This is a genomic window from Bacteroides luti, assembly GCF_900128905.1.
Lineage (GTDB): Bacteria > Bacteroidota > Bacteroidia > Bacteroidales > Bacteroidaceae > Bacteroides > Bacteroides luti.
The window spans coordinates 57,672-115,342 of sequence record NZ_FQTV01000012.1; the positions used below are offsets into that span (position 1 = coordinate 57,672).

Annotated in this window: 28 protein-coding genes, 2 tRNA genes and 1 pseudogene (2 of these 31 cut by a window edge); 13 read left to right on the forward strand and 18 right to left on the reverse strand. The window is 37.0% G+C overall.

Annotated elements, in window-relative coordinates:
- On the forward strand, positions 1 to 1,720 hold the 3' portion of the coding sequence (locus BUC21_RS11725) for a GumC family protein (RefSeq protein ID WP_073402617.1). The gene continues 692 nt to the left of window position 1, outside the view; 1,720 of the gene's 2,412 nt are visible here — the last part of the coding sequence; its start codon lies off the left edge, out of view; its stop codon occupies positions 1,718 to 1,720.
- A gap of 96 nt (positions 1,721 to 1,816) precedes the next feature.
- On the opposite strand, the gene BUC21_RS11730 is transcribed toward BUC21_RS11725, so the two are convergent.
- The 5 genes from BUC21_RS11730 to pflB all read right to left on the reverse strand — a co-directional run bounded on the left by BUC21_RS11730 (position 1,817) and on the right by pflB (position 10,038).
- Positions 1,817 to 3,025: an L-serine ammonia-lyase gene (locus BUC21_RS11730; protein WP_073402619.1), complete on the reverse strand. Its 1,209-nt coding sequence runs from the start codon at positions 3,023 to 3,025 to the stop codon at positions 1,817 to 1,819.
- Between the two features lie 26 nt (positions 3,026 to 3,051).
- Positions 3,052 to 4,086: a magnesium/cobalt transporter CorA gene (gene corA, locus BUC21_RS11735; protein WP_073402621.1), complete on the reverse strand. Its 1,035-nt coding sequence runs from the start codon at positions 4,084 to 4,086 to the stop codon at positions 3,052 to 3,054.
- Between the two features lie 433 nt (positions 4,087 to 4,519).
- Positions 4,520 to 7,009, reverse strand: a complete 2,490-nt coding sequence (locus BUC21_RS11740; RefSeq protein ID WP_073402623.1) for an endonuclease MutS2 — start codon at positions 7,007 to 7,009, stop codon at positions 4,520 to 4,522.
- A 64-nt stretch (positions 7,010 to 7,073) separates the two neighbouring features.
- Positions 7,074 to 7,799 carry a pyruvate formate-lyase-activating protein gene (gene pflA, locus BUC21_RS11745; protein WP_073402625.1) on the reverse strand — a complete coding sequence of 242 codons (726 nt, stop codon included), beginning with the start codon at positions 7,797 to 7,799 and terminating at the stop codon, positions 7,074 to 7,076.
- 10 nt (positions 7,800 to 7,809) lie between these two features.
- Positions 7,810 to 10,038, reverse strand: coding sequence for a formate C-acetyltransferase (pflB, locus tag BUC21_RS11750; protein ID WP_073402627.1), 2,229 nt, complete (start codon positions 10,036 to 10,038; stop codon positions 7,810 to 7,812).
- 233 nt (positions 10,039 to 10,271) lie between these two features.
- Here pflB and BUC21_RS11755 point away from each other — a divergent pair.
- A tRNA-Ser gene (locus BUC21_RS11755) sits at positions 10,272 to 10,356 on the forward strand.
- A gap of 229 nt (positions 10,357 to 10,585) precedes the next feature.
- Here the strand turns inward: BUC21_RS11755 and brxL are convergent.
- The 9 genes from brxL to BUC21_RS11800 all read right to left on the reverse strand — a co-directional run bounded on the left by brxL (position 10,586) and on the right by BUC21_RS11800 (position 28,214).
- Positions 10,586 to 12,613, reverse strand: a complete 2,028-nt coding sequence (gene brxL, locus BUC21_RS11760; protein WP_175550517.1) for a protease Lon-related BREX system protein BrxL — start codon at positions 12,611 to 12,613, stop codon at positions 10,586 to 10,588.
- Between the two features lie 22 nt (positions 12,614 to 12,635).
- Positions 12,636 to 15,143, reverse strand: a complete 2,508-nt coding sequence (pglZ, locus tag BUC21_RS11765; protein WP_083547685.1) for a BREX-1 system phosphatase PglZ type A — start codon at positions 15,141 to 15,143, stop codon at positions 12,636 to 12,638.
- A gap of 48 nt (positions 15,144 to 15,191) precedes the next feature.
- On the reverse strand, positions 15,192 to 17,099 hold the full coding sequence (locus tag BUC21_RS11770) for an ATP-binding protein (RefSeq protein WP_073402631.1): 1,908 nt from the start codon (positions 17,097 to 17,099) through the stop codon (positions 15,192 to 15,194).
- Positions 17,100 to 17,250: 151 nt separating this feature from the next.
- A complete protein-coding gene (locus BUC21_RS11775; protein WP_073402633.1) occupies positions 17,251 to 19,134 on the reverse strand; it encodes a DUF262 domain-containing protein in 1,884 nt (627 codons plus the stop codon).
- 102 nt (positions 19,135 to 19,236) lie between these two features.
- Complete coding sequence (gene pglX / locus BUC21_RS11780; RefSeq protein ID WP_073402635.1) at positions 19,237 to 22,662, reverse strand: BREX-1 system adenine-specific DNA-methyltransferase PglX; 3,426 nt, start codon at positions 22,660 to 22,662, stop codon at positions 19,237 to 19,239.
- An 11-nt stretch (positions 22,663 to 22,673) separates the two neighbouring features.
- Positions 22,674 to 23,411, reverse strand: coding sequence for a hypothetical protein (locus BUC21_RS11785; RefSeq protein ID WP_073402637.1), 738 nt, complete (start codon positions 23,409 to 23,411; stop codon positions 22,674 to 22,676).
- A gap of 25 nt (positions 23,412 to 23,436) precedes the next feature.
- Positions 23,437 to 27,003: a BREX system P-loop protein BrxC gene (gene brxC / locus BUC21_RS11790; RefSeq protein ID WP_073402639.1), complete on the reverse strand. Its 3,567-nt coding sequence runs from the start codon at positions 27,001 to 27,003 to the stop codon at positions 23,437 to 23,439.
- On the reverse strand, positions 26,987 to 27,583 hold the full coding sequence (locus BUC21_RS11795; protein ID WP_073402641.1) for a DUF1788 domain-containing protein: 597 nt from the start codon (positions 27,581 to 27,583) through the stop codon (positions 26,987 to 26,989). Before BUC21_RS11795 ends, brxC begins: the two co-directional genes overlap by 17 nt.
- Entirely contained in the window at positions 27,573 to 28,214 is a 642-nt protein-coding gene (locus tag BUC21_RS11800; protein WP_073402643.1) for a DUF1819 family protein, read from the reverse strand. The genes BUC21_RS11795 and BUC21_RS11800 overlap by 11 nt, the downstream gene beginning before the upstream one ends.
- 577 nt (positions 28,215 to 28,791) lie before the next feature.
- On the opposite strand from BUC21_RS11800, the gene BUC21_RS11805 reads away from it, so the two are divergent.
- Entirely contained in the window at positions 28,792 to 32,295 is a 3,504-nt protein-coding gene (locus BUC21_RS11805; RefSeq protein WP_073402645.1) for a bifunctional proline dehydrogenase/L-glutamate gamma-semialdehyde dehydrogenase, read from the forward strand.
- A gap of 949 nt (positions 32,296 to 33,244) precedes the next feature.
- On the forward strand, positions 33,245 to 33,835 hold the full coding sequence (locus tag BUC21_RS11810; RefSeq protein ID WP_073402647.1) for a DJ-1/PfpI family protein: 591 nt from the start codon (positions 33,245 to 33,247) through the stop codon (positions 33,833 to 33,835).
- Between the two features lie 100 nt (positions 33,836 to 33,935).
- On the opposite strand, the gene BUC21_RS11815 is transcribed toward BUC21_RS11810, so the two are convergent.
- The gene (locus BUC21_RS11815; protein ID WP_073402649.1) at positions 33,936 to 34,745 is read right to left on the reverse strand and encodes a hypothetical protein; all 810 of its coding nucleotides are present in this window, start codon (positions 34,743 to 34,745) and stop codon (positions 33,936 to 33,938) included.
- Positions 34,746 to 35,095: 350 nt separating this feature from the next.
- On the opposite strand from BUC21_RS11815, the gene BUC21_RS11820 reads away from it, so the two are divergent.
- Entirely contained in the window at positions 35,096 to 36,808 is a 1,713-nt protein-coding gene (locus tag BUC21_RS11820) for a polysaccharide lyase (protein ID WP_073402651.1), read from the forward strand.
- 833 nt (positions 36,809 to 37,641) lie between these two features.
- Here the strand turns inward: BUC21_RS11820 and BUC21_RS11825 are convergent.
- Genes BUC21_RS11825 through BUC21_RS11835 form a run of 3 tightly spaced genes read right to left on the reverse strand, consistent with a single transcriptional unit; the run spans position 37,642 to position 44,579 of the window.
- A complete protein-coding gene (locus BUC21_RS11825) occupies positions 37,642 to 39,261 on the reverse strand; it encodes a DUF5123 domain-containing protein (protein ID WP_073402653.1) in 1,620 nt (539 codons plus the stop codon).
- 21 nt (positions 39,262 to 39,282) lie between these two features.
- Entirely contained in the window at positions 39,283 to 41,346 is a 2,064-nt protein-coding gene (locus tag BUC21_RS11830) for a RagB/SusD family nutrient uptake outer membrane protein (RefSeq protein WP_073402655.1), read from the reverse strand.
- 11 nt (positions 41,347 to 41,357) lie between these two features.
- Positions 41,358 to 44,579, reverse strand: a complete 3,222-nt coding sequence (locus BUC21_RS11835; protein ID WP_083547693.1) for a SusC/RagA family TonB-linked outer membrane protein — start codon at positions 44,577 to 44,579, stop codon at positions 41,358 to 41,360.
- 375 nt (positions 44,580 to 44,954) lie between these two features.
- Between BUC21_RS11835 and BUC21_RS11840 the strand changes: the two genes are divergently transcribed.
- The 8 genes and pseudogenes from BUC21_RS11840 to BUC21_RS11875 form a co-directional block, all read left to right on the forward strand.
- Entirely contained in the window at positions 44,955 to 46,925 is a 1,971-nt protein-coding gene (locus BUC21_RS11840; protein WP_073402657.1) for a sensor histidine kinase, read from the forward strand.
- A gap of 84 nt (positions 46,926 to 47,009) precedes the next feature.
- Positions 47,010 to 47,094, forward strand: a tRNA-Ser gene (locus BUC21_RS11845).
- A gap of 479 nt (positions 47,095 to 47,573) precedes the next feature.
- Positions 47,574 to 48,425 (forward strand): annotated as a pseudogene (locus tag BUC21_RS11850) (sialate O-acetylesterase); the annotation flags it as partial.
- Between the two features lie 202 nt (positions 48,426 to 48,627).
- Entirely contained in the window at positions 48,628 to 50,607 is a 1,980-nt protein-coding gene (locus BUC21_RS11855) for an alpha/beta hydrolase-fold protein (protein WP_073402661.1), read from the forward strand.
- Between the two features lie 40 nt (positions 50,608 to 50,647).
- Positions 50,648 to 51,793 (forward strand): alpha/beta hydrolase-fold protein, encoded by a 1,146-nt coding sequence (locus tag BUC21_RS11860; RefSeq protein WP_083547687.1) that lies wholly within the window; start codon positions 50,648 to 50,650, stop codon positions 51,791 to 51,793.
- Positions 51,794 to 51,833: 40 nt separating this feature from the next.
- Complete coding sequence (locus BUC21_RS11865) at positions 51,834 to 54,242, forward strand: glycoside hydrolase family 127 protein (protein ID WP_083547688.1); 2,409 nt, start codon at positions 51,834 to 51,836, stop codon at positions 54,240 to 54,242.
- A gap of 95 nt (positions 54,243 to 54,337) precedes the next feature.
- Complete coding sequence (locus BUC21_RS11870; RefSeq protein WP_073402663.1) at positions 54,338 to 56,809, forward strand: glycoside hydrolase family 95 protein; 2,472 nt, start codon at positions 54,338 to 54,340, stop codon at positions 56,807 to 56,809.
- A 169-nt stretch (positions 56,810 to 56,978) separates the two neighbouring features.
- A protein-coding gene (locus BUC21_RS11875) for an alpha-L-arabinofuranosidase C-terminal domain-containing protein (protein ID WP_073402665.1) crosses the window boundary here: on the forward strand, positions 56,979 to 57,671 show its 5' end (the start). The gene runs 834 nt beyond the window's last position; only the first 693 of its 1,527 coding nucleotides appear in the window; the start codon lies at positions 56,979 to 56,981; the stop codon falls past the right edge of the window.

Below are 57,671 nucleotides of genomic sequence, written 5' to 3' on the forward strand. Positions count from 1 at the left end.
TAAAACTACATCGGTTGTGAATCTTTCATTGTCTGAAACGAATCGTAAACGTGGGGAAGACTTTTTAACTAAACTAGTTGATGTGTATAACCTTGATGCAATGGCTGATAAAAATAAAGTTGCATTAAATACAAAACTGTTTATTGATGACCGTATTGCAATTATTGATAAAGAACTAGGATCAGCAGAGAAGAATGTTGAGCAGTATAAGCGTAGTCAGAAAATGACGGACTTGCAAACTGATGCTCAATTATCTTTGCAAACAAGTAGCGAATACGAGAAAAAATTGGTTGAAGCTGAAACCCAGTTAAATCTTGTGAACTATTTGCAAAAGCATATTTCAAACAGAGCAAACAGGTATTCATTGGTTCCTAGTAATGTTGGTCTTGAAGATCCTACATTAATTGCTACTATTAATGAGTATAATAAATCATTATTGGAACGCGAACGTTTATTGCGCACAGCTTCGGAAAATAATCCAACAGTTCTTGCTCTTAATGGAAAAATAGATGCTTTACGTGGTAATGTTACTGCAGCTATTGCAAGTGTACACAATGGATTGACTATAGCAAAAAATGATGTAAATCGACAAGCTAAATTATTTAATAATCAAATAGGGAACGCTCCAACTCAGGAACGTGTCTTTACTGAACTATCTCGTCAACAGCAAATTAAAGCCAGCTTGTTCGAAATGTTGCTTCAAAAGCGAGAAGAGAATAATCTATCTTTGGCTGCTACGGCAAATAACGCAAAGATGATTGATGAGCCACTTGCTTCTGGAACTCCTGTTTCTCCAAAAGGTTCTATAATTTATTTAGTTGCTTTTATTCTTGGAATTGTTATACCTATTGTAATTATTTACATCAGTGATTTATTCCAATACAGAATCCGTTCGCGTGCAGATATTGATAAACTGAGCAAGTTACCATTTTTGGCTGAAATACCGACTCATGAAGCTGAAACTAATGTTGCTGTTAGAGAGAATGATAATAGTTCTATTGCTGAAGCTTTCCGTGTGCTTCGTACTAATTTATTGTTCTTGTTGGGAGTCGACAAAAAAGTAATATTGTTTACTTCTACTATGGGAGGAGAAGGGAAGAGCTTTGTAAGTTTGAATGCAGCAATTAGTCTTGCTCTTTTAAATAAGAAAGTGCTGATTATAGGTTTGGATATTAGAAAGCCTCGTATGGCTGAATATCTTAATTTGAGTGCTAAAAAAGGTATCACAAACTATTTATCAGGATTTGAAGATGATTTAGATAGCTTGATTGTTCCATCGGGTATTAATCCAAATCTTTTTGCTTTGCCTGCAGGTCCGGTTCCGCCTAACCCTTCAGAACAATTAGTAAAAGATTCTTTGGATAAAGCTTTTGAGCATTTCCGTGAGAATTTTGATTATATTATAGTAGACTCTGCTCCAATTGGTCTTGTAACAGATACATTTATTCTTAATCGTGTAGTTGATGCTACTGCATACGTTTGCCGTGTGAACTGGACTAACAAGACTGCTCTTAAGTATTGTAATGATGTAATGGCACAAAAGAAGCTAAAGAATATGTCTTTAGTAGTCAATGGCATTGATATGGCGAGAAAAGGTTATGGATACGGTTATGGCTATGGTTACGGTTACGGCTATGGTTATGGCTATGGAGAGGATAATACTGGAAAGAAGAAGAAATCCAGACGTAATAAGTCAAAAGATGAAGATATTAATTCTTAATTAGATGACAATATTGGTTATTCATTGAATAATATAATAAAAAAAGAACGGGCACAGTAATTCCAATGTGCCCGTTCTTTTTTTTCTGTACAGTGTTTACATCTGCTTATAATCTTTAGCCAATCCTCCTTCTCCTGTTTCTTTATATAGAGAAGGTAAGTCGTGTCCAGTTTGTTTCATTACCTGAACCACTTTGTCGAATGATACCCGGTGAATACCGTCGGTATACGAAGAGAATAGATTTGCATCGAGTGCACGTGCTGCCGCATAAGCATTTCTTTCAATACAAGGAATCTGAACCAATCCACAGACTGGGTCGCATGTCATACCAAGGTGATGTTCCAGTCCCATTTCTGCTGCGTATTCTATTTGCGCCGGACTACCTCCAAATAACTGATTGGCTGCTGCCGAAGCCATTGCACATGCTACACCAACTTCTCCCTGACATCCAACTTCGGCCCCGGATATAGAAGCGTTTGTCTTAACAATGTTTCCTATTAAACCAGCGGTGGCTAGTGCTCGATGAATTCTTGCATCACTAAATTCCCGACTTTCCTGTAAATGATATAATACAGCCGGAACAACGCCGCATGATCCACATGTAGGTGCAGTAACAATTTGTCCTCCTGAGGCATTCTCTTCACTGACTGCCAAGGCATAAGCAAATACCAATCCGCGTGATCTTAAGGACTGTTTATATCCGCTGGAACGAATAAAATAAGTAGCAGCTTTTCTTCTCAGGTTTAAAGGACCAGGCAAAACACCTTCCTGTTCCAAGCCTCGTTTAATGCTAGCCTTCATTGTTGCCCATACTTCTGCCAGATAATCCCATATATCGCTATCTTCACATTCCTGAACATATTCCCAGTAGCTCTTTCCGCTGATTTGACACCAGTCTAGAATTTCCTGCATACTGTTCATACCATATATTTCTCTGTTATCCCCGCCAATCGGACCTTCTTCAGTAGACAGCGCACCTCCGCCAATACTATATACCGTCCAGTTTTCAAGTTCCGTTCCATCTTTATCGAATGCTTCGAAGGTCATTCCATTGGGATGGAAAGGTAGGAAAATTTTAGGTTGCCAGATGATATTTACAGAAGCATGCGGCTGGAGTACGCTGATAATGGCAGCGTCTGTAAAGTGACCTTTGCCTGTTGCTGCCAGACTACCGTAAAGAGTTACGTTGAATGACGTAGCTTCCGGATGGCGCGACAGAAACAGTTCGGCAGCTTTCTTTGGTCCCATAGTGTGACTGCTCGAAGGACCGCTACCTATTCTGTATAATTCCTTAATTGATTTCATTTAAATAAATTCTGTTGTGTTATATACTAATACCATTTTTTCTTTTTTAGGAACAGATAAGCAATGACGCCAACTACAAACATAACGATCCATGCAATAAGATAGCCATATTTCCAGTCGAGTTCCGGCATTATTTTAAAGTTCATTCCCCATACACCTACAAGAAAGGTCAATGGAATAAAGATAGTAGAAACAACTGTGAGTCGTTTCATTATATCATTCATTCGTAAATCGTTATTGGAAATATAAAGATCTACTAAAGAGGAGAGGGTTTCCCTGCAAATTTCTATTGTTTGAAGAACAAACTGCAGATGATCATTTACATCGCTGAAAAATATTCTGTTTGTTTTGTGAAGCAATTTGCTATCGCTTAGAATCAGTTTACTGAATTGGTCTTTTAATGGCAACACAGCTCGCTTTATTCGTAAATATTGCCTACGGCTTTCCTGAATCTTGATACCGATATCGCTGGCAGTAGTGATAGTAAGCATACGCGATTCCATTTCTTCGAGCGAATCTTCTACAGTAGATATTACGTTACGGTAGTTTGCCATTACATCATTTAGCAGAACACTTAAAAGATAGTCGCTTTCGCGGTTTCTTATTTTGAGTATGTTACCTTTTATTGCAGTTACTACATCATTAAAGAAAGAGTTTTCGTCCTCAAAGAACGAAAGAACAAAGTTTTTACCCTGAATGATGCAAACTTGTTGCTTTAGTAACTGATTGTTGTTCCCCAGATGAAATAGTTTAAGAACCAGAACCATGTGTGATTCATATTCTTCAATTTTCGTAGGATGATGAGGATTGAGAATATCCTGAATAATAAGAAAGTTTATTCCAAAATAATTCCCTATCTCACGAATAGTTTCAATATCCTGAAGTCCGTGAATTTGCAACCAGTTAATAGCATTATCCTTAATCTCACCTCTTATTTCGCTGAATTTATTTGCTGAAAATTCATGCATTTCTGTCTCGTTATAGGTGCAAAGATGCAAATGAGTGGGAGTATTACTCACCCCCATATAGGTTAATTTTTCGCTAAGCAGATTATTCTTCATACATTCTCACTTTTTTTGTGCAAACGACTAGAACAAATGTAATGATTAACTTCGAGAGAACAATAACTTTTCGACTTTGTTTGTATATTCTTTCTTTAAATATTCATGAATTGTTGTACAAAAGAATGCATTCTTCTGTACAAAACAATTAATTCTTTTGTACAGAAGAAAACAATCTTTTGTACAAGGGTTTAAAAAGGTATGGTGAATGATTTAAAAAAGGATGCGAATGGCTAAAATGAACAATAAGAGAAGTATGATTCTTTAAGGCAGAATGTAGATTCAGAATAATAAATGGAGCTATTCCAAGTTTTGGGATAGCTCCATTTATTAAGCTTTTTCTGATAGTTTTTATCTGAAGTTTTTTTCAAATATTCAAATCTTGAAGACGCAGTTTTACTTTCAGAGCAACCTCATGAGAAGTTGCTGCGATTTATGCAAGATCAACAACTGTAATTCCGGCTCCACCAAACTGTACATGTTCGTCCTGGAAATGGGCAACGCCATGTACTGTTTGCAGATATTGACGGATAAGCTGACGCAGAATACCGGTTCCTGTTCCGTGAAGAATGCGAACCCTGCTCATACCAACCAGAATTGCATCGTCAACGAAATAGGTTACGGCCTGCAAAGCCTCATCGCCACGCATACCGCGAACGTCGAGGTCTTGTTTGAAGTGCAGCTTCTTTTCGTACATTTCATCCTGAGTCTGAGAACTTACAAACGAACTTTTCTGCTCCTTCTTAGCAACCGGCTGACTATTTGTGCGTTCCAGCTTATCTAGCTTAACGGTAGTTTTTATCATTCCAAAGGCAACAATGGCATTTTTGCCGCTAATCTCCAGAAGTTCACCTACTGATGTCTGACCTTTCATCTTAACTAAGCAGCCCGGTTTAAGAGGTTCAACCTTCACTTCCTTAGGAATAACCTTTTCGGGAGTGCTCTTTTTCTCTTTTTTGCGGCTCTGCTTATCACGAAGTTTCTCCATTTTGCGAGCAATCTTTTCGTCATGCTCTTTAGAACCTATTTCATCAATTGATTCTTTAAAGTCGCTAAGTTCCTTGCGTGCCAGCCTGGTTCGCTCTTTTTCCGCCTGAGATTCCTTAATCAATCGGATGGTATTCTCAATCTTTGCGTTCGATTCGGTCAGCAATCGCTCAGCATCTTCCTTCGCTTTCTTAATAATTTCCTTGCGTGAACTGTTTAGCTCCTCAATTTCCTTCTGATAGCGGGCAATGGTTTCCTCCATCTGTTTTTCACGTTGGCGGATATTCTGACGTTTATTCTCCCAGTATCGTTTATCGCGTACAATGTCCTGAAGGTATTTATCCGCATTGATGTATTCACTTCCCACTATCTGAGAAGCATCTGCGATGACCTCTTCCGGAAGCCCAATCTTGCGTGCAATTTCCACAGCAAAAGAACTACCTGGATTACCAATCTGAAGTTGGAAAAGTGCCTGCATCATGTGTCGGTCGTAAAGCATGGCTCCATTTACCACCCCTTCATTGTCTTCGGCAAAATGCTTCAGATTCTGATAGTGAGTAGTAATTACTCCGAACGTCTCTTTTTCGTTGAAGCGTCTAAGCACAGCTTCGGCAATGGCACCACCAATTTGTGGTTCCGTACCGCCACCAAACTCATCAATAAGGATAAGACTTCGTTCGTTGCAACCCTTCATCATGTTTTTCATGTTGAGCAGATGCGAGCTGTATGTACTTAAATCGTCCTCAATAGATTGTTCGTCGCCAATATCAATAAACAGGTTGCTGAATATTCCGGCATGACTTCTTTCGTGAAGCGGAATAAGCATACCGCATTGCAGCATATATTGAAGTAAACCTACAGTTTTAAGGCATACGGATTTACCGCCTGCATTTGGCCCAGATATAATAAGTATGCGTTGTTTTTTGTTTAGTTCCAGCTCCAGTGGCACAACTTTTTTGCCGTGCTTGGCTAAAGATAGTTGTAACAACGGATGAACAGCATCGGTCCAGTCAATAAGTTGCTTGTCTTCTAAAGCTGGTTGGATGGCATTGATTTGTATGGAGAAATGAGCCTTGGCGCGTATAAAATCAATCTCGGCAAGGAACTCGTAACTTTGAAGAATTTCAGGAACAGAAGGGCGTAGCAATTTGGAGAATTCAACCAGGATTCTGATAATCTCTCGTCGTTCTTCACCTTCCAGCTCACGGATTCGGTTGTTTGCCTCCACAACTACGGCAGGTTCAATGAATACAGTCTTTCCACTGGCCGATTCATCGTGTACAATACCTTTGATTTTGCGCTTCATAGCCGGTGCAACTGGAATAACCAATCGTCCGTCGCGCATGGTTGGTGCTACATCCTTGTCCACATAACCTTCACTTTGTGCTGAGCGGAGAATAGCATTCAAGCTACGGGAAATACTCCCCATCGTATTACTTAATTCTCTTCGTATACGTGCCAGCTCCTGAGAAGCATTGTCTTTAATCTTCCCATATTTGTTCAGAATCTGGTCAATCTTGCCAATAAGTTGAGGAAACACAATAATGTCTCCGGCAAGAGTTCTCAAATGAGGGTAGGGGAATCCCTTTTCCTCCTCATCATCACGATTCAGAAATTTAACAATATCATTAATGGTTTCCAGTGAACGGCGAAGATCGAACACTTCCTGTTCGTCCAGGTAAGTGCCTTCAATTCGAATCTTCTTCAGTGAAGGTCGAACGTCAAAAAAGTATTGATCGGGGAATCCGTCCTCTTCCTGAATGATGCGGACAAACTCCGTTGTCTGGCATAATTGTTCTTCAATCTCGGCAAACTTATCGGAAAAGCACATGTTATCTACACGCTCTTTGCCAAGTGTGCTAAGACATTTTCCTTTCAGTAATTCGCGGATGGTGTCGAATCCTATCTTCTGTTCAAAGTTATGGGGATATATCATCTATGTTATCTTGAATAATTCTGCAACAAAAATACAACTATATCTTTGTTCCGGCAAGAAATATTCAATTTACATAGACTTCGGGGAAATAACGGGAGAATAGTTCCTGTGCATGCTCCAGTTGGGCTGGAGTGTTTTCTTTTACCTCTTCCAGCAGGTAAGGTTTCTTTAAAGCTTCATATTTATGCTTTCCCAATGTGTGATAAGGAAGTATTTCAATGCGCTTAATCATGGAATAAGATTTGAAGTGTTCGCACATGGCAATGATATCTTCCTCAAAATCGCTGTATCCTGGAACCAATACATAGCGAAGCCACATGGGTCTCTTTATTTCTTCCAGATAAGCAGCAGTGCTCAGAGTCTGAGCATTGCTGCGTTCTGTAAGTATCATGTGATGATCGGGATTGAATTCTTTTATATCCAAAAGAACCAGATCCGTTAGTGAAAGAAGTTCTTTCACATCGTCATTCATATTTCCTCCGTTAGAATCCAGGCAGATGTGAATTCCTTCCTCGCGCAATCTGCGAAACAAAGGAATCAGTTCCTTGGCCTGAAGAGTAGGTTCGCCTCCGCTAAAGGTAATGCCACCTTTCTTTCCGAAGAAAGCCTTCTGACTGAGAGCCATGCGCACAATCTCTTCAACCTCTGTTGGCTTGCCGCCTTTCAGAGTTATAGTATCGGGATTGGCACAGTACTTACAGCGAAAGTTGCATCCTTGCAGGAATACTACCAATCGCAGGCCGGGACCATCGAAGGTTCCCATTGATTCATATGAATGAACGTTGATCATCTTTTTATTATCACATCTTTGAGTGGAAACTTCTTGAAATAACTTCCAACTGATGTTCGCGGCTCAGGCTGACAAAGTTTACAGCATAACCTGATACACGAATTGTAAGCTGTGGATAGTTTTCAGGATGTTCCATTGCATCTTCCAGCATTTCGCGATTCAATACATTTACATTCAAGTGGTGAGCACCTTTGCTGAAGTAACCATCCATCATTGAAACAAGATTTTCAACACGATCTTCAGCTGTTACACCAAGAGATTTTGGTATGATAGAGAATGTATTACTTACACCATCCTGAGCATCATCGTAATTGATTTTAGCTACAGAAGTAAGAGAAGCAATAGCACCCTTCTGATCACGTCCGTGCATTGGGTTAGCTCCCGGAGCAAAAGCTACACCCTTTTTACGTCCGTCAGGAGTAGCACCGGTTTTCTTACCGTACATTACATTTGAAGTAATTGTAAGGATAGAAAGAGTAGGGCGTGCATTCTTGTAGATAGGAAGCTTGCTAAGTTCTTCACTGAAATAGTGAGTCAAGTCTACAGCAAGAGAGTCTACTTTGTCGTCATCATTACCGTAGCATGGGAATTCTCCGTCAATGTCAAATCCTTCAGTCAGGCCAAGTTCATTACGACGAGCAGTAACCTTTGCAAACTTAATTGCAGAAAGAGAGTCGGCAGCAATAGATAATCCGGCAGCACCGTAAGCAAGATTAATACGAGGATTAGTATCAATAAACGCCATCTGAGCTTTTTCGTAGTAATACTTATCGTGCATGTAGTGAATAATGTTCATCGCGTCATTATAAACACGAGCAACTTCTTTTAAAACAATCTTATAGTTAGCCATTACCTCATCAAAGTCGAGCACATCGCTCTTCAAAGCTGGAATGCCCTTAACCATTAATGTTCCGGTGTTTTCGCATCGTCCGCCGTTGATAGCAAGCAATAATGCTTTAGCAAGGTTGGTACGTGCACCGAAGAACTGAATTTGTCGACCTATATCCTGGAAAGAAACGCAACAAGCAATTCCGTAATCGTCACTGTGACGGATAGAACGCATTAAGTCATCGTTTTCATACTGGATAGAAGAAGTATCAATAGAAACTTTAGCACAGAAATCTTTGAAACCTTCAGGAAGTTCAGGCGACCAAAGAACCGTTAAGTTTGGTTCAGGAGAAGCACCTAAATTATATAGAGTTTGCAAGAAACGGAATGAAGTCTTAGTTACTTTATGACGGGCATCGTTAAAACGACCACCAAGAGATTCAGTTACCCATGTTGGGTCGCCGGCAAAGATATCATTGTAAGAACCCATTCTCAAGTGGCGAACCATACGTAACTTAATAACGAACTGGTCGATCAATTCCTGAGCAAAAGATTCATCAATTGTTCCCTGACTTAATTCGTAATCAATATAGATATCAAGGAAAGAAGAAACATTTCCAAGAGACATAGCAGCACCATCTTGTTCCTTAACAGCAGCAAGATAAGCCATGTATACCCATTGAACAGCTTCCTGAGCAGTATATGCAGGACGAGAAAGATCTAATCCGTAATATTCGCCCATCACTTTCATTTCGTTCAAAGCCTTGATCTGTTCCTTAACCTCTTCACGAGTTCTGATGCGTGCTTCAGTCATCGGACCGGTAAGATTATGAAGATCTTCATTTTTAGCTTCAATTAATCTGTCGAGACCATAAAGAGCCAATCGGCGGTAGTCACCAATTACACGACCGCGAGCATAATTATCAGGTAAACCAGTTAAGAAACCAAGAGAACGGAAAGAACGTATTTCTTCAGTATACACATCAAAAACACCTTCGTTGTGAGTTTTACGGTAATGAGTAAAGATATCTTTTACCTTTTCGTCTACTTCAAGACCATTTTCTTTGCATGATTTAGCAACAACGTTAATACCTCCGAAAGGTTTGATAGCTCTTTTTAGAAGTTCATCGGTTTGCAAGCCAACGATAAGTTCGTTTTCCTTATCAATATAACCAGCTTTATGTGAAGAAATTGTTGATACAGTTTTATTATCTATAGAGCGAACTCCGTTGTTTGCTCTTTCTTCTGCAATAGCAGCAAGACATAAATTCCAGATTTTTTTAGTACGTTCTGTAGCACCTGCGAGGAAGGAAGCATCTCCATCATAAGGAGTGATATTAGTAAGAACGAAATCTCTTACATTGATTTCTTTGCTCCAAACACCGTCTTTAAAGGTTTTATTCAATTCCATAGAAAAAGTTGTTTTTTGGTTGATTTGTCTTTTTAGAGCGTACAAAGTTACAACCTTTATTGTAATATCAGCTATAAAAGGAATTAAAAATATGTTATATAACACGTATTGTGAGCTTTGAATACATTTTTTGCTTGTTTATGATAAAATTTTAAGGAAAAGTATTGTAATTAATAATAATTCAATTACCTTTGCACCGCTTTTAAAGAAAAGCAGTCGTGAAATTAGTTATTGGAGAGATGGCAGAGTGGTCGATTGCGGCGGTCTTGAAAACCGTTGAACTGCGAGGTTCCTGGGGTTCGAATCCCTATCTCTCCGCTGAACTAGCCGGACAAAACTGGTCAAGTAAAGGTCAAAATCCTACAAATCATTGATTTGTAGGATTTTTTTGTGTCCTTTTGTCCTATGCTAAAGGACACGAAAAATAGGCTAAAAAATATATTCATTAACAATAGCTGAGACGTTACGCTTTGTTTTTATACCTGCAATTTCGTTTAACTTTTGATAATTAGTCATGTTTTTAGAATTTTATTTGATCATTTTAATGTCAACTCAACCCCATTGCTTTGAATGCAGCATCGATTGGGTCGGAATATATGAGAAGACTAAATTTAGAAATAAGGTCTGCTGGGACTTTGCTAAGTTGAGCCATGTCAGTGGCTGGGATTAGTACTTTTTTTGCTCCACTGTCGGCTGAAACCTGTAGGAATTCGGCTAAGTTGTCAGAACCTATGATTGAACCTCCGATACTCATTGAGCCAATAACGACCATTTGTGGCTGCAAAGGGCGTTCGGTGATTGAAGATGCGATTGATAATAAAATGGCTAATTCAAGCCCTTTTATGTTTCCAATGCCGTTTAAATCTGTTGCCTTTAAATGAAACTCAAAATCGCTATATTTAGTGCTTTGAGTAATTCTTATAAGGTTTGAGCGTACATAGTTCACGGCTTCTTTGATTTCTTCTTTTATGGCAGTACCTCCACCAAATCCAGTATCACTGATTTTACCGTTGCCCTGCATTTTTTGAATGTCTAATCGGAATAAACCTTTTTGACCTGCATCTGTATTTTGCCCAATGGCGTACACTGTACCTGCTGGAAGGTCTCCTTCGGGGATTATTGATTTGCCACCACTTTCGGGAACTCCAACAAAATGTTCTTCGTTATCTTCTAAATCAACGTAACTGAAATGAACATCGTAAAACTCCATGCCTCCTATTTTCTTCAACTGTTCTTTGATTCTTCTACGACCAACTAAAGCATATTCAAGACAAAGGCGAATATCGTTTTTGGTGTATTTACCATCAGGAAATAAAAGCTTCACTAAACCGCTTACAGTGCGTTTTACTGCAATGGTATCACGTTGGTTCAGGTCTTTTCCTAATCGGAAAAACTGATTGATAGCATCGGAGAAATTATGTTTACGCATTTCACGAAGGCACTCAGCATAATAATCTGAAATAAATCCATAGGAGTTAGTAAAATACTCAGGTCGCATTTTAGGTATTTCCCAACCGGGAAGATAATGGTGAAAGCGGTCGAAGAACGCTGAATCAATCATATCTTTTGGAAATGGATTTAGTAAATGACTTGTCTTTACTAAATTCTCTATAGAACCATTTATATTTCCTACAAAAACCATTGAAGCATCTGCATTGATACTTTCTTTGCCACGACTGAAAGAACCGTTTGCCATAAAGCCTTTCATTATCTGAATGCCGTCTTTTTCTTTCATGTTGATACCTGCCACTTCGTCGAAAGCAACAACATCCCATAAACCAACCAACCCAACAGAACGCCTTCCCATATTGTAAAAAAGATTGGCTACGGTTGTTTGACCACCAGAAATAAGAATGGAATAGGGAGAAATTTCGTCATACACATAGGATTTACCTGTACCACGTGGGCCAAGTTCACATATATTGTAGTTCTTTTCAACAAACGGAATCATTCTGGCTACTAAATGCCATTTTGTTTTTTCGTCTAAGTTTACCGGTTCCATTCCTACACTACGACAAATAACATCTATCCATTCATTCAGATTGAAATTTTGGCGGTGTGCAATGAAGTCTGAAATGTCCGTTCCGGGCATTTGGATTGGCTTTAGTTCAACTATTTTAAATGGAGAACCTTTTGAATTTTCTTCATACCAATACTCAATGGTGAGAATACACCAAATTCCACCTGCCAACAGTTTTTCGTATTTACGGATATAGCTGTCATCGATAATAATATTTCGAATGTCAATGTTTGACAACATCCCTTCATAACGGTCGGCTCGTTCATTGAGCTTAACCGAAACTTTATCTATGATTTTATAACGTCCTTTCTCTTTGATTTTGGCTTTTATCTTTTCAGATTCGTCAGGACGAACGTAATTTTCAGCCAGTATTTGTTTTACTTTCTGAACTCCTTCATTAATGGCTGTATTGTCATCGGTAGCGCAATACATACCCAAAAGATACTCCAATACATAAACAGGAACGTTAGCTCCTTCTTTAATGTGTTTGGTTAAATCTTTTCTAACTACTTTACCTGCGAAGGATTGATTAAGTTTTATATCGATTGTATCCATTATTTAGTGATTAGTGGATAGTTTAAAAATCAAACTCACTACTGAAAGCTATCATCATGCGGAATGTGTAGCTTTTGTAAAGTTTGTATTGGTTTGTTCCTTCTATTTGTTCTTCCATTTTCAGGTAAACGTCCTGACCGTTGTACTGAGAAGCCTGAGCATTTAGCAAGAAAGTCTGACGTTTTTCACGAGCTAACGCATCTGTTTCAAGACTATTGAAACTTAGCGTTATAATATCCGAGATTAGTTTATCACTACCCGTATAAAATGCTGTTCTAATTTGGCGCGGAAGAACTTTGCCTGCAATCGGTTGTTTTTGATAGAAACTAACTGCAAAGGTATTAGAGGTTATGTTTGACGAACCACTAATAATGTCAATATCCACTTGCTCAATATCGCTTTTACGAGCCTTGTTTATCTCAAGAACCGGTACAACTATTTCCTGTAGGCTTGAACCACCATGCACAAAGCGACTACCTGCGCCCGAAATTCTCATACGGTTGATTGATTTCGGGATTAGTACTTCCGTATCATCTTTCAAACCGACTTCAGAACCTATCCATTTTTTTACTGAATCATTTGTTTGCAGGTTTTTACCAATCACAAAACGACGACTGCTTTTATACACTTCACCCACCGGAAAGAAATCAGTGAAATCGGTTTCGTCCAAGCGATTTTGTTGATAGATATATCCATGATCGGAGGTAATAATTATATTGCTTCCGTTCATGTTGGCAATGTGCTTTATGAGTTTAAGGAAGTTATTGAATTCGTCTTCAGTTGCCTCGAAAACTTTGTTTTCGGAGGTTTTATCATCGCCTGTTTTGTCGATTATGTTGCTGTAAATGTATATTACATTGTAAGGCTTTATAAAATCACGTCCTTCAATTGAGCGCATTTTAAGGAACTCTTCTGTTGTAATAGCAATACTCCCAACATATTCTTTTTGCAGAATTTTAGTGCGATTGGGTGTGCCTTGTGAGCTTATGCCATCAGCAAAAACAGTACCTGTTTTGTCATTGTATGTCAATGCAGTGTGTGGTAGCAACGAAGCCATTCCTAACTGCGTGTAAGAGGGCAAACAACCCAAAATAGCATTTAGATTAGCAGTATATCTATCTTCTTGTAGAATAATTTCACGTAACTCTGCAGCTGATTCAAAACGGAATGCATCGGAAATGATTACAAAAATACGTTTCTCGCTTTTTGCATAAGGTGCTATCCAATGGGTGTAAAATTCACGTTGGCTATTTACCTTGTTTATTTTCCACGATTTCATTTTATCGATATGCTTTTGCCAATTGTCGCTTAACTTCAATAAGAATGAGTTGCCGTAGGCTTTTTCAATTTGAACGGTAAGTTCTTTAAGCAGGTCTAAATGTTCTGCCTGGTTGCTTTTTACAATGTATTTACGGTATAATCGGTCGATATTAAATAACTGATTGCTGTACTTTTGGAAGCCATCTTCCGGAGAAAGAACGGCCATGTCTGCTTTCCTTATTTCGTCTAGCAGTAAAGAAGCATAACTCAATGCCCAATATATTTGCTCATACTCTTTATAGAAGTATTTTACTTTTCGTATATCAATCCAATTCTGGATAGTAACATTGTTGAGGGTGTTATTAATAATGCCATCCCGTATGGAGATAATTATTTTTTTATCAATGATAGAAAAAGCATCGCATTCAATCAGCTGATCAATATCTGTTTTAATTATTATAGATTCGATATTGAGTTGCTTTTCCAATGTTTTGCTCCATTCAGAAAAGAGGGAGTTTGCTTTTGTATTCTCTTTCCAACGGTTTACGAACAGATAGGCATCCTTATTTAAAACAGGATTGCCACTGTTTATAGTCCGTTTCAGATTATCCTGAATAAGATTAATCAAGAAATCCTTTATTGTTGGTTTGTCGGATTTGTAGCTGTACTTTTTATCAATGGTTTGCCAAAGGAAATCGGTCAATTTAAATTTTTCAATAGCTTTGTATTTGTCCTGTTTTTCCTTCTGTATTTCTGTAAACAAAGCATATAAAACCTTTTCCCACTCGGGCTCGCAAGCGCATAAAGTGCAAATCATCTTTAAGCGAATGAGGCTTTCACGGTCGGTTTTCTCCAATACTGCTTTGAAGTCAGAAACTCGTTTTTGATTTGTGAAAAACTCTTCGTGTGATTGTATCAGGCCTTTGAATTCCTGAGGTAAATCCAACTCCTGAAGGAACAACGAAGAAGCTTCGGTATGGAATTCGTAATTGGATAGCAATAAATCCAATAACCAGTTTTCGTTTTCGGCTGGTTTTGCAGAAGCTTGATACAGCAGAAAACCTTGTTTTGGCTGTTCTATTAAAAGCTTGTGCTTGAGGGTGAATTCGTTGTTTGTGATTATAATTTTTTCAATGCCGGGTATTTGAATGTTCTCAAATAGTTCAGACATTTCGGCTTTATCATCGTACCAAAACACTATGCGGTGCTGTTGGAAAATCTTTTCCAGAGCAGCTTGAAGTTTGTTATTTATGGTGAAGAGTTCGGACATGTTCAATTGTGAATTTTAAATTATTAATTTCGAAGGTAAATCCTTTTTTTATTTTTTGACGATAGTTACATAAGCCTGATCGGGGTGATTTACCATGTCTTTGTAGAGATATTCAATTTGAGTATTTATCATAGGTTGAATATATTTCCGGAACGTATATTTGGGTGATCTACCAACAAGAGTACTAATTTCAATTAAACGATATGGCCTTCTGAGACAAAGATTCTGAATAAGATTCTGAATATCTGAAGGCTTAGATTTTACTTTCAATTTATCAATTTCATAAATTAAATCGGGAGTTAATTCACTGCGTAAAACTGTCAAATTAACTGGTGCACCTTCAACTGGAAGTAGTGCACTTTCAACTGGAGGTAGTGCACTTTCAACTGGAGGTAGTGCACTTTCAACTGAAGGTAGTGCACTTTCAGTTATAGGTAATGCACTATCATCATAAAAAGCTGAAGATAAAGCAATAAACTTATTACCAGGAATATAATAAGTAGCACGACCTTTTCCTTTTGCTTCCAATAATTCATCATCCCTCATTTTACGCAGGTCTAAACTTGATTTCAATACATCAACACCACATATTTGACGGAATGTTTGATTATCAATAGCTCCTGCCTCACGAACAAAAATTAATGCTTTCTTTTGGTTGTCATTTAATTGATATTCATCGAAGAGGTTCAACCAGTTCAGGTCAGCTTCGTTGAGGAAGTGGTGCAACAGCAATCTGACAACAAAATGATTTGATTCACGACTCGATTCAAATGTAGGTGGTGCTAAATGAGAACGCTCCATAAGCCTGCGCATAGATCGAATACCCGAACCTTTTGTTTCGGCAAGGTCTGTTTCGTGAAAAACTGCTGCAATAAACTGATTTCTTGTTTCGGACCCCGGCTCACCCAGCATTTCTTCGGGCTTTAATGAAAATCCGGGATTAATGATTTCTATTCTATTGTCATAACGGATAATTTGAGTAGGTCTGTTTTCGCGGTACGAACGGTGCATTAATGAATTTACAACTGCTTCGCGCAATACTTTATATGGTAAGCCAGATGTGCTGTTGGCCTGAATATCATTCTCGTTCAGTACAAAACCACGAGGTAAATCAGAATTTATAGCATCTACAGCACGATACGCCAATTGCAACAACGAACCCCGCATATCAATGGTATTGAAGCGATTATCGGGATCTTCTACCCAGCGTAGCCCGGGAACACGGATATAATCTACCCGCATCATGGGCATACAGCGTCGCAGAGCAGCTTTAGTTCCGAACAAAAGCAAGCCACAGATTGTCAATTTTGGTTCATTGCCACGGGTAATGCAGTTGAGCGAAAGCAATAACTCTTTATCCGAATACACTAATTCTTCAGCATCAGGCTTGGTATTGGCTCTTAAACGTCTATATAAATCAATAGCCGATTCATCGATATCGTTCCAGTCGGTATCATTGAGCACAGTAGCATCAAAAGATCCTTGTTGTGCATTATAAAACACTCGTAAATCATCTTCTGTACAGCTTTGGTCAGTAGAACCAATTCTACGGAAAGCCCCTTTAGGTAATCCCTTACGTTTAAAAAAAAGTGGTTTTTGTTCGGGTGATAATTCGTTAATGTATATTTTGATTACCACTTTGCCATTCACCATTTCTGTTTCTATAATAGGGCGAACAGGTATGTTAAAACTATCAGCACATTGAGACGCTATGTCTTTTTGAACTTTATCGGCATCTTTTACACCACAAATCGAATAATAGGGAAACAGTGAATTTTCGTCTTCTTCTACTCCCAACAAAATATAACCACCACCTAAACCGGGTTCGTTGGCATAAGAACAAACAGTCTCCATTACAGAAGTATCAATAGCACTTCCTTTTTTGGCTTCTATCCATGTACACTCGTCTTGTGTGTTGAGTAATTCAATTATTTCGGGAACGCTGTATTCGGTCATAATGGTTGATTTTTATTTCTGTTTTGATCTGCATATTAATGAGACGACCTAAATGTAATATTTTTGATATCAATTGATTATATGTTTTGATAGAATTAGCTACGAATATATAGATTTCCACACACCATAGGTAATACCTATAGAATACATTCTATTCAAACCGTTGAATTATATAATCATCATAGAATAATGCTTTTTTCATATCTTCTTCAGTGAAAGTAAGACCATAAATTTTACTTTCCATGAATTTTAGCATATCAAAACCTCTTTCTGAAATGCTTTTTAAAGTCCAATCAGGATAATTGCTAATCGCAATTTCGTTGTATGAACCAGTTCGATACCTTTCTTTTTTTTCAATCCAGCTTCTATTACCTAAAGCTGAGTTTTTCCCGTTTTTGAGTATTGTCAGGTTACCAAGTGTGTTTATCAAAACCTTCCTTGCCTGATTTTTAGACTCCTCTATAATTGGTTCTGTAAATTCATCGACAATATCAGACCAGCTTGTCCAATATGTTTGAGGTATAACGTGTTCGATTGTTGTATCATAAAAATCAGCTAATGACACTTTATCATTTGTTTCGAGCGCTCTACTTTTAAGAAATAGCTCGTATTCAAATAAAAAATATTTCAAATTGCCCCATCTATGAAACCCTTTGTTCCCGTTTATATAGGTAAATAAGCCTCTAAATCCATTAATAATATCACTATTGTTGATTGGTTTTTGAATCAACTCGTTAGAATGGTTTAAAATATCATCAATTGATTCTTCTTCACTGTATAAATCTCTTGCCCAGTTTGCAGGATTGCGTTCATCCATAATCCAAATACCAGGCACTCTGTTTCTGAATAAGATTCTTTCAAGATTCGAAAGAATTGGATTTATTAGTTCATTTTCAGCATATTTGAGCAATAATGTGGCTAAAAATATCCTGATATCCTTACTTCCGTTCAGAATTAGAATTTTATGGATTAGCATGTTATCAGAGTTGTGTATTTTATACCACACCGGAGCCAACTCTGATAATTGTATCACATAGTCGTCAATCTTCGAAAATGTAACGGGCTGCTCCTTCTCACCACTTTCGTCAAGATCGTATTTGTTTGATTTATTGCAAAACATCTGAAATACTTTTTCTTCAGCCTGTTTCTCAGAAAATGTTGACTCTTTAGGCTTTCGATATAACGATAAATGAGCAGATAAGAATTCATCTTCATCCAGTATATTATCAGGATTTTGTGCTAAGTTGGAGTAAATATTACCCCAAGCAACATTGATTTTTGCCCTCAGATTTATTTTATCTTCATTTGAATTTGGTAATTTATCGGTCAGATAAATTAATCTGTTTTTAAGTTTTTCTAATGTGGTCAGTTGTTTACCCCGATTATTCATTGTTTCAAAAACAGCTTGCACATCAAGGTCTTTTTCAATGGTCCGTACATCAAATTGTAAAGAGGTGGTGAGTTTTTTGAAGATTAATTCTTTTTCATCTGAACTGACACTGGTAATTTTATTTTTGAAGAAATCTTTCGCATATAGCAGATTTTTGCGGTAAAGATTTAGTTGCCCATGCTCTAAAACCACACTTTTATCATCAAATATGGAGTTGAACAAAAAGCTATGGTTTTTATCTGTGATATCATACCCAAATTTGTACACTTTACTTGCACCCGAAAGATTTGCTTTTGCGATGAAAGTTTGAAACAAATTGGATTTACTTTCTTCACAGTACCCTGTCTCTGTTGAATTTAATAATTCAAACAGCAAAATGCAGAGCGTGGTTAAACGCTGTTGACCATCAACAACATTATAAAAGGTGTAACCCGAAATCCAGTTTTCTGATGGAAGAGCTTTTGTAGTTTCCAAAAAGATTGTTCCTGTATAATGCTTTTTGAGTTCACCATCAATCTCTTTAATTTCATCAATGTCATCCCAAAGTTCTGTAAGTTGCTTTTCAGACCATGCATAACCTCTTTGATAATCCGGTATCCTGAAAATCTTGTTGTTGAATAATTCTGAAAGGTTTATTGCTGCCATATTATTTGTTGTTTAACCCCTCAGGGGGTGGTATTTGTTTTTTTTCTTTCATCCCCCAGATAAATCTAGAGGCTATTCATATTTAACTCCGCTGGAGTTGGTTTATTCCTCCTCTTTCTCCAACCCTTTTATCGGCACCAACACGTCTTTGAATTTTTGATAGTTTACTTTTACTCCATCGTCCAAATCCATGCTGATTTTTTGGGTGGCGAGGGTGAAAAGGGTGCGCTCGTAGGTGCGGCAATCGTCTATCATTTTTTGCAGGGTGTCAATTTCCTTGCTGGCTGCTACCTTCTCGCGTGGCGAGAGGTCTTCGCGCAGGCTGAGCATGGTTTGTGTTTGCTTGGCACTTTCCAGCTTGGCGATAAAGGGCTGCAAATAATCGTTGAGCAACACGCTGCAAGTATCGGGCTGATAGCGGTGCATGTAGATAAGGGCTTTGAAATGACCTTTTGGGCTGCTGAACATCCAATAGATTGGGCGTTTTTTGTAACGCTTGATATGGTCGTTGTAAAAGTCCTTCACGAAGTATTTGCGAATATCCTTTCCTATGGCATCTTCGATAAATCCTATATTTTCGTTGAGTTGGTCGGCACTGAAAGACACTTTGAGAAACTCACGGAAACGACCTACAATATCATCAGGAAACCATTCTCCTTCCAATACTGGTATGATATTATCTTCATCAGGTGTAAACGTAGGAGCTTGTACTTTTTCTGAATAAACCTGCAAAGTATCACCTTGATTGGCAAGGATAAGGCCGGGTTTATCGAGACTGTAGCGACCAAACATACAGCCTACTGCATAGCTGATAAGCTGTAACATGACTGGTGCGGTTTGTATTTGTAACTGACCATCAATGATTTTGCCCTCTTCCTGTAAAATGGTGATTTCTTCCAATGGCACATCGGGTGTAAGTTCATCTTGCAAGCCATAGATTTCGATAAACTGACGATTGAGTTCTTCTTCGTTTCGGTGCAGTTCGTAAAACTTATCCGTCCATTCTTTTTTATAGCTCTCAAAGGCAACTTTTATGGATTCAATTTGCTGTTTGATAAGTTCGTTTTGCTGGAAGTCCCAAGAGGTTTCGCGAGAATCCCAATCTTTTTTTGAAATTAAAATATTTCGGTCAACATTTGGAACCATTCCCATTTCTTCAATATCAGATAAAAGTGGCAATTTTCTAATATCCTCTGGCATTATATTAATTGTTGGATTCATAAGACTTAAGAACCCATCAACAACTTTTGTATTGAGATATCCTAATAGATTTTTAAAATCTTGAGTAGTGTATTTTTTATAAATATCATTAGTTGAACTTTCATAAATAAAACCCTCTGTTGAATATCGAAATGCTGATTTGCTACTTGAAATTCTCGACATTTCGATTCCTTCGTTAAAAGAGAACTCTAATCCCCCTAAACGGGCTTTAATGCGTCCTTTTTCATCTAATGAAGTTTTTATTTGAACGCCATTATCCTTCCAATAAACAACAAATTCATTATTGCCGTACCATCTTCGAAATGACCCTCCTTTATTACAAGGTTTCCAATTCGTATTTAATAAAGAAACTTCGTGCCATAATCTTAAGTATTTTACATTATCACCTGTTGATATCCCATTACGTACAATGTAAAAATCGGAAATTTTAGTTGATTCAAATGAATCAAAACTTTTTTGACTTAACCAATACCCAATCGGACTACCCGGTATCTTCTCAAAATCATTTTGATTAGCAGTATAAAACCATCCACAATTAGGGTTTTGAATGGCTTCAAGAGTCTTATCATCTTTCAGTTGGGCATTACCAAAATCGGTTAATCGAATAAATAACCCTTTGTTTATGGGTTTGTAGTTACCCAAAACAAAAGCAGCATTTTGAACCTTTTCGCCACCTATCTCGGGGAAAGCACGCGCCCCTAAATGTAATAAACTTTCAAATTGTGCGTTCTTAATGAGGAAAGGACGCAGATCTTCATAACTGCTCAAAAACATCCAACTGTGTTGGTTTATCATCCCTGTTTTTCCGTTGGTCGGATTATAGCTCAGGCAGCGTTCCATAAAACAAGCCATCAAGTCGCTTTTGCCTTTCTTGAAATTCTTTTCTACAAAGATTTTCAATTCGGCATTCATCCCTTTACCACCCATATAAGGCGGATTAGTAACCACACAATGGTATTTCGTACTGAGAAATTCAGCTTGCTGTTTCAATATCTTTTGTTGCTCCTGCCACACACTGCCTGTTTGTACTTGTATGGCCGATACTTCTTCTGGTTTGAGTTGAATTAGCGACCCTAAATTATTGGCTTGTGTTAATAAATTCAAAGATAGGTCGCTGTAATTTTCAATTTTCTTACCTTCTACAATTATTGGCAGATTTATGGTTTGCTCAATGGTTTCGGGGCTTACATTTTCCAATGCAATTACATTTGGCTGAACAGGTTTACGCAGAAAACGACTGTAGAAATTACGCGCTTTCATAGTTAATGCAAAAGCTGCCAATTGTGCTGCACGTGGGTCTATGTCAATGCCAAAAAGGTTGTTTTGTAAAATGAGAGCCGGAATTTCGTTGGTGTTGTAGCCTTCTTCTTCGTATATTTTCGTAAACAAGTCGAAAGCATACACCAAGACGTGTCCGCTTCCCTGGCAAGGGTCGAGAAAAGTAATGTCGGTAATGCCTTTTATTCCTTCGGGCAGTGGCGACGGTGCATTGCCTTTGGGAGTTTCAATATAATAAGGCATGTGGTCACGCAATTTACTGCTGGGTTTAAAGGTGAGCCACAATTTCCCCAATGTGTTTTCCACCATATACCGCACTATCCAACGTGGTGTAAATAGCTGTGTGGCAGCCGGTATATTTTCGGCGGTAATCTTTACATTTTTGCTCAATGCTTTAAAAACCTGATCCTTTTTGTCCGAAATATAGAACTGATACAACCATCCGAGAATTTCTTCCTGTTGGCAATCTTCGTCGGTCATGCCGTTGCGAATATCGGCTACAATGCTGTAATCGCTGAGTAGGTCGTCGGGCAGGAGCAGCTCGGTGTAATCGCTGATACGCTCGAACATAAAAGGCATAGCGGTGTACCAATGGTTACAGGCAGCCACAATGAGCATTTTGTAGGCTTCGGTGTGAGCATCGGTGCTGGCGGTGCGTCCGTCCAATAGGTCGTTGAGGCGGTTGCGGTCGAGGTGGAAGTCGGCTTCGATATGCCCTGCGAGTGCGTTTTGCAGAATTTCGGGGTTGGTCATGCCGGGCAGCGGTGTAACCACTTTGGGCAAGGTGTAACCGTTGGCATCCATAAAGCGGAGCGCCATCAGGCGGTTGAACCAGGTGTAAGCTACGGTTTCAATCACCTGCTCACGGCCGATTTGTTTTATTTTGTGGTTGAGCTGTGCAATCTCGGTCTGTTTGCCACGCAGCTCGGCGGTATCGTGGGTGAGTACAAAGTCGAGTTTGCGGGTTATCTGGTCAATGAGTTTTATGCGGGCTTCGGCAGCAAAGGATTTGAGAGAGTTGGTGTTCATTTTGTTTGGTTTTAAGCGAGCTGTAATAATTGTTTAACTGTACCCAATATGGTTCCAATATCCGCGTTTTGATTTTGCAACGAAATTGCAAATTTGTAAGCATTAATCTCGGCCTGCGCCAAAGGAGCAAAGCGGTTAAACTCTTTTTTTAGGTATTCCTTTGTAAAAAAACCTTCTTCCAGATAGGTAGTGTATTCAAAATGTGCTTCTTCTACCGCATCTTCAATGGTATCGTTGGAAGCAATGAACCGCACCTGATTGGCAAAGCTATCAATGAGGCTTTCCCGGTCGAAATTCGGGTCATCCATTTCAGGCACTCTGCGTTCAATGGCTTCCATCATTACTTCGTGCAATCTCTTGGTAATTAATTCATAGTCAGAATTGAGTATAAAAGACACAGTATCGTAGATTGAATCATCATCCTGTTGTTCCTTTTTAGCATCCAGATAGTTGTAATAAGCATCCACCTCTATAGCAAATTGTTCGGCAGCTTCTTCCAGCTCATTTCTTTTGGTTTGAGGGGCTGCATTATAGTGAGGTTGTTCCTTCAGCGCAATTTTGAGGGCTTTGTCTATGTCATATCCACTCTTGGCAATGGCTATAACATCCATCAAAATTAAATTGATAAAGTCTTCTATATCAATAAAGATTTGCTCTTTATCTATTTTGAAATACAATTTGGTAAAGATCAGTTCCCGAACTTTTTGTTCAATGGGCTTGCGGTTGTCAGAGTCGGTGTGGATAATCATAGGATTTTTATTTAGATTGTAAGAATTACAAAGATATACGTTTATCCTCGTCAATAATACGAAAATATTGTTCTCTAAGGGCTGTGAGATACTCTTCCACATCCTGTTTGGTTTCCAACGCAGGTTTTTTGAAGTTGATTTTCACGGAGTCTTTACGAACAAAGGTGATTTTTAGAGGTGAATATAGTGGTAGATTTGGTTCACTTATTATACCTCCGGCAGGTTTTGGTCTTGGCAAAGGTGGATTTGCCAATGACATCATTTTCTCCAGTTGCCGTTGATATACCTCCACATTGGCATTGTATGTTTTGGAGCGGATATTGCCAATGAAACGTTCGTGCTCAATTTCTTTAATACTATTTTCGAAAGGAGCAAGAATTTCATTTTGTTGTTTCTCGTTCAACTTTGCGAAATCGGTAAACTGTTTCAGTTTTTCGATTGAACTTTGAATAGACTCTTTGGCAGCTAATCTTTCGGACAGTTGCTTTTCTGAAAGTTCATGTTGGATATTGTCCAATGCTTCTTTGGCTTCCTGCATAAGTGAACCTCTGTAAGGTGTAGGGCTCGAAGCTACTGCTTTGAGTGTTACAATATTATCAGAACCAATGTAATCGAAGTTGGCGTTGTTGCTTTCGAGATAGGTTAATACATTTTCGAAGATAGTCAACTGTGAACCATTCATAAAGCGTTTGGTTGCTTCAATCACATTTTCTTTGTCGTCCAACAAATCATCCTGATACTGGTCTAAAGCCGTAAAAAAGTACAGGTGCTCTTTTTCTACTAATAATTTCAAGCGGTTGAGTGGCTCGCCTAATGATTCCAGGAATTTAAAGCGAATGCGTTTGCCATACATATCGCTCAAATCTTTGAGCTCTTTTTCCAAACGAAGTTTGAAAAGACGAGAGATTTCTTTCGGTTCGTTCCCTAAATTTGGCTCGTTGAAATACTCCTGATGAAAGTTTTTCAATTTTTGAATATTTGTTGGTGCTATTTCCTCTTCCAACTCAATAATAGTGGTGTTGTACTGATTGTTGCGCTGCAAGGCTTCCAAAGCGTTGCGGTCTGAAAGTGTATTTGCATCCTGTTTTAGGCTGATTTTATTGCGTTTGTACACTTTAGCAATAATACACAAAACAGCAGCCTGATACCAACCGTAAGGGCGTGAGCTAAAATAATCAAGTAGAGATTTAATAGTGGTACGTTCGTGATTCGCTTTGTTGCGTTGTATCCTGTTAAGTAATTCCACTTCCACCTCCAACATATCATCTTTGAATAATACATCGTCCTTACTTTGCATCAATTTCACCAACAGTGCTTCGGAATAATCAGCCGTTAGCATTCTCAGGTTGGTGTAAATGGTTTTGATAAGCTGTTGCAATCCAAGAGTGATTTTAATCTTAGGGTCACGACTTCCAATATCAGTCAATTCAGAACCGTTGATATACATTAAAGCATCTCCGAGAGTCTCTTTTAACTGATTTAGAATAGTGCCTTTACGTTCGGCGTTTTGAGTAGCTTTGTCCTGAATAATCCGTTGCTTATGAATATCCAATGAAGGAGAATTGGTCAGCTGGATGTATTTATCGGTTTTTTTGATTAATTTCAATTCATCAAAAAGCCTGTTGTTTTCCGGAAGGAAAACAATTAAATCGTTGGGGCGACCCAACGAAAACATATTCACGTTTGCTTTTGTTATTGAATTTGCATTGAATGGTGTGATAAAGTTGAGGTAAAAATCTTTTTCACGCCCTATCAATATATCATCTAACTTACGTCCAAACTCATAAGGTTGGTTGTTGGTATCCAACTTCACTTTCGAATCACGGATAATTTCTTCAAATAGGTATGAAACTAATAATTCGCTTGGGGCGTTAGGGTCAATTTCCGTACTTTTGATTTCGTTTTCTACATCCTTTTCCTGATTGGTGAGGTACTCGTATATATCGTTTGCAGTACGTTGAATGTAGGTTTGACTTTCCAATAGGTTGAGGGCTTTCTGTACCTGCTTATGAAATGCACCCAAATCAATATCAAACCGAGGTAAAAGCAGAATGGCAATATTTCCCACAGAAGCAGTAAACCCTTTTACATATTTAACTAAGAAAAGTGCTTTGAGGGCTTCTTTAGCTATTTCATCATCAATGCTTCGATCGGACTGAAGAATATCACTTTGAATGTTGCTTTGAAGTACATCTTTAATCCCCTCATACATGTGTGCAAAGGAAACAATGGTATCGGTTTCTTTTTCAGCATACATTTTAGCAACTGTCTGAAATACCCCCAACATAGAACGTTCCCCAACTGATTGTTGACTTCCTATAAAAGCATTGTGTTCGGACAATGCTTTTATAGCTGCCTGAAATAAATCGAATTGGTATGGAAGGAAAGGATATGTATTTACAAAATGGTCAGCATCCCTATAAACTTGATATTGACGTGAACCATCATTGAATTTAAGAATGGTTTTAATTGTATTTTGGTCTTTGCTATACATATTGGCTAACATGTTAGCAGGTTCTTCCTTCTTTTGTAGTAAACGCTTCTGAATAACTTCATCGGCATTGGCACTGGTAAGCGGAATTTTTATTGAAAACCGACCCTGAATACGTGAAAAGTCGTGTGCTTGTTTCGCACCCAAATCTCCAATTGTGGCATTTAAGTCGTTTTGCGAAGTTACAATAAGGAATGATTGTCCTTGTGTTTTGATAGAAAGAGTCTCGGCAATAGTTTGTAAACTAAGCATTAGTTTTACATTTTCTGCAATAAACTGACCCACTTCATCTACACAAAAAACTAGGCGATAGCCTGGCTGTTGTGATTTAATATAGTTTGTTACCAGCTCACCAAACCCTTCAATATCCAGCTTGTAATTATTTATAAGATTATCAATGTATCGGTCGGCATCTTCGGTGCTAATAGATTTAATTTCAGCATAGATTTCGGCTAATTCGTGTTGGTTCAAAAATATAGATTCACGTCCTTTCTCCCAACTCTTGTTGAAACGCTTATGGTATTCAGTTTTGAAAAAATCGTATTGATTTATACTTTCCAAGTGCCTTTCAACTTCTGCAATTTCGGGATTCAACGGATCATATCCTAACATTTCGTTGAACACCTTTAAGAATATACTTAGAACAGGGTCGATGGTTGAACTCATTCCCGTAATACCATCAGACTTAGCAGCTATATTAAACAAGATAGATTTAGTTGGTATTTTGGCAACTCGCTTGATATTGCCTTCTAACTCAAAATCATCTTTTGCCTTTTGTGCAAAAACCTCTGCACATTTATGGCCATTAATCTCTTTGTTTTCTAAAACCAATGACATCATTTTGAGTAAGTGCGACTTACCCGAACCAAAATAACCCGAAATCCAAACACTACTGTTGAAGTTGCTTTTGGACAGATCCTCGAATAAACCGGGGAGCATTTTATTCCGGTTTGCAATGCCTAACAGTTCGTTGGTAAGTACATACTCTTCCAACTCAGAAAGTAAATGTCTGTCGTCGTTGGCTTTTATAACTCCCTCAATAGGGCGGTTAATATCTTTGAGATAAAGTTCTTTTTGTGTCATATTAAATTTTGTATTCATTGAGGTTGTGTGCCCTGTAATAATTTTCGTCTTTAATGCGATCAAATAGATATAAAGATTGATTGTTGTATGTACCCGGAAAGAGCATAACAAGCGGAATATTACCTACTAAAGTTTGAAGATTGTTCAGTATTGTATGCGAACGGATAAAAGGAAATGCTGCTCCTATACCAGAGAGCAATAATATTTTAGCATTGGTGTCAGCTACTCTTTTATGTATTTCTGGGATAATTACCGTATCGATATTCAGCGGTCCATATAGGATTCGCAATAGTCGCTGTTTGTTAGGCCATGACTGTTCCTGAGCTGTGATTTTATCGAAAATATCTTCACGTTTGAGTATGTCAATACACAAAAAGTATAGGTTGATTTCGATGATTTCAACTCCCTCACTTTGAAGCCTTTTAATTAGTGAGTCGGTATTTGATTCAACTTCACCCAGTTTTTGAACAGGAAAAGAATGTATAAAAAACGGCAATTCTCCACCTAATCCTTCCTTTTTAAGAAACTTAGGGCTTGAAAGGATTTTATACAAGTTGTTGAACTCCTTGGGGGTGTTGTATTTGGTATTAGTTGTCATCTTTTGGTTTTTCAATTAATACTTTGATTTCTTGGTTTGAATATAGGAAAGCAGAAAGATAAACAGGATCATCATCAAGTATTACTCTTGTAATCTGACTGCTTAAAAATGGCTTTAGTATAATGCCATTTTTTATATTAGTAATTAGACCAACTTGTTCCAATAATTTAAATACAACCTGTTTGACTTTTTTTGAAGTGATTTCAGTAATTTTTTCAAGTTCAGGGTGTTGCAAAGATTTTGAATTTACAAATCGGGTATAATCACTATTTAAAAGTGTTCTGTCGAATAATAAATATTTATTTAGCAGAACTTCAACAATAAAATCGAATAGATAAGGATATGCCTTTACGAGAGAAAGCAAAATCATAAATTTTGCTTCTTCGTAGCTTCCTTGTATCATTAATTGAAGCTGATTGGGCGTGAGTAATGATAATCTTTTTTTTATTTCGGAAAATTCTCTTTTGAAAGTGCCTTGTTTTACCTTGTTCAGGTGGTTGTTGTCAGACAAAGAAATCTGAACAGTATTCCAATCGTTAAGTTTATGGTATTCTTTAGCAATAACCAATGTTTCAGAGATTAACGCTGAAGCACCAGTGAATGAAAAAGAATATTTTTTTGTATTGACCACGATAAATTCTGATTTGAGATTTTAAATTCGTAAAGATAGTGTATTTATGTATATAATTAATAAATTTGGCTTTAAAAAAAAGTACAAATTTAGTACTTTAACCTCTTATTTACTTCTTTTACGTGACGCATTGCTTGATTCAGAAGGTCATTATGTCGCTATGGAAAGCACGAGTGTTTACTGGATCTTTATTTATCAAGCAACTTCTAGGTCGTAAGACAGATGTAAAATCTATCATATTAGGTAAAATAATTTCGATAGAGTTACTTTATTGTGTTTAACGCAAAGATAATGGTGTGAAATATATTCTTAAAAAAGGAGCATTACAAGAGCAAAATATAAAAACAAAACTTCAATTAACAAACACTTTTAAAAGAGAAGGATTCAAAAATCCATTGTTTAAAGCTCAAAAGAAGCGAAATAAATCTATTCGTTAGTGAATATCCTCTTCAAATACAGAAATATCAAACGCCTTCAATCAAACACCAGATCGGCAATATACATTTTTTCTACTTCTATTAATCTAATTTTCAATCTTTTTCCCTATATTGCATTTATCTTCTTAATCTTAAATTTTATGGAAAAAGTGGATATTTCTGAAGTTATTGAATGGGCAAAGCAGTTTCTTGCACAATCAGAAAATGAGATCACTAACGAAGAGCGTAAAGAACAGCAGAAATATGCCATTTTGGTGCAAAAACCTGGAGACAAGACTCTGTTATCAAAGTTGCTCGATGAATCATCGCAAATTCGCAATAACAAGAAGTTGGCGCATCGCATGAAAGTGCTGATAGATCGCTACGGTGTGCCCGAGTTTTTTGGTTTTGCCGATAAGATTCTTATCAAACTGTTCACGGCGTTTGGCTATTGGTTCGATTTTATAGCCGTTCCCATTTTTAAGCAACGCTTACGGTCCGACACTTCCAAAGTAATTATCAACGAAGCTCCTTCGCTGCTGAAACGGCATCTGCAACAGCGCAGAGAACAAAAAATAGGGCAGAATGTTAACCTGCTCGGTGAAGTGGTTTTAGGAGATGGAGAAGCGAATCACCGTTACCTACATTATCTGGAAGCATTGAAATATCCTCAGATAAACTATATTTCCATTAAAATTTCAGGTATTTATGCACAGATAAATCCGCTCAACTATGAACTGAATAAAACAGAGTTATGTGAGCGGCTCTCTAAAATTTACCAGAGAGCTATTGACTTCCCGTTCGTAGACGAAAATGGTATTAGTACTTCCAAATTTGTTAATCTCGACATGGAAGAGTATAAAGATACGGAACTGACACTTGATGTGTTTACAACAGTTCTGGATTTACCGCAGTTCAAAAACTATCAGGCGGGTATCGTTGTGCAGGCTTATTTGCCTGATGCATGGCATTTCCAGTCCAGACTACTGGAATTTGCGAAAAAGCGGGTTGCCGAAGGTGGGGCGCCAATCAAAATGCGTTTGGTAAAAGGGGCAAACCTTCAGATGGAAACTATAATTTCCTCTCTGAAAGGATGGGAAATTCCTACTTATTCCACCAAAACAGAGGTTGATGCTAATTACTTGCGTTTGCTAGATCGTGCTTTGGAATCCGAAAATGCCGAGGTGGTTCACATTGGTGTGGCTTCCCACAACTTTTTTACCCTTGGTTACGCTTACCTGCTCAGCCAAAAAAATAAGGTTGATGAGTTTGTAACTTTCGAAATGCTGGAAGGAATGGCGAATCATCTACCTCGCGTAATGCGCACTCTCGGCAAACAGATTATTCTTTATACACCGGTGGTGAAGAACGAGCATTTCCTGAATGCTGTGTCGTACCTGGTTCGCCGGTTGGACGAAAATACCGGTAAAGACAATTTCTTAAGCTATTCGTTTAATCTGAAAGTAGATAGCGAGCATTGGAAGTTCTTGCAAGAACAATTCGTTGAGGCTTATAAGCAGAAAGAGAGCGTCAGCACTACACCACGTCGTACACAAAACAGAAACCTTCCAGCTATTCCGCAGACTGATCTTATAACTTTCCGAAACGAGCCTGATACCAATTTCGATTTGAAGCCGAATCGCTTGTGGGCAGATGAAATTCGCCGTAAATGGAAAAAATCTGTCGATGATAAACCTTATCATATTCCGTTGCAGATTGGTGAGAAAGAGGTAATATCAGAAAATAAACGCACATATCTCGATCGAAGCCAGAATAGTGAAATCTGTGTTTGTGAAGCTTCACTTGCCAATCTCGATCAGGTAAAGGAGATTCTTGCCGTTGCCGAGAAAGATGCTTCGGGTTGGCGACAGACGTTGCCGGAAGAGCGCAACCGCATTTTGCATGAAGTGGCAACCAATCTGAGTAACCACCGAGGTGATTTGATAGGTTGCATGGCTGCCATTACCGGAAAATCGTTTACGGAGGGCGATGTGGAAGTGTCCGAAGCTATCGACTTTTGCCGCTTTTATCCTGTTTCCATGCAACTATTCACCAATCTGGAAACAATAACCTGCACACCAAAAGGTATTATTATGGTGATTCCGCCATGGAACTTTCCTTTAGCAATTCCGGTTGGAGGTGTGACTGCTGCGCTTGCCGGAGGAAATACGGTGATTCTGAAACCGGCCACGGTTGCCTATCCTGTTGCATGGCAATTTGCAAAACTATTCTGGGAAGCAGGAGTGCCGAAAGATGCACTTCAGTTATTCTGTGCGGATGGATACGAACCGGTGAACTATCTCACCACACATCCTTCCATCAAACATATCATTCTTACAGGAGGCACTGACACTGCTTTTCGTTTATTAGAAAACAATCCGTCATGCCCATTGTCGGCAGAGACTGGGGGTAAAAATGCAATCATTCTTACTGCCAGTGGAGACCGCGACCATGCTATTCAGAACATTATCACTTCGGCATTCAGTAATGCTGGACAAAAATGTTCGGCCTGTTCGTTGCTGCTCCTTGAAAAAGAAGTATATCACGATACGGAATTCAAAACAAAGCTTACAGATGCTGTAACCAGTCTGCATACAGGAAGTATATGGAACGGAGGCAATGTGGTTGGTCCGATGATTACCAATCAGAATGAAAAACTGCTGCATGCTATCGACCATTTGGAAGAAGGCGAATGGTGGTTGGTAAAACCCGAATTTGCGGATGAGAAGAAGTTCATTCTGAAACCTTGCGTGAAATGGGGTGTAAAACCGGGAAGCTATACATTCAAAACCGAACTATTTGCCCCGCTGCTGGCTGTGGTTTGCATTGATGATTTACAACATGGAATCAAGTTGGTCAACAGTTCTGAATACGGATTGACTTCCGGCTTGCAAAGTCTGGACGAAAGCGAACAGCTCCTTTGGAAGAATAGCATTGAAGCCGGAAATCTCTATATCAACCGAGGCATTACTGGTGCTATCGTTAACCGACAACCTTTCGGGGGAATGAAACGCTCGGCCTTCGGAGGTGGTATCAAAGCCGGAGGACCCAACTATGTGTCGTGCTTCATTAATATAACTGAAAAACCGTTGGAAGGAACTGTTCCTAAAGCTTCTCACACTTTGGCTGCAATTCTTCATTCTGATGATACAGCTCGTTTCAACAAAGCCGTTGAAAGTTATCAAGTGAACATGGAAAATGTATTTTCTCAGGAACGCGACTGTAACAAGCTGATCGGTGAGCAAAATATTTTTAGATATCTGCCGCTCAGAAAAATGGCTTTACGCATTTATCCCGAAGATGAATTGTGCGACGTGCTTATGATCCTTGTTGCTGCCAATATAGCCAGAACACCTGTTACATTAAGCATCACCAAGGAAGATTCGAAACTGGAAATCCTTCAGAATGGAATCAATAAAGAGTGCATTATTAAGATTCAGTCGGACGATGAATTTCTGAATGAAATGGAGCTATACGAACGGATTCGCACCTGCAGTAACCGGATTCCGTACGAACTTTACAAACAGGCTGCTCGTCTTGGTAAATATATTGCCACAGCTAAGCCACTGGTGGAAGGAAGAGTAGAGCTGCTTCATTATCTGAAAGAACAGAGCATTGCATTTGAATATCACCGTTACGGAAGTATTACCGATACCATGGAATAGAGATATAATATATAATTCTGTTTCATCGCAGAAAGAAAAGTCCCGAGATATTGCTGTTTTGGGACTTCTTGTATTTCCACAATTTTCTCGATCAGGGATATAAATGTTATTGCAGATTATTATATCACAAATGTTTTTAATAAAATATTGCGTTTATCTCCCACCTGCTACTAGTTTGTACTTAAGTGTCATTAAAACAGGTGTTTATCTTGGTGGAAGATAAAAGTAATATACATTTCATCTGCCACTAACTGCTGCTATCTACCACCAGATTTTTTCCGAATTTAGTTTTTTAAATGCTAATAAGTGACCACTATGTGCTATAATTTCTTAGCCTTAGCTAAACTGAATTAAACCAGTCTTTTACATTTATTAGATAGATTAACTGGGTGCTAGATTGCTAGATCACCGCTAGATCAAATTATTTTGATCTAGCACCTGTATGGGGTTTATACACAACGGTTTAAGCACCTACTGCTAGATTGCTAGATCAATTTAGCAAAATTAAATTTTATGTAGTGATGTTGAATGCTATAAAAAGTTACTCCAGCTCTCCGGAAAGATGCGACGAGAGCTTCTTTAAACTCCCGAATAGCTTTTTATATTTCAGGCGGGATGTTTCTGTACTTTTGTACAAAACAATTATATCTTCTGTACAAAAGAATTAATTGTTTTGTACAGAAGAATGCATTCTTTTGTACAAGAATTCACAAATATCCCTAATAACTTTTGAAAAAGTAAACCGGAGTTTTGTTGTATTCCGGCGGGCTATTTTTTAAAAGCTTTCGGTGAATAGTGTGAGCTAGATTCTGGTTATGTTTCATATAATCATGCATTGGAAATGGTATAGAATTATAGTTATAAAAAGACTTATGCAAAGAACAAACTTATCAAATAATAAAATACCTTTGCACTAACAGATTCTCAATGATTAGATTAAATAGAAAACATGGCAAAAAAGGTACTTTTATTCCTGGCTCAAGGTTTTGAAGCTTATGAGGCGAGTGTATTTACTGATGTTTTTGGTTGGAGTAGAGAAGTCGGCTTTGAACCTGTGGATTTAATTACTACTGGTTTACGATCAGAAGTGAAGTGTTATTGGAACTTAGTTGTAAAACCGGAGCTTCCATTTAGCGAGATTAATATTGAAGATTATGATGCTTTAGCAATTCCGGGAGGAGCTGGGGAGGCTGGTTTCTATGAAGATGCTTATGATGAACGTTTCCTTAATTTGATAAGAGAATTTAATAGGAGAGGAAAATTAATCGCTTCAATTTGTGTGGCAGCCCTACCAATTGCTAAATCGGGCGTACTAAATCAGCGAAATGCTACCACATGGGATTTAAATAATGGTGTAAGACGAAAGCAATTAGCAGATTTTTGCGTAAAGGTACAAGATGAGCAGTTAGTGGTTGACAATAATATTATTACTTCAACCGGACCGGCAACAAGTCTTGATGTTGCTTTTAAGTTACTCGAAATGCTGACGAGTATAGAAAGCGTTAACGAGGTGAAAACTAATATGCGGTTTATTCAATAATTAAGGGGAGATTAAACCTATTGGATGCTCATTTTTAGTTTTCATCCTTTTTATTTTGGTTACTAGTCCTTAACGAATGTGGATTAGAGTTTTGTTACAATTACATATCTCGAGTCTCTATTTCATTCTCGATTAGTTTATATTTAAAGAACTTTTTTAAACCAGTAGAAAGAACCTCAAATTCATTCAGTTCATATAAGCTTCCATAAAGTTTAAACGTGCAAATATCAGTTGCGCTAATAAATGGTTCGGTTTTAAGATGACTATGTGATAAACCTGTGACCTTATTCCCTTCATATTCGGTTGGAGAGAAAATTAATCTGGAATGAATTTTTCTCCATGAAGTTACGTTTCCTTCCTTATCACCAAAGAAAATATAATCATTACCAAATGGTATTAGCTTCGATTGATTAGTCCCCAAAATGAAATAAAGTTTATATCCAAGCTCGTAAGGAATTAACTCAATATTGATATTATATCCTTGCGGACAGTTAACTTGATATTTTTCATCGCTTGTGACTTCTTTAAACATTTTCTTTTTAATTTGTTGCAAGCTCTTTTCAACTTCGGTTAAATCTCTTACAATCAGACTCTCCTTGCATGGATTGTTGAAGCTATTTTTAAATGTTACTTCATAAATACATTTTGTACCTTCTTTAGCTAACACAACAGCCGATATGGTGTCATTTCTTTGATAAATTAAAAGTCCACCAAAATCTTTTTTGATTTCTTTCTTATCCATTGCCATATCACTTGTTATCCAGGCTGCTTTTTCATACTTGTATAAAGTGTTTGCTTCTTCTAAGATTGAATCACATTTTTGTTTTATTTCAGCTTCGGTTAATGATGTTTGAGCATTTACACCAGAGAAAATTGTAATTAAAAGAAGAGTTATAAATGTTTTTTTCATAATGAATGTGTTTTTATATTTTTCTTTATAAGATTAGCATTTTGAGCTTTTTTATACTTTTTAAACTCGTTCGTTTGTAAATGTGTCTTACTTAGAACTTCTGAAAAAGTATTGTTTTTTCAATAATCTATCCAAAAATAGCATATTTATTTTTAATTTACAGTATAAATTATTTGGTTAATTTTTAATTTATCTGATAGATACTCATTTTAAAAATTTGTATTAATAATATTTTATAATGTGAAGCTCAGCTAACTAGATATTATTTTTCTTAAATATATTGATTACAGACAAAAAGAAAAGGCGTCTTTAGTACATGTTAAAATGAACTTTAATAATTAGTAAGTATAATGAAGAAACATGTATTAAAAGTTGCGCTTGTATTAGCATTGCTGGCAGCACAACAAGTAAGGGCGCAGTATCCTACGATTCCTGATAGTATTCAAAAAAGAGTGGATACTATGATGAAAGAAGCCGAAGAACATTCGGAAGCTGCTTGGCAAAAAGCTTTGCCTGTTATTAACGAAGAGGCTATGCACGGAAAACCTTATGTGGACTGGGCTGCTCGTCCTACAGATCTGCCACAGGCTAAGATTCCTGCATTCCCGGGTGCAATGGGAGGTGGTGAATTCTCTTTTGGTGGACGTGGCGGTAAAGTAATAACTGTTACTAGTCTGGCCGATAGTGGTCCGGGTACATTCCGTGAAGCTTGCGAAACTGGTGGCGCACGCATTGTGGTATTCAATGTTGCTGGTATTATTCAGCTTAAAACTCCGGTTATTATCCGTGCTCCGTATATTACTATTGCTGGTCAGACAGCTCCGGGTGATGGAGTTTGTATTGCCGGCGAAACTGTTTGGGCAAATACTCACGATGTTGTAGTTCGTCATATGCGTTTCCGTCGTGGAGCAACAGATGTAGGTCGTCGTGACGATGGTTTTGGTGGAAACCCAATCGGAAACATTATGATTGACCACTGTTCTTGTTCATGGGGGCTTGATGAAAATATTTCATTTTACCGCCACATGTTCGATCCTAAAAATGGTCGTGAGGCAGATAAACTTCCTACCGTAAATGTAACTATTCAGAACACAATCTCAGCTCAGGGGCTCGATACTTACAACCATGCCTTTGGTAGTACGATTGGTGGTGAAAACTGTTCTTTCATGAGAAACTTGTGGGCAAACAATACAGGCCGTAACCCGTCAATTGGTTGGAATGGTATATTCAACTTTGCAAATAATATTATTTATAACTGGGTGCACCGTACTGTTGACGGAGGAGATTATACTGCGCTTTATAATATCATTAATAACTATTATAAACCAGGACCAGCCACTCCCAAAGATGCCCTTGTTGGCCATCGTATCATCGAGCCACAGTCGTCCGGACGCAGTAAGCTTGAGCATGCCAGATTTGGAAGACTTTATGTAGTTGGTAATATCATGGAAGGATATGATCAGATTACCAAAGATAACTGGAATGGGGGAGTACAATTAAGAGACTTGAAAGGCGTTGAAATAAGCAAGGAAGATGCGGAAAAGAAATATTTCCCACAAATGAGGGTTGATGAACCTTTCACTATGCCTCAATTCCCTATCATGTCAGCAAAGGAGGCTTACGATTATGTTCTTGATAATGCCGGAGCTAATTTCCCAAAAAGAGATATAGTTGACGAACATATCATTAACCAGGTACGTACAGGTGAAGTTTACTATGATAAGAAAGCAGATTCTAAAACATATTATCAGTTTAAATATCGCCGACAAAAACCGGATTCCTACAAGCAAGGTATTATTACCGATATAAGTCAGGTAGGCGGTTATCCTCAATACAAAGGTAAACCTTACAAAGACAGTGATGGTGATGGTATGCCTGATGCATGGGAAATTAAGTACGGACTGAATCCTCACGATGCTTCCGATGCAAACGGCGACTTGAGTGGCGATGGTTATACTAACATTGAAAAGTATATCAACGGTATTGACCCAATTAAGAAAGTTGACTGGAAAGATCCTAAAAACAACTACGATACTTTGGTTGGCAAGAAGAGTCTTTTATAGAAAAAACTCGGGCTTGTTGACAAGCTTTTGAGTATAAGTAAAAATGAGCGCCTAATTTCGGTTAGACGCTCATTTTTGTTTTCATTTACTCAATGTTATGGTTAACTCTTTAGTTAGTAGCAAATTTAAATGATTTTGACCATTCAAAAAATCTTTCAACTTCTTCTTTGTTTGATTCTAACCACTTAGAAACATCTGGGTCTGTTGAAGATGCAAAAGCTACATACGAAAAAGCCTCTTATTTTGTCCGAATGATATGTTGTACATTATAGCAAACATCAAAATTAAGATTGTTTTCTTCATAATACTCTTTTTTCGTTATAGTGAATTAAACTGTGTTTTTGTTTTAATTCAGCTCCGAAATTCACTAAGTAATTATTTTGTTAGATAATATATTCAAAAATAGTAGTATTTTTAAAATTTATAGTATAAGTTTTTTTGTTGATTTTTTAATTTATCTAATAGATACTTACTTTTTGCTGTGATATGTATATAAATTGGGATTGATTTAATGATTCAATATCTTATAAAATACTAATATAAAGTAAATGTATTCCTGAGTACATTAAATAGTGATAGAATAATGTTTTAACATGTAAATTGCTATTCTTACTAACATATCACTGCGTTTTTTCAAATCAGATAAATGTGCAATTGTTTAAAGAATGCAATAAAATATGGTAAAATATAGCAAAATAAAAGAATATATACGAGAATGTTCTTTTTTATTGTTATTACAAAGAAATAGATCGCTGCAAGAAAAACTTGCAACGATCTGTTTTTAATAATGTTTTTGTCACAGAAATCTACAACGTTTATTTATAACTAGTCCATCAATTCCACCATCTTGGATCGCCAACTTTGCCTGCTCCTGCAAACTTTACACCTTCTTTTATGTGGAAATCACCATTTCGTGGATCTACAAACAAATCTTCGGATTTCAAACTTAATGTTTCTGCATTAGTAAACTTACGAGTGTCTACAACAAAGTCCGAAGTGAGATAACATGATGTGAAGCTCAGGTAGCTTGAATAATCCCCATTACCGGAATTAACTTTTACTCCATTGTTATTTCCTGTAAAAATTGAATTAGTAACAGTGATTGTAGTCGGTTTAGCATCGAAGCGGAATATTTTGCCAATTCCAATATTGAAGTTACAGAAAATACACTTATTCATTGTAATGTCTGAAACACTACTCTTCATTTGCATTAATTGATCGCCCATATCCATCATCGTGGTGTTTGTAATTGCAATCGATTTAAGTTTTACGGTAGATTTTGATAGGTTAAGTAAACCATAGCCGCCAGCTCCTACATTTTTAATAATACAATTACTGATTTTAATAGATTCTATATCTAGGTTATCACGATTAAGATAAACGAGACTTCTGCTAATATTTCTGATTGTACATCCATCAAAACTTATAGATTTAAAACAGTTGTCATCAGCTATGCTGAATACGAAATTAGAGCTGTTTGAACGTGCATCCAGATCGATGTACTGGAATGAAATGTTTGATAAAGGACTGGATAAATTTACATGGTGAAGATATAAATTTGGTAATGTTTCGTCCATTTTTACATCTCCTACAAAATATATATTGCTAATGCCTACAGGAACAGTTATTGTTTCAATTTCATAAGTCTGTCCGCCCTTAAATACAAACGAGATATTTGTAACTCCTTGTGCGGCCTGCTGAGCTAACAGATCATTAATATTATCACCGGGCTGAACCTGAATGGTAACCCCGCTCTTCATACCTAATGTTTTAAAATTAACAGTACCTCTTTTTGCATTTCCTTTGAGAATTGTGGCCAGATAGTTTGTTCCCGGATTTAGTCCATCTATAACTGCACGTCCGGCTTTTTTTTCTGCATCAGTCAATACTTTTGAATTGAGCCATATAGTATCTGATGGTTCACTTATTTCTCCATATTTAATATTTGTAACTTCGGATTCTGGTACCCAGGAAAGGGTAGCACTGTTTACTCCCGGAGCATTATTTGTGAATATTTGTTCGTCGGGGGTATCAAAACAAATCCCTACATAGCCTGATTCCATTCCGCTTTTTTCATCAATTGCTTTTATGCGGACAGAATAACGGGTTGTTCCATTTAAATTTTTAAATAAAGTGTGAAACTCTGTTTTTGTAATAGAGCTAGCTTCTACATAAGGTGTCAATGTATCAGCTACAATCGTATCAACGCGAGTGATGTTGTTAAATAACAAACTATCTCCTTCGCTGAATTCAAAAACATATTTAGTGGCTTTGGTTACACCAGTGTAACTTAATTCAGCGTATGTAGAGCCAAAATCGTTTACTTTGAAAGTAACAGGACGAAAAAGTCTGTTATAGCTTTCATCATATTCCCAGTCGTTTGCATTCTCCTTACATGAAAATGTAACAAACGAAAGAAGGCTTAGTAGTATATATAGATATTTTATTTTCATAATCTTTGAATGTTTTTTAGGTTATTTATAGTCATACCCATAAGAATTTGTTAAATAACCATTTGATTTGTAGATATCATCGTAATAGATGGAGTGCAAATGACGATAATTGCAAGTCCCATTACCGGTTTGCATTTGAAGAAATGCTTCTTTGATCTTATCTCCATATTTTAATTTAGAAAAAAGATTAGAATAATCATAAGATGCTCTCAAACCTGAAGCACAAAGCAATATCTTTACTGAATTGCTTACCAGCGTAGTTTCTTTACCTTCTGCCAGATTCCAGAAGGTTGTAGGGAACCATTTAGTTTCTGTGTAGGTTGTTGCATCTGGATTGAACGGCAGATCTTTGTAGAAATTAGCACTACTAAAGTCTATAAATTCTTTATTACTGTCGTATTTATAGTAAACTGATTTAGGGAAATCTGAAGGTTGATATGTCTTATCGAATATTTTAACCGTTTGTGTTCCATCCATCATGAAGAGCATAGCTTCTTTCATTTCTTCGATCTTGGAATCCAACAGTCCCCAACGAACTAAATCTAATTTACGGACACCTTCGCCACCAAATTCCCAGGCGCGTTCGTTTACAATAGCATTGAAAAAGTTGGAATCATATTGTTTAACTTTAGGAGACCCACTGCCAAAGGCCCTTTCACGTACTTTTTCCAAAGCCTGACGGGCACTCATTTTTGCAATTTCACTCATTGAATCTTCTCCTTTTCCTAATCCATAACGAGCTTCAGCAAACATTAAGTATATATCAGAATAGCGCATTAAAATCCAGTTTATACCGGTAGCAACACGAGATGTTGCTGTTAAAGCAATTGATTTATATGCATCGGAGGTCCAGAAGAAACTCCATTTCCCAAGTCTTACAGACATAATGTCATTGTTCATAGACTCTTTATTCACCCCGCTGACTTTTTTATAAGTAGGCCAATAACAGTCGTAATCACGGCGGTTATCATCTGAGTCAAATGAGTAAAAATAATATGCATTAGTACTTACATACGTACCACCAAATCCGCGGGAACCATAACCTATACCTCCATCCATGGCACGTCCCATCAATGTACCTATATCACCACTGTAGCCAACTCCATTTGCAACTTCAAATAGATTTTCATTGTATTTGTTATAATCCAAATGGCATACGCTCTTCCATATATCTCCATAATCGGGGTCTAAATGATGTGGATTCTGAGGGTCGTTAATTATTTCAGCACATTGTTGTTCTGCTATTTCATAATACTTTTTCCAGTCTTTTGGACGTCCAACATAATATCCGTTCATTTCTTCCATTCCTGGATTGCCTTCGGTATTTGGATAGTGTTCAACGTTTGCATCCGAGAATTGATTTCCGTCACGGACAGACCAACCACCTGCAAAAAGAGCAATACGTGCTAATAGACCTTTTGCAAAACCTTTGGTTATACGTTCACAATTATAATCAGAGACTTCACCTTCCCATGGTAAATAGTTTACAGCCTCTTGCATATCACGAACTATAGAAGCATAAATACTATCTCTGTCGATCTTACCCATATATACGTTAGAAAGATCAGACTTGGATGTTCCAGATTTGTAAGGCACATCTCCCCATCGACGTACTAATTCAAAATATGATAATGAACGTAAAACCAGTGCTTCACCTAAATAGCGTTTCATTATAACCGAATCTGTTTTTATCATTTCGGAATTGCGGATACCATCTACCGCAGTACTGGCTAATTCTGCCATTTTAAAAACATACCCCCATTGAACTGTTTTGTTATACCAGTCGCAACAGTAATTTGCTGCACCTGTATCGCTGGTTTTATCATTGCCAGGGTTGGCGCTATAACCGCTGGCTAACTCAATATCGGATACTCCTTGCCAGTTTACGGACATTTTCTGACCATATACATACGTGCCTGCTAGTTGTGAATATACTCCCATTATAGCAGCTTTGACCATACCTTCGTTTTCGAATACATTCTCATTACTCTGGATTGAGGGAGATTCAGTATCTAGGAAATCGTTACAGGAACTAAACAAGAATGTTCCTGCTAATAATAAATATATTAATATATTCTTTTTCATTACTTAAGATTTTAAAATGTTACATTAACACCAAAAATGTACGAGTGTGCTTTTGGGTAAGCAGAATTGTCGATACCTGGAGTTAAATTGCTTGATGAGGTACTAACTTCCGGGTCTTGACCGCTATAGGCAGTCCAGCAAAATAAATTATTGGCTGTAGCATACATACGCAAATCCTGCACTCCAAATTTCCTTATGATTTTTTTGGGCAAAGTATATCCTAAGATTAAAGTACCTAGACGTAAGAATGATCCATCTTCAACAGCCCAGTCTGATGTTATTGTTGTGTTCAACAAAGGATGCCATATAGAAGCATTTGCATTTAATTCCTGTAAGCGTTCAGGATTTGCATATATTCCAGAATAGATATTGTTGCCGGTTACTGGATCAATCGTTGTAAAACGATTCTTTAAACTCATAAGTGTGGTTAGATTTTGATATTTTTTAGAGAGTGAGTATGTATTATAATCAATCTTGTTTACGTTCAAAATATCGTTTCCGTATGACCAGTTGAACATGGCTGTTAAATCGAATCCTTTCCAGCCGGCATTAAAACTGAAACCTCCTGTATGCTTAGGCATTGCATTCCCGATAACTTTACGGTCGTTGTTGGCATCAATTTTGCCATCATTATTCAAGTCTTTCAATTTCATGTGTCCAGGACCATACTTATCTCCGGAACTACCTAAAACACCAGAACAATCTACCACACCTTCATTTAAAACCCATTTCTTGGTTGTTTCGTTAAATGTAAAATCATTGAATGAATACATTCCATCGTTAACATATCCATACATTAATCCAACTTCTTTTCCAACATAAATACGATAGTTATCGCTGCCCAGAACACTACCACCTCCCGATAGAATCATTTCATCGTTAAATGTTCCATACAAAGCATCTACACGATTTTTATTGAATGATATGTTGAAGTTCATGTCCAGATAAAAATCTTTTGATTGAATAAGGTTTGCATTCAGAGTTAATTCAATACCTTTATTGGTGGTCTGACCCAGATTTTGATATTGGCTGCTATAACCGGAATTTGAAGGTAACTGAACTGACATTATTAAGTTCTTGGTTACATCGCGATACCAGTCTACAGTAAGGTTCAAACGATTATTAAGAATACTGAAGTCCAAACCGGAATTGAAAGAATACTTAGATTCCCAGGTTAATTTGTCGTTACGCAAAACATTTGTTGGTTGCAAACAACTTTGTCCAACTTCATTAATATAATATAAGCTACTGGTGCTTGTAACCGGGCTATATGTTTGACGCCAATATGAACCAACGCGTGCATTACCTGATTTACCATAGCTTAAACGAAGTTTTAAATTAGAAAGCCAATTTTTCTGTGACTTCAAAAATTCTTCTTCCGAAACACGCCATGCTATTGATCCTGCCGGGAAAAAGCCCCACTTATTGCCAGGAGAAAATACATTTGTTCCATCGGCACGTGCTGTGAAAGTCAAATAATACCGATCATCAAAGATATAATTTGCACGACCAAAAAAAGATTGTGAACGGCTTGGTTCTTCAACCGTGGTATAAGTCGGTTCAGAAGTACCATTATTCCACATGGCCAAAATATTTTGCGCGGTGTAATCCAATGGGTAATAATCTGAGTTCACTGTCATTGAATTTCTTTCAGAGTGATTTGCTTCATATCCAGCCATAGTGTCGAACCTATGTTTGTTAATTTTCAGGTTGTAACTTAAAAAACTTCTGAAAGCCCAACGATTCCCATCCCAATAGTAACGATAAGCCACTGGTTGACCTGCCTTTTGACTGGCCTCACCAGTGTTTTTTAAATAAATCTGATCAGTTCTATCTTGTTGAATGGCATAAGTACCCTCTGTTCGTAACGATAATCCTTTAATAATATTCCATGTTAAAGCAGCATCATATGAATTGGAAAATTTATTTTGCTTTTTATATTCGTTGGCAATATTATAGAATGGGTCGTTCAAATTACTTATGTTTTCTACAATATATCCTTCATCACCTAAATCATCCTCCGTTAAACTTTCCAAGGTTCCAATAGGAGGATATTTTATGCAGTCACGCAGTTTGCTGCCACTGGAAACACTTGTACCATTTATTGTGGTTTTTGTCATTTTTGAATTGAATTCCAATTTTAGTTTTTTATTAAAAGTCTTATTGATCTTTACATTCAGATTATCACGATTAAATTTGGAAGTTTTCATAATATAACTTTCATCATCATGTGTATAACTGATGCTATAAATGAGAGATTGATCGCCTCCGCTAATATTTAAATTATAGTTTTGTTTAATACCAGTTTTATCGAATAGCTTTCCTTGCCAGTCTGTTCCTTTTCTGGATTTATAGATATCAATGTCTTCCCAGCGTCCATATTTGCTTGCAAAACCATCGCCAGTGTCCAATTCTCTTTGAAAATATACATATTCATAAGGAGAAAGAACTTCTGTTGCATTATACAAGTTATTAAAACCAACAGAACTGCTTAGTTTTACAACAGTTCTTCCTTGTTTGCCACTTTTGGTAGTTACAAGGATAACTCCATTTGCACCTTTTGCACCATAAATTGCTGTAGAAGTAGCATCCTTTAATACATCAATACTCTCGATGTCTCCCGGAGGAATATCATTGATGTTGCCAACCTGGAATCCATCAACAATGAATAAAGGTGAATTATCTTGTGTAATAGAACCACCTCCACGTACACGAATATTAACAGCAGCATCAGGTGAACCTTGAGTAGTTACAACATTAACACCGGCCAAACGACCAGACAAAGCGCTTGCAGCAGACGTTACTGAGACGTTCTTTAAAACATTTTCTCCAATGGAAGAGACAGAACCGGTAAGGTCTTTTCTTTTAGTAGTACCATAACCAATTACAACAACTTCGTCCATTACTTTGCTGTTACTTTTTAGCACAATGTCCATAGGTGCATTTGTCTTTACTGCAACTGTAAGTGGGCTCATACCAACATAACTAACTTGAATGTTTTTTACTTTTTCAGGGAGGGCTAAAGAGAATTTTCCATCAATGTCGGTAACAGTTCCTATAGAAGGAGCACCAACAGCTTTAATATTGGCACCTATTACAGTTTCCCCAGATTCATCATGAACCACGCCACTAATCTTCTTTTGTTGAGCGTTTATATACTGTACGCCAATTAAAAAAATAAAAATCAGAAATAAGGTCAGCTTATTTCTGATTTTTCGCTTTCCTGTTTTCATATCCATAAATATTAAATTTAAAATTGTGCACAAAGATCCGTGTTTTTCAGAAGCTTGTTGTGCATTATTTATTTAAAGAAGTGCATTATTTAACTTACCAGCATTTCATTAATATACGTCTTTTGGTCTTAGGAAAATATTGTAGAAATTAATGAATAAAGTAGTGATTTGTGCTTTTTGTGGGCTGTTATGGATATGATTTTTTTTTATCAATGTAATAAAAATGGTATTTTTGTTGTGATTGTGATAAAAAATATTGTTTCATAAAAATGAATCATTTATCGGCTAACAATTCTTTCAATTTAAATATAAATTTTATATTTGCGTTCTGAAAACAGGAATTTATATTCTCTGGACAATGCTTAAAAACTAATTATGAAAATTTCTCTCTCTTATAAACTAAATCTTATATGTCTTCTAGTTGCTTTTTTGCTGCCAGGTATCTTTGGTTGCTTAAATGCCTATGGAGAAAACGCTCCCCAAAATTCTATTCTTATAATCAGTTCATACAATCCTGAAACATCTCAAACATCTAAAAATATTTCTGCTTTTTTAGATGAATATCGTCTTTTAGGGGGTAAATCTCCTGTTATAATAGAAAATATGAATTGTGGAAGCTTTACTGAAGCTACTTTGTGGAAAGGGCAGATGAAGAATATTCTGAATAAATATTTTTTAAGCAATCGCCATCCGGGAATAATTATTCTTCTTGGTCAGGAGGCTTGGTCTGCATTTCTTTCTCAGGATGCTCAAACTACAGAAAAAGCACATAATATACCTGCTATTGTTGGCATGGTGAGCCGGAATGCTATTATTCTTCCTAATGATAGTCTATCGTTGGACAAATGGAATCCTGAAAGTATTGATGCGCTAAAGGATTCTTATCGGATACATAAAATGGCTGGTTATATTTATCAATATGATATAGACAAGAATATAAAGCTGATTCAGGATTTGTATCCAAAAACAAAACATGTAGCATTAGTTACTGATAATACTTATGGTGGGGTTTCTTTGCAGGCGTATGTAAAAAAGGAAATTAAAAAGTTTCGCGGATTAGATCTTATATTATTAGATGGAAGAAAAAACTCAATTTATACAATAGTAGATAGCATTAATAAGTTGCCTGATAATACTGTTATGTTGTTAGGTACTTGGAGAGTAGATAAGAACAATGGTTATTTTATGAATAATGCCACCTATATGATGATGGCTGCAAAGCCAAAAATGCCAGCTTTTACTATAACATCAATAGGTTTGGGGCATTGGGCTGTAGGTGGTTGTATTCCCCAGTATCGTACTATTGGTAAGGATATGGCTATACAGGCTTATAATATATTAGATGACAGAACTGTTGTTAAACCCAAAATAGAACTTATTCATAATCAATATACCTTTGATGCGATAAAATTGGATAGCCTGAAAATTAGTGTAAATAAGCTGCCAGATGGCTTTGTTTTGATAAATGAAAAGCCTTCTTTTTATGAACAGAATAAGTATCTGGTTTGGGGATGTATTTTCGTCTTTTTTACGCTTTTAATAGGTATGATTATTTCTCTTTACTTCTTGTTCCGTACAAAGAAGTTGAAGGACGAACTTGAAGTGTCTGAAGCCGATTTGCGTGTAGCTAAAGAAAAAGCAGAAGAATCAGAACGTTTAAAATCAGCCTTTCTGGCAAATATGACTCATGAAATCCGGACACCTCTTAATGCTATTGTTGGTTTCTCTAATGTGTTGGCTACAGGAGGGTGCGCTCAGGAAGATATCGTTGAGTATAATAAAGTTATTCAAACTAACTCTGATCTTCTTCTTCGTTTGATTAATGATATTCTTGATATATCTCGTTTAGAATCTGGTATGCTTGAATTCTATTATGAAGAGTGTAATGTGGAATCTTTATGTAAGGAGGTTTTGGCTTCAGTAGAAGCAACGTGTAAGAATCCGGTGGAATTTACTTTCGAATCTTTCGATCCAAATTTTTATATGGTTACAGATATACAACGCTTGCAGCAGGTTTTATTAAATCTCCTTTCAAATTCCTGTAAGTTTACTAAAGAAGGTTCTGTTATCTTAAACTATAAGATTGATGAAATAAAAAAAATGATATTTTTTTCTGTAACTGATACCGGTGAAGGAATAGGGGAAGGAGAAGAAGAAATGATCTTTGATCGTTTTAAGAAATTAAATGATTTTGTTCAAGGATCTGGCTTAGGCTTAGCTATTTGCAAAACAATTATGAATGTATTGGGAGGTGATATCTGGGTAGATTCATCTTATAAAAATGGTGCACGTTTTGTATTTTCACATCCATTGAATTTAAAAACTCAGGAAAATATTGCTGAATAAAATGCGCCAAAAGTTTGGAGGTTTCAAAAATTGTTGTACCTTTGCAACGCTTTTGAGAGAAAGAGCAATAAAGAAAATACTTTTGGAGAGATGGCAGAGTGGTCGATTGCGGCGGTCTTGAAAACCGTTGAACTGCGAGGTTCCTGGGGTTCGAATCCCTATCTCTCCGCTGAACAAGCCGAACAAAACCGGTAAGTTAAAGGTCTAATTCCTACAAATCTATGATTTGTAGGAATTTTTTTTGTTTATATATGTTTGCATGATTATTATGCTATCAAAGATCTTTAAACTTTCCAACAAATTTATGGACTGATCACTTCTTCTTTATATTGGCTCCTTTGCCATTCAAAATAATTACCTCGACACAAAGGACTGAAAGAGTTTCAACTCAAGATTAAATTATTTCTCAAATAAGTTTTAATACAAACACTTATCCTTAGATGTAAACCTGCTTAGGTTTTATCAAGCATTAGTTAATACGCTTTTCTTATCTGGCTTATAGATATGCTTTTAAGTAAATCCAGTTTTACTTTTATCTAAAATTGAAAACCAAATATCTTAATTTGAAACTAAGAATAATATGGTAAGGCTATTTTTGCTATATAAATTTAATATCACGAATAATAAAATTGATAACTTAAATAGAATATGAAAAGAAAAACAAAGATTACTTTATTGGTATTTGTAGCATTACTAGCATTGAACTTGAATTCTTATAGTCAGGATAAGAATTTTTATATTTTCATTTGTTTGGGACAATCTAATATGGAGGGAAATGCCAAAATTGAACCTCAAGATACAATTATGACTGATAACCGTTTTCAGGTTTTGTCAACTGTTGATTGTCCTGATAAGGGTAGAGTCAAGGCTAACTGGTATCCTGCTGTTCCGCCATTATGCAGATGTAATACCGGTTTAACACCTGCTGATTATTTTGGTAGAACAATGATTGCCAATCTTCCAAAGAATGTAAGAGTGGGTGTAATAAATGTAGCTGTTGGTGGCTGTAAAATAGAACTTTTTGATAAAGATAATTATCAATCTTATGTAGCGACAGCTCCATCATGGATGATTGGTATGATAAATCAATATGATGGAAATCCTTATGGACGACTGGTTGAAATGGCTAAAATCGCTCAAAAGTCGGGTGTAATAAAGGGAATCTTGCTGCATCAGGGAGAATCTAATACGGGTGATGAAACTTGGCCATCAAAGGTTCAGGGCGTTTATAACAATCTGCTGAAGGACTTGAATCTGAATTCAAAATCGGTGCCTTTACTTGCCGGAGAACTTGTAGCAGCTGAACAAGGTGGCAAATGTGCAAGCATGAATGCTATTATAAATAAACTTCCTCAGACTATTCCTAATTCACACGTTATCTCTTCCAAAGATTGCACAGCTATAGGAGATGGACTGCACTTTACTGCCGAAGGTTATAGAAAACTAGGTAAAAGATATGCTGTGAAAATGCTTTCTCTATTAGGAATTAAAATCAATTCAGAAGAATAATTATTCAGAACTCTGATATTCCGGAAGCTGTTCTGCCTGATATGCACGGCGGTGATTTTCTTCATCCCAATGAAGCCGGGTATAAAAGAATGGCAGAATCAATTAATTTGAATCTGTTTAAATAACTGGCGATATTTTTAGCTTCCTGAAATGCCCGCATAGTTAACCGATAGTCAACTTTAATATAGATATTATGAAAAAGTTTTTTATGCTTTTGTCATTAGCATTTATTGCTAATTTAAGCATTAACAGTCAGACGTTTAATCCTGCGCCTGAAGGTTTTGATGTTTCTGGAGATGGAATAAAACATGGTAAAATAGATACCATTCAATACTATTCTGCAACCGTAGGTGTTAATAGAAAAGCTTTGGTTTATACTCCTCGGGGGTATTCTAAAAGTAAAAAATATCCGGTGCTCTACTTATTGCATGGAATAGGCGGTGACGAGAAAGAATGGCTGATTCAAGGAAAGCCACAAGTGATTCTTGATAATTTGTATGCTGCTAAAAAGGTGGCTCCAATGATTGTGGTTCTTCCTAATGGAAGAGCTATGAAGGATGACCGTGCCGTTGGCAATATTTACGATGGAGTGAAGGTGCAGGCGTTTGCTACATTTGAAAAAGATCTGATAAATGATTTGATTCCTTCAATTGAAAAAAAATATCCGGTTTTTAAAGATCGAGAACATCGTGCCATTGCAGGTCTTTCAATGGGTGGAGGACAATCATTGAATTTCGGGCTTGGTAATCTTGATAAATTTGCCTGGATAGGAGGATTCTCATCAGCTCCGAATACAAAAACACCTCAGGAACTTGTTCCCGATCCTGCTAAAACAAAGAAAATGCTCAAGTTACTATGGATATCTTGTGGCGACAAAGATAATTTGATTACTTACAGCCAGCGTACACATGATTATTTGAATGCAAATCAAATACCTCATATTTATCAGGTTATTCCGGGTGGACATCATGACTTCAAAGTTTGGAAGCAGAATCTATATATGTTTTCTCAGACATTATTCAAGCCTGTTGATGCTTCAATAATAGCTCATTATAGTAATGCTCCTCTTACTGATAATACTGCTGCTTCGGCTATTCCTGCTTCAACAAATATTCCAGGAATGCAATATCCAGAAGTTTTACCTGATAACAGAGCATTTTTTCGGATAAAGGCTCCTCAGGCAAACAAAGTGCAAATTGATCTGGGCAAGAAATATGATATGGAAAAAGAAGAGGATGGCTCATGGATTGTTACAACCGAACCTCTCGTTGAAGGCTTTCACTATTATTCTATAATTATTGATGGTGTTGCAGTTGCAGATCCGGCTAGTCAAACTTTCTATGGTATGGGACGTATGGCTAGTGGAATCGAAATTCCTGAAAAAGGTGTAGACTATTATCTGGCTAAAAATGTACCTCATGGTCAGATTCGTCAGGTAAGATATTATTCTGATGTAACAAAATCAATGAGAAGAGCTTTTGTTTATACTCCGGCAGGCTATGATGCAAATTCGTCTGTAAGATATCCGGTTCTTTACCTGCAACATGGAGCAGGAGAGGATGAAACCGGATGGTCGAACCAAGGTAAGGTTGATTATATTCTAGATAATCTTATTGCTGAGGGCAAAGCTAAACCAATGTTGGTTGTGATGGATAAAGGTTATGCTGTTGATCCAGATGCTCCTAAAAATGAAAATACTCAGGGAATCAGAGGACTAATGCAGAATAAAGCTTTGGAACAGGTATTTATTAAAGAAATTATTCCGACTATAGACAAGGAATTCCGCACTATACCCGATCGTGATCATAGAGCTATGGCCGGACTTTCTATGGGTGGTTTCCAAACATTTCAGATTACACTGTCTAACCTTGATAAGTTTGCTTATATTGGTGGATTCAGTGGAGGTGGCATGCTTCAGCAGGTACAGGATTTCTCAAAGTTATATAATGGTGCTTTAGCAGATGCAAACGAATTTAATCAGAAAGTGAAACTTGTTTATTTAAGTATCGGAACAGCAGAACCGGAACAAATGTATCGTACAGTAAATAATTTCCATAAAGAACTTGAAAAGGCCGGAATTAAACATGTATATTATGAATCTCCCGGAACTTCACATGAATGGCTTACCTGGAGAAGATCGCTGAATCAGTTTGCTGGTCTGATTTTTAAATAAAATGATTTTAATAGTTTATTGAATATAACAAATAAATGAAATGAAAAAACTTACTTTTATATTTTTTGCAGCTCTTATTTTAAGTTCAACTGTGAAAGGGCAGACTGATGGAATTGCAAATAAAGATAATTCTAACATAGGAGCTCCTGCTTCATCGAATGTAAGGGCTTCAAAATATCCTATGATTTTACCTGATAGTCGTGCTGTATTTCATGTAAAAGCTCCCGATGCACAAAAAGTACAGCTTGATTTAGGAAAGAAGTACGATATGATAAAAAATAACGAAGGTATATGGGAGGTCACTACCGATTCATTGACAGAAGGCTTTCATTATTATTCTTTGTTGATTGATGGCGTAGCTGTTGCCGATCCTTCCAGTGAGTCTTTTTATGGCATGGGTAGAATGGCAAGTGGTATAGAAGTGCCTTTTAAAGGGGATGGATATTATGCTGTTAAAAATGTTGCACACGGTGATGTAAGAATGAAGCGTTATTATTCATCTGTTACTAAGACTTGGCGTCGCTTTTATATTTATACTCCTGCCGGATACGATGCAAATATAAATCAAAAATATCCGGTATTGTACTTGATGCATGGTGGTGGTGAAGACGAACGTGGATGGTCAACACAAGGAAAGACTGATTTAATTCTGGATAATTTGATTGCTGAGAAAAAAGCAAAACCAATGCTTATAGTTATGCTTGATGGCAACGTTGGTAATGGTGGATTTAGTGAATCATCATTGAAAGCTTTTGAATCTGAATTAAAGGAATGTATAATTCCTGTTGTTGAAAAAGAATATCGCGTTAAAACTGATTCAAAAAATCGTGCTCTTGCTGGCCTTTCAATGGGAGGTATTCAAACTCTTTATGCAGGAATAAAAAATACCCAATTATTCTCTTATCTCGGAGTTTTTAGTTCTGGCTGGTTGCCTAACCTAGACGGTGTTGCTGAAGCTCAATATGAGTTTATGAAGACTAATTCTGGTCTGATAAATACAAATCTAAAACAATTTTGGATCTCTCAAGGAGGCAAAGAAGATATAGCACATAGAAATTGTCAGATTATGCTTTCGAAATTTAAAGATTTGAAGATTAAATATTCTTATAGCGAATACCCAGGAGGACATACATGGCCGGTATGGAGAAATAATCTCTATAATTTTGCTCAGTTATTATTTAAATAATTATGTTAGCAGTAAAAATCTATAGAAAAAATTGTAAGAAATGAAATCTGCTCTTCTTTTAAAGCCAAAAATGGTTAAGCTTAGTGTTTTTATTTGTGGTTTATTATTTTGTAGTAGTATTAAAGCTCAGGATAAATTATATCCGAATACTTTTCCGTTAAGTGATGTGACATTACTTAACGGTCCATTTAAACATGCCAGAGATTTGAATATTCAGACACTTTTGAAATATGATGTTGATCGTTTAGTGGCTCCGTATCGTAAGGAAGCCGGATTAACTCCCAAAGGTGAAAGCTATGAAAACTGGATTGGACTGGATGGACATGTAGGAGGGCATTACCTCTCTGCAATGGCAATTAATTATGCTGCTACCGGTAATGCAGAGTGTAAGAAACGTTTGGATTACATGATTGCTGAACTGAAAGCTTGTCAGGATGCTAATACAAAAAATCACCCGGAGTGGGGCGATGGATATGTAGGTGGTGTTCCTGATAGTAAAGGTGTATGGAGTAAGATTAAGGCTGGCGATGTTAGTATTATCTGGAAATACTGGGTACCCTGGTACAACGTACATAAAATGTATGCCGGACTTAGAGATGCATGGTTATATACAGGCAACAAAGAAGCAAAAAAGATTTTTATAAAATTCTGCGACTGGGCTATTAATGTCACTTCAGGTCTTTCTGATATAAAAATGGAAGAGATGCTTGGTAATGAGCATGGTGGTATGAATGAAGTTTTTGCCGATGCATATCAGATGACTGGCAATCAGAAATATCTGGTTGCTGCTAAGCGTTTCTCTCATAAAATGTTGCTTAATGCAATGGCAGCAAATACAGATAATCTTGATAATAAACATGCGAATACACAAGTACCTAAAGTTGTAGGCTTTGAAAGAATAGCAGAACTATCCCACGATAATAACTATGGAAAGGCTGGAAGCTTTTTCTGGGAAACGGTAACTGCCAATCGTTCTCTTGCATTTGGTGGAAATAGCAGACGGGAAATTTTCCCGAGTGCGGCTGCCTGTTCGGATTATGTAAATGATGTAGAAGGTCCGGAAAGTTGTAATTCATACAATATGCTGAAACTTACTGAAGATCTTTTCCGGGTTAATCCGTTGGCTAAATATGCCGATTATTACGAAAGAACGCTATTTAATCACATACTCTCATCTCAGCACCCTGAACATGGAGGATATGTATATTTCACATCAGCTCGCCCACGTCATTACAGGGTATATTCCACTCCGAATGAGGGAATGTGGTGCTGTGTGGGAAGTGGCATGGAAAACCATGGTAAATATGGTCAGTTTATCTATACTCACTCTAAAGACTCGTTGTTTTTAAATCTGTTTATTGCTTCAGAACTAAACTGGAAAGAGAAAAATATAAAAGTAAGACAGGAAACAGGATTCCCAAATGAAGAACAGACTAAACTTACAATAACCAGCGGCAATGCTCGCTTCAAGTTGATGATTCGTTATCCTTATTGGGTAAAAGATGGACAGTTGAAAATTACGATTAATGGAAAGATGGTTGACTTTGTTGCGCATCCGTCATCTTATGTTATTATTAACAGAATGTGGGAAAAAGGGGATGTTGTAGTAATTAAATTCCCGATGAACACTCATATTGAACATCTGCCAAATGTGCCTAATTACATAGCTTTTATGCATGGTCCTATCTTGCTGAGTGCCAAAACGGGTACAGAGGATTTGAAAGGATTGGTTGCCGACAATTCAAGGTGGGGACATATAGCGAGTGGAAAGAAATTGCCTTTAAATGAAGCTCCGATTATTGTGGATGATAATATTGATTCCTTGGTAAATAAGGTAATTCCTGTAGCAGGAAAGCCGTTTGATTTTACTTTCTCGCAGGTTAAAATGGTTAATCCGATAAAGGTAGAACTGGAACCGTTTTATAAAATTCATGATGCGAGATATGAAATGTATTGGATGACTTTATCAAACAGTCAGTACCGTTCTTATATTGATTCACTTTCAGTGTTAGAACAACAAAAAGCCGATTTGCAGAAACGTACCATAGACTTTGTAGCTCCGGGAGAACAGCAACCGGAAGTTGATCATGCTGCTGAAAAGCAAAATACAAATAGTGGAAATAACTTGGATGAATTTTGGCGTGATGCTCGCAATGAAGGCTATTTTAGCTATAAACTTGCTACAAATAAGGAAACAAGTCTGAGCTTGATGGTACGTTACTGGGGAGCTGAAACGGGTAATAGAAAATTTGATATTTACATTGATAATGAGAAGCTGGTAACGGAGAATATAAGTGGCAAATGGAATAGAAAGGAATTCCGGAATGTAGAATATCCTATTCCTGAATCAATGCTGAAGGGTAAAGATTACGTTAGAGTTAAGTTCCAATCTTTGCCTGATAATATAGCCGGTGCAGTTTATTATGTTCGTATAATCAGAAATAAATAGAATTAGTAATTAGGATTAACTGTTAGAATAAATCTTTGCTTGGAAATATTCATCAGTTAATCCTTTTAATTATGTATAATCTTTAAATATATAAAATGAACAACACTAAAATTTCAGTACTGATTTTATTATTCTGCCTTCTTGCTATCCCAAATTCATGGGCGCAAAAAGGAGGAAAACTTAAAATGTGGTATGATAAACCTGCTAAAGTGTGGAACGAAGCGCTTCCAATTGGCAACGGCAGACTGGCAGCAATGGTTTTCGGTGATCCTGTTAATGAAAAACTACAGTTAAATGAAGGTACTTTTTGGTCGGGTGGACCATCACGTAACGACAATCCTGATGGCTTATCCGTACTTGACTCAGTGCGATACTATATTTTTAAAGAAGACTACAAACGAGCCGATTTTCTGGCAAACAAGGGACTTACAGCAAAACAACTGCATGGGTCAATGTTTCAGGTGGTTGGTAATCTGAATCTTGCATTTAATGGCAATGATAATTATACAGATTATTACAGAGAACTTGATCTGGAAAGAGCTGTTTTTACTACTTCCTACATGGTGGATGGAGTAACTTATAAAAGAGAGGTTTTTGCATCGAAACCAGATCAGGTTATTGTTGTAAGACTTACAGCCAGTAAACCTGGAAAATTATCTTTTGCAGCAAGTTTTGATGGACCTCTGCAGAAATCGGTAAAGGTTCTGGATAATAAGACTCTTGAAATGGCAGGTTTATCTGGTACTCACGAAGGTGTAACCGGACAAGTGAAGTTTGATGCTCGTGCAAAAATCTTAAATTCGGGTGGAACTACAGCAATTGAATCGAATAAGATCAATGTAAGTAAGGCTAATGAAGTTGTTATATTGATTTCTATTGCAACCAATTTCACCGATTATAAAACTTTATCGACAGATGAAGTCAAGAAATGTACCAACTATCTTACTACTGCTCAGAATAAGCCTTATTCAACAATGCTTAAGAGTCATATAGCTGCATTTCAGAAATATTTTAATCGCGTAAATTTTGATCTGGGTACTTCATCGGCAGCAAAACTGCCAACTGATGAGAGAATTAAGAATTTCTCAAAGTCATTTGACCCTGAATTGATATCTATGTATTATCAATTTGGTCGTTATTTGTTGATTTCATCTTCTCAACCGGGAGGGCAACCGGCCAATCTTCAAGGAATATGGAATGGTAGCACTCGTCCGGCGTGGGATAGTAAGTATACAATTAATATCAATACGGAAATGAATTATTGGCCTGCCGAGAAATGTAACATGGCTGAAATGCATGAACCATTAATTCAATTGATAAAAGAACTTTCAGAAACGGGAAAACAAACAGCTAAAACAATGTATGGTTGTAATGGTTGGGTGGCTCATCATAATACTGATATCTGGCGTATTTCTGGTGTGGTAGATTTTGCCAATGCCGGATTGTGGCCGATGGGTGGTGCATGGCTGTCACAGCATTTATGGGAGAAATACCTGTATAGTGGCGATTTAAAATATTTGGAATCGGTTTATCCTGTGTTAAAATCAGCTTGCGAATTCTACAAAGATTTTCTTATAGAAGAACCTTCTCATAAATGGTTGGTAGTAAGCCCTTCAATGTCGCCGGAGAATACTCCATCAGGGCATTCCGGATGTGCGCTTACCTATGGAACAACGATGGATAATCAAATTCTTTTCGATTTGTTTACCAAAACAATTATGGCTGCAAAGTTGCTGAAAAAAGATGGAGCATTGATGGCTGATTTCCAAAAGATATTAAATAATCTTCCTCCGATGCAGATTGGTCGTTATGGTCAGTTGCAGGAATGGATAGGAGATTGGGATGATCCGAATGATCAACATAGACATGTGTCACACCTATATGGTTTGTACCCGAGTAATCAGATTTCACCATATATAAATCCCGATTTATTTGATGCTGCACGTACAACACTTATTCATCGTGGTGATGTTTCAACCGGATGGTCGATGGGTTGGAAAGTCAATTTCTGGGCACGTTTGCTTGATGGTAACCATGCACGAAAACTGATTACTGACCAATTAACGCTTGTTGATCCGGTAAAAGAAAAGAGTGGAGGGACTTATCCAAACTTCTTTGATGCACATCCTCCATTTCAGATAGACGGAAACTTTGGCTGTACTTCGGGTATTACGGAAATGCTTTTGCAAAGTCATGATGGAGCCATTGATATTCTACCGGCATTACCTGATGACTGGAAAAAAGGAAGCATCAGCGGCTTGAGAACTTATGGTGGTTTTGATGTGAGTATTCTCTGGAACAATAATCAGGTGCAGAAGATTATCATAAAATCTCATTTAGGTGGAAACTGCCGTATTCGTGTTCCTAATGAAGTTACCTTGATAGGTGGTAAAACAATGAAAGTAGCTTCAGGAAAAAATTCAAACCCATTCTTTGATACTGCTAAAGTAAAGAATCCTTTGATCTCTGCTTCAGCAAAAATAAATGCTCTGCATCTTAAACAAACCTGGTTATATGATCTGCCTACGGAAGCTGGTAAAACATATACAATTATTTGTAAAAAGTAGTTTGAAACATAACTGGCAAGATTTATAATCTCTTACACAAACATGTACTCCTGATAATGGAAGCTGAACTTTTCAATTCCATTATTCTATGATGATTTTTTAATCCAGATATAATTCATTAATGAGTTATATCTGGGTAAAATTTACAATATAATATGAAATAAATACTATGAAGAAGATTTTTACTAATTTGTTATTGGCTTTGCCAATTAGTCTGTTCGGTCAAACAGCTGAAATTAAAATTGATGTTGACAGAAAAATTGCCGAAATTGATCCTAAAATTTACGGTGTATTCATGGAACCTATTCATTTTAAAGGAGACAGAATGGGATTGCCCGACTCTGTTGATTTTAATACACTTTACGGAACGCTTTATGATCCAAAATCGTCTTTGGCTGATGAGAATGGCTTTAGAAAAGATTATATTGATGCAATGAAGGAATTGAAGATTACCAATATGAGATGGCCAGGTGGTAACTTTTTAATGGGTTATGATTGGAAAGATGGAATAGGACCCAAAGAAAATCGACCTAAACGTATAAACCTGGCTTGGGGTGGTGTAGATAATAATCATGTGGGTACCGATGAATGGTTTGCTTTAAATAAAGCAATAGGTAGTGAAAATGTGGTTTGTGTAAACTTAGGATTGGGCTCTATATTGGATGCCTGCTATTGGGTAGAGTATTGCAATTATAAAAAAGGAACATATTATTCTGATTTAAGAGCTAAAAATGGACATCCCGAACCTTATAACGTTAAAATCTGGGATTTGGGTAATGAAGTAGATGGTTATCCATGGGAATTGGGACATAAATCAATTGAAGAATATTCAAGAATAGGGAGAGAAGCAGCAAAGGCATTG

Coding starts and splice junctions, on each gene's coding strand:
- BUC21_RS11730 (WP_073402619.1), bottom strand. CDS start 3,025: ATGAAATCAATTAAGGAATTATACAGAATAGGTAGCGGTCCTTCGAGC.
- BUC21_RS11865 (WP_083547688.1), top strand. CDS start 51,834: ATGAAATCTGCTCTTCTTTTAAAGCCAAAAATGGTTAAGCTTAGTGTT.
- pglX (WP_073402635.1), bottom strand. CDS start 22,662: ATGAACACCAACTCTCTCAAATCCTTTGCTGCCGAAGCCCGCATAAAA.
- BUC21_RS11860 (WP_083547687.1), top strand. CDS start 50,648: ATGAAAAAACTTACTTTTATATTTTTTGCAGCTCTTATTTTAAGTTCA.
- BUC21_RS11805 (WP_073402645.1), top strand. CDS start 28,792: ATGGAAAAAGTGGATATTTCTGAAGTTATTGAATGGGCAAAGCAGTTT.
- BUC21_RS11855 (WP_073402661.1), top strand. CDS start 48,628: ATGAAAAAGTTTTTTATGCTTTTGTCATTAGCATTTATTGCTAATTTA.
- pflA (WP_073402625.1), bottom strand. CDS start 7,799: ATGATCAACGTTCATTCATATGAATCAATGGGAACCTTCGATGGTCCC.
- BUC21_RS11830 (WP_073402655.1), bottom strand. CDS start 41,346: ATGAAAAAGAATATATTAATATATTTATTATTAGCAGGAACATTCTTG.
- brxL (WP_175550517.1), bottom strand. CDS start 12,613: ATGGATACAATCGATATAAAACTTAATCAATCCTTCGCAGGTAAAGTA.
- BUC21_RS11815 (WP_073402649.1), bottom strand. CDS start 34,745: ATGAAAAAAACATTTATAACTCTTCTTTTAATTACAATTTTCTCTGGT.
- pglZ (WP_083547685.1), bottom strand. CDS start 15,143: ATGTCCGAACTCTTCACCATAAATAACAAACTTCAAGCTGCTCTGGAA.
- BUC21_RS11785 (WP_073402637.1), bottom strand. CDS start 23,411: ATGATTATCCACACCGACTCTGACAACCGCAAGCCCATTGAACAAAAA.
- BUC21_RS11825 (WP_073402653.1), bottom strand. CDS start 39,261: ATGAAAATAAAATATCTATATATACTACTAAGCCTTCTTTCGTTTGTT.
- BUC21_RS11835 (WP_083547693.1), bottom strand. CDS start 44,579: ATGAAAACAGGAAAGCGAAAAATCAGAAATAAGCTGACCTTATTTCTG.
- BUC21_RS11820 (WP_073402651.1), top strand. CDS start 35,096: ATGAAGAAACATGTATTAAAAGTTGCGCTTGTATTAGCATTGCTGGCA.
- BUC21_RS11770 (WP_073402631.1), bottom strand. CDS start 17,099: ATGACCGAATACAGCGTTCCCGAAATAATTGAATTACTCAACACACAA.
- BUC21_RS11795 (WP_073402641.1), bottom strand. CDS start 27,583: ATGACAACTAATACCAAATACAACACCCCCAAGGAGTTCAACAACTTG.
- pflB (WP_073402627.1), bottom strand. CDS start 10,038: ATGGAATTGAATAAAACCTTTAAAGACGGTGTTTGGAGCAAAGAAATC.
- BUC21_RS11840 (WP_073402657.1), top strand. CDS start 44,955: ATGAAAATTTCTCTCTCTTATAAACTAAATCTTATATGTCTTCTAGTT.
- brxC (WP_073402639.1), bottom strand. CDS start 27,003: ATGAATACAAAATTTAATATGACACAAAAAGAACTTTATCTCAAAGAT.
- BUC21_RS11740 (WP_073402623.1), bottom strand. CDS start 7,009: ATGATATATCCCCATAACTTTGAACAGAAGATAGGATTCGACACCATC.
- BUC21_RS11775 (WP_073402633.1), bottom strand. CDS start 19,134: ATGGCAGCAATAAACCTTTCAGAATTATTCAACAACAAGATTTTCAGG.
- BUC21_RS11810 (WP_073402647.1), top strand. CDS start 33,245: ATGGCAAAAAAGGTACTTTTATTCCTGGCTCAAGGTTTTGAAGCTTAT.
- corA (WP_073402621.1), bottom strand. CDS start 4,086: ATGAAGAATAATCTGCTTAGCGAAAAATTAACCTATATGGGGGTGAGT.
- BUC21_RS11870 (WP_073402663.1), top strand. CDS start 54,338: ATGAACAACACTAAAATTTCAGTACTGATTTTATTATTCTGCCTTCTT.